At 44.9% G+C, this 57671-nt stretch carries 55 protein-coding genes (1 of these 55 running past the window's edge); 18 read left to right on the top strand and 37 right to left on the bottom strand.

The annotated features are described in order from the left end of the window. The 5 genes from KJB35_RS15600 to KJB35_RS15580 form a co-directional block, all read left to right on the top strand. Positions 1-100, top strand: the 3' portion of a protein-coding gene (locus KJB35_RS15600) for a hypothetical protein (protein ID WP_005380688.1). The gene continues 260 nt to the left of window position 1, outside the view; the window shows 100 of its 360 coding nt (coding positions 261-360); its start codon lies beyond the left edge, outside the window; it ends in the stop codon at positions 98-100. Positions 101-498: 398 nt separating this feature from the next. Beyond that, positions 499-2076 carry an alkaline phosphatase gene (locus tag KJB35_RS15595; RefSeq protein ID WP_005380687.1) on the top strand — a complete coding sequence of 526 codons (1578 nt, stop codon included), beginning with the start codon at positions 499-501 and terminating at the stop codon, positions 2074-2076. 136 nt (positions 2077-2212) lie between these two features. Then, positions 2213-2512, top strand: coding sequence for a ribbon-helix-helix domain-containing protein (locus tag KJB35_RS15590; RefSeq protein ID WP_005384938.1), 300 nt, complete (start codon positions 2213-2215; stop codon positions 2510-2512). 140 nt (positions 2513-2652) lie between these two features. After that, the gene (locus KJB35_RS15585; RefSeq protein WP_005380685.1) at positions 2653-3048 is read left to right on the top strand and encodes a VOC family protein; all 396 of its coding nucleotides are present in this window, start codon (positions 2653-2655) and stop codon (positions 3046-3048) included. A gap of 17 nt (positions 3049-3065) precedes the next feature. Then, positions 3066-3350 (top strand): putative quinol monooxygenase, encoded by a 285-nt coding sequence (locus KJB35_RS15580; protein WP_005384942.1) that lies wholly within the window; start codon positions 3066-3068, stop codon positions 3348-3350. A gap of 69 nt (positions 3351-3419) precedes the next feature. Here KJB35_RS15580 and KJB35_RS15575 read toward each other — a convergent pair whose 3' ends face one another. Together KJB35_RS15575 and KJB35_RS15570 are read right to left on the bottom strand one after the other, a co-directional pair. Beyond that, entirely contained in the window at positions 3420-5099 is a 1680-nt protein-coding gene (locus KJB35_RS15575; RefSeq protein ID WP_005380681.1) for a mechanosensitive ion channel family protein, read from the bottom strand. A 191-nt stretch (positions 5100-5290) separates the two neighbouring features. Then, a complete protein-coding gene (locus tag KJB35_RS15570) occupies positions 5291-5731 on the bottom strand; it encodes a YcgN family cysteine cluster protein (RefSeq protein WP_005384948.1) in 441 nt (146 codons plus the stop codon). A 188-nt stretch (positions 5732-5919) separates the two neighbouring features. On the opposite strand from KJB35_RS15570, the gene KJB35_RS15565 reads away from it, so the two are divergent. The 3 genes from KJB35_RS15565 to aqpZ all read left to right on the top strand — a co-directional run bounded on the left by KJB35_RS15565 (position 5920) and on the right by aqpZ (position 7482). Further along, the gene (locus KJB35_RS15565) at positions 5920-6168 is read left to right on the top strand and encodes a GlsB/YeaQ/YmgE family stress response membrane protein (RefSeq protein ID WP_005380625.1); all 249 of its coding nucleotides are present in this window, start codon (positions 5920-5922) and stop codon (positions 6166-6168) included. Positions 6169-6305: 137 nt separating this feature from the next. Further along, positions 6306-6554 carry a YkgJ family cysteine cluster protein gene (locus KJB35_RS15560; protein WP_017820793.1) on the top strand — a complete coding sequence of 83 codons (249 nt, stop codon included), beginning with the start codon at positions 6306-6308 and terminating at the stop codon, positions 6552-6554. Positions 6555-6783: 229 nt separating this feature from the next. Then, complete coding sequence (gene aqpZ, locus KJB35_RS15555; protein ID WP_053349564.1) at positions 6784-7482, top strand: aquaporin Z; 699 nt, start codon at positions 6784-6786, stop codon at positions 7480-7482. Positions 7483-7533: 51 nt separating this feature from the next. On the opposite strand, the gene recR is transcribed toward aqpZ, so the two are convergent. The 7 genes from recR to KJB35_RS15520 all read right to left on the bottom strand — a co-directional run bounded on the left by recR (position 7534) and on the right by KJB35_RS15520 (position 13279). Continuing rightward, positions 7534-8133 (bottom strand): recombination mediator RecR, encoded by a 600-nt coding sequence (recR, locus tag KJB35_RS15550; protein WP_005380619.1) that lies wholly within the window; start codon positions 8131-8133, stop codon positions 7534-7536. 30 nt (positions 8134-8163) lie between these two features. Beyond that, complete coding sequence (locus KJB35_RS15545) at positions 8164-8493, bottom strand: YbaB/EbfC family nucleoid-associated protein (RefSeq protein ID WP_005380618.1); 330 nt, start codon at positions 8491-8493, stop codon at positions 8164-8166. Between the two features lie 82 nt (positions 8494-8575). Beyond that, complete coding sequence (gene dnaX / locus KJB35_RS15540) at positions 8576-10681, bottom strand: DNA polymerase III subunit gamma/tau (RefSeq protein WP_213908092.1); 2106 nt, start codon at positions 10679-10681, stop codon at positions 8576-8578. Positions 10682-10689: 8 nt separating this feature from the next. Next, positions 10690-11235, bottom strand: coding sequence for an adenine phosphoribosyltransferase (apt, locus tag KJB35_RS15535; protein WP_005380615.1), 546 nt, complete (start codon positions 11233-11235; stop codon positions 10690-10692). Between the two features lie 162 nt (positions 11236-11397). Beyond that, the gene (locus tag KJB35_RS15530; protein ID WP_080276930.1) at positions 11398-11784 is read right to left on the bottom strand and encodes a YbaN family protein; all 387 of its coding nucleotides are present in this window, start codon (positions 11782-11784) and stop codon (positions 11398-11400) included. 33 nt (positions 11785-11817) lie between these two features. Next, positions 11818-11949, bottom strand: coding sequence for a hypothetical protein (locus KJB35_RS15525; protein ID WP_005380608.1), 132 nt, complete (start codon positions 11947-11949; stop codon positions 11818-11820). A 223-nt stretch (positions 11950-12172) separates the two neighbouring features. After that, complete coding sequence (locus KJB35_RS15520) at positions 12173-13279, bottom strand: response regulator (protein WP_005380606.1); 1107 nt, start codon at positions 13277-13279, stop codon at positions 12173-12175. Positions 13280-13568: 289 nt separating this feature from the next. Here KJB35_RS15520 and KJB35_RS15515 point away from each other — a divergent pair, with 289 nt between their 5' ends. Beyond that, the gene (locus KJB35_RS15515; protein WP_005384959.1) at positions 13569-14444 is read left to right on the top strand and encodes a LysR family transcriptional regulator; all 876 of its coding nucleotides are present in this window, start codon (positions 13569-13571) and stop codon (positions 14442-14444) included. Between the two features lie 65 nt (positions 14445-14509). Here KJB35_RS15515 and purF read toward each other — a convergent pair whose 3' ends face one another. From purF to fabB, 10 genes are all read right to left on the bottom strand, one after another. After that, a complete protein-coding gene (purF, locus tag KJB35_RS15510) occupies positions 14510-16024 on the bottom strand; it encodes an amidophosphoribosyltransferase (protein ID WP_005380592.1) in 1515 nt (504 codons plus the stop codon). Between the two features lie 36 nt (positions 16025-16060). Further along, positions 16061-16552 carry a CvpA family protein gene (locus KJB35_RS15505; RefSeq protein WP_005380590.1) on the bottom strand — a complete coding sequence of 164 codons (492 nt, stop codon included), beginning with the start codon at positions 16550-16552 and terminating at the stop codon, positions 16061-16063. A gap of 61 nt (positions 16553-16613) precedes the next feature. After that, positions 16614-17207 carry an SPOR domain-containing protein gene (locus KJB35_RS15500; protein WP_017820797.1) on the bottom strand — a complete coding sequence of 198 codons (594 nt, stop codon included), beginning with the start codon at positions 17205-17207 and terminating at the stop codon, positions 16614-16616. Between the two features lie 14 nt (positions 17208-17221). Further along, the gene (folC, locus tag KJB35_RS15495) at positions 17222-18484 is read right to left on the bottom strand and encodes a bifunctional tetrahydrofolate synthase/dihydrofolate synthase (protein WP_005380586.1); all 1263 of its coding nucleotides are present in this window, start codon (positions 18482-18484) and stop codon (positions 17222-17224) included. A 46-nt stretch (positions 18485-18530) separates the two neighbouring features. Further along, on the bottom strand, positions 18531-19457 hold the full coding sequence (gene accD, locus KJB35_RS15490; RefSeq protein WP_005380583.1) for an acetyl-CoA carboxylase, carboxyltransferase subunit beta: 927 nt from the start codon (positions 19455-19457) through the stop codon (positions 18531-18533). 197 nt (positions 19458-19654) lie between these two features. Beyond that, complete coding sequence (gene truA / locus KJB35_RS15485; RefSeq protein WP_005380566.1) at positions 19655-20449, bottom strand: tRNA pseudouridine(38-40) synthase TruA; 795 nt, start codon at positions 20447-20449, stop codon at positions 19655-19657. Between the two features lie 142 nt (positions 20450-20591). Continuing rightward, complete coding sequence (locus KJB35_RS15480; RefSeq protein ID WP_213908093.1) at positions 20592-24887, bottom strand: FimV/HubP family polar landmark protein; 4296 nt, start codon at positions 24885-24887, stop codon at positions 20592-20594. A 197-nt stretch (positions 24888-25084) separates the two neighbouring features. Beyond that, the gene (locus KJB35_RS15475) at positions 25085-26098 is read right to left on the bottom strand and encodes an aspartate-semialdehyde dehydrogenase (RefSeq protein ID WP_005380562.1); all 1014 of its coding nucleotides are present in this window, start codon (positions 26096-26098) and stop codon (positions 25085-25087) included. Next, complete coding sequence (locus tag KJB35_RS15470) at positions 26095-27228, bottom strand: 4-phosphoerythronate dehydrogenase (RefSeq protein ID WP_005380560.1); 1134 nt, start codon at positions 27226-27228, stop codon at positions 26095-26097. The genes KJB35_RS15475 and KJB35_RS15470 overlap by 4 nt, the downstream gene beginning before the upstream one ends. 340 nt (positions 27229-27568) lie before the next feature. After that, entirely contained in the window at positions 27569-28780 is a 1212-nt protein-coding gene (gene fabB / locus KJB35_RS15465) for a beta-ketoacyl-ACP synthase I (RefSeq protein WP_005380557.1), read from the bottom strand. 128 nt (positions 28781-28908) lie between these two features. Between fabB and mnmC the strand changes: the two genes are divergently transcribed. After that, on the top strand, positions 28909-30927 hold the full coding sequence (gene mnmC, locus KJB35_RS15460) for a bifunctional tRNA (5-methylaminomethyl-2-thiouridine)(34)-methyltransferase MnmD/FAD-dependent 5-carboxymethylaminomethyl-2-thiouridine(34) oxidoreductase MnmC (protein ID WP_213908094.1): 2019 nt from the start codon (positions 28909-28911) through the stop codon (positions 30925-30927). Between the two features lie 76 nt (positions 30928-31003). Here mnmC and KJB35_RS15455 read toward each other — a convergent pair whose 3' ends face one another. From KJB35_RS15455 to KJB35_RS15445, 3 genes are all read right to left on the bottom strand, one after another. Then, on the bottom strand, positions 31004-31528 hold the full coding sequence (locus tag KJB35_RS15455) for an NADPH-dependent FMN reductase (protein WP_005380552.1): 525 nt from the start codon (positions 31526-31528) through the stop codon (positions 31004-31006). Positions 31529-31674: 146 nt separating this feature from the next. Beyond that, entirely contained in the window at positions 31675-31938 is a 264-nt protein-coding gene (locus KJB35_RS15450; RefSeq protein ID WP_005380548.1) for a YfcL family protein, read from the bottom strand. Positions 31939-31963: 25 nt separating this feature from the next. After that, on the bottom strand, positions 31964-32494 hold the full coding sequence (locus KJB35_RS15445) for an elongation factor P hydroxylase (RefSeq protein WP_005380546.1): 531 nt from the start codon (positions 32492-32494) through the stop codon (positions 31964-31966). A 332-nt stretch (positions 32495-32826) separates the two neighbouring features. On the opposite strand from KJB35_RS15445, the gene KJB35_RS15440 reads away from it, so the two are divergent. Further along, complete coding sequence (locus KJB35_RS15440; RefSeq protein ID WP_005380544.1) at positions 32827-33450, top strand: trimeric intracellular cation channel family protein; 624 nt, start codon at positions 32827-32829, stop codon at positions 33448-33450. 223 nt (positions 33451-33673) lie between these two features. On the opposite strand, the gene aroC is transcribed toward KJB35_RS15440, so the two are convergent. Beyond that, positions 33674-34759, bottom strand: coding sequence for a chorismate synthase (aroC, locus tag KJB35_RS15435; RefSeq protein WP_031780893.1), 1086 nt, complete (start codon positions 34757-34759; stop codon positions 33674-33676). 180 nt (positions 34760-34939) lie between these two features. Continuing rightward, entirely contained in the window at positions 34940-35872 is a 933-nt protein-coding gene (gene prmB, locus KJB35_RS15430; RefSeq protein ID WP_005380541.1) for a 50S ribosomal protein L3 N(5)-glutamine methyltransferase, read from the bottom strand. Between the two features lie 62 nt (positions 35873-35934). Here prmB and smrB point away from each other — a divergent pair, with 62 nt between their 5' ends. Further along, positions 35935-36465: an endonuclease SmrB gene (gene smrB / locus KJB35_RS15425; protein WP_005380539.1), complete on the top strand. Its 531-nt coding sequence runs from the start codon at positions 35935-35937 to the stop codon at positions 36463-36465. Between the two features lie 96 nt (positions 36466-36561). Here smrB and sixA read toward each other — a convergent pair whose 3' ends face one another. After that, positions 36562-37026 carry a phosphohistidine phosphatase SixA gene (sixA, locus tag KJB35_RS15420; protein WP_005380537.1) on the bottom strand — a complete coding sequence of 155 codons (465 nt, stop codon included), beginning with the start codon at positions 37024-37026 and terminating at the stop codon, positions 36562-36564. A gap of 375 nt (positions 37027-37401) precedes the next feature. Here sixA and KJB35_RS15415 point away from each other — a divergent pair, with 375 nt between their 5' ends. Together KJB35_RS15415 and KJB35_RS15410 are read left to right on the top strand one after the other, a co-directional pair. Beyond that, entirely contained in the window at positions 37402-40179 is a 2778-nt protein-coding gene (locus KJB35_RS15415; RefSeq protein ID WP_213908095.1) for an insulinase family protein, read from the top strand. 167 nt (positions 40180-40346) lie between these two features. Then, positions 40347-40601 carry a hypothetical protein gene (locus KJB35_RS15410; protein WP_005384444.1) on the top strand — a complete coding sequence of 85 codons (255 nt, stop codon included), beginning with the start codon at positions 40347-40349 and terminating at the stop codon, positions 40599-40601. Between the two features lie 62 nt (positions 40602-40663). On the opposite strand, the gene fadJ is transcribed toward KJB35_RS15410, so the two are convergent. Both fadJ and fadI read right to left on the bottom strand, forming a co-directional pair. Beyond that, positions 40664-42775 carry a fatty acid oxidation complex subunit alpha FadJ gene (gene fadJ, locus KJB35_RS15405; RefSeq protein ID WP_005384446.1) on the bottom strand — a complete coding sequence of 704 codons (2112 nt, stop codon included), beginning with the start codon at positions 42773-42775 and terminating at the stop codon, positions 40664-40666. Beyond that, positions 42775-44082 (bottom strand): acetyl-CoA C-acyltransferase FadI, encoded by a 1308-nt coding sequence (fadI, locus tag KJB35_RS15400; RefSeq protein ID WP_005384447.1) that lies wholly within the window; start codon positions 44080-44082, stop codon positions 42775-42777. Before fadI ends, fadJ begins: the two co-directional genes overlap by 1 nt. Positions 44083-44802: 720 nt before the next feature. Between fadI and KJB35_RS15395 the strand changes: the two genes are divergently transcribed. From KJB35_RS15395 to KJB35_RS15380, 4 genes are all read left to right on the top strand, one after another. Continuing rightward, positions 44803-45378, top strand: a complete 576-nt coding sequence (locus tag KJB35_RS15395; RefSeq protein WP_033907378.1) for a sigma-70 family RNA polymerase sigma factor — start codon at positions 44803-44805, stop codon at positions 45376-45378. Beyond that, a complete protein-coding gene (locus KJB35_RS15390; RefSeq protein ID WP_033907380.1) occupies positions 45371-46102 on the top strand; it encodes a DUF3379 domain-containing protein in 732 nt (243 codons plus the stop codon). The genes KJB35_RS15395 and KJB35_RS15390 overlap by 8 nt, the downstream gene beginning before the upstream one ends. A 297-nt stretch (positions 46103-46399) precedes the next feature. Further along, complete coding sequence (locus tag KJB35_RS15385) at positions 46400-47659, top strand: outer membrane protein transport protein (RefSeq protein WP_285357319.1); 1260 nt, start codon at positions 46400-46402, stop codon at positions 47657-47659. A 309-nt stretch (positions 47660-47968) separates the two neighbouring features. Further along, positions 47969-49285 carry an outer membrane protein transport protein gene (locus tag KJB35_RS15380; protein ID WP_033907381.1) on the top strand — a complete coding sequence of 439 codons (1317 nt, stop codon included), beginning with the start codon at positions 47969-47971 and terminating at the stop codon, positions 49283-49285. A 74-nt stretch (positions 49286-49359) separates the two neighbouring features. Here the strand turns inward: KJB35_RS15380 and KJB35_RS15375 are convergent, their stop codons facing one another. From KJB35_RS15375 to ccmA, 10 genes are all read right to left on the bottom strand, one after another. Further along, positions 49360-50133, bottom strand: coding sequence for a VacJ family lipoprotein (locus tag KJB35_RS15375; protein WP_005380523.1), 774 nt, complete (start codon positions 50131-50133; stop codon positions 49360-49362). 216 nt (positions 50134-50349) lie between these two features. Beyond that, a complete protein-coding gene (gene ccmI, locus KJB35_RS15370) occupies positions 50350-51564 on the bottom strand; it encodes a c-type cytochrome biogenesis protein CcmI (protein ID WP_005384453.1) in 1215 nt (404 codons plus the stop codon). Then, positions 51564-52049, bottom strand: a complete 486-nt coding sequence (locus KJB35_RS15365) for a cytochrome c-type biogenesis protein (RefSeq protein ID WP_005380519.1) — start codon at positions 52047-52049, stop codon at positions 51564-51566. Before KJB35_RS15365 ends, ccmI begins: the two co-directional genes overlap by 1 nt. After that, the gene (locus tag KJB35_RS15360; RefSeq protein ID WP_005380518.1) at positions 52046-52600 is read right to left on the bottom strand and encodes a DsbE family thiol:disulfide interchange protein; all 555 of its coding nucleotides are present in this window, start codon (positions 52598-52600) and stop codon (positions 52046-52048) included. Before KJB35_RS15360 ends, KJB35_RS15365 begins: the two co-directional genes overlap by 4 nt. A gap of 1 nt (position 52601) precedes the next feature. Further along, positions 52602-54578: a heme lyase CcmF/NrfE family subunit gene (locus KJB35_RS15355; RefSeq protein ID WP_017635943.1), complete on the bottom strand. Its 1977-nt coding sequence runs from the start codon at positions 54576-54578 to the stop codon at positions 52602-52604. Then, positions 54575-55060, bottom strand: a complete 486-nt coding sequence (gene ccmE / locus KJB35_RS15350; protein WP_005380516.1) for a cytochrome c maturation protein CcmE — start codon at positions 55058-55060, stop codon at positions 54575-54577. The genes KJB35_RS15355 and ccmE overlap by 4 nt, the downstream gene beginning before the upstream one ends. Next, positions 55057-55263: a heme exporter protein CcmD gene (gene ccmD / locus KJB35_RS15345; protein WP_005380515.1), complete on the bottom strand. Its 207-nt coding sequence runs from the start codon at positions 55261-55263 to the stop codon at positions 55057-55059. The genes ccmE and ccmD overlap by 4 nt, the downstream gene beginning before the upstream one ends. An 11-nt stretch (positions 55264-55274) precedes the next feature. Continuing rightward, positions 55275-56018, bottom strand: a complete 744-nt coding sequence (locus KJB35_RS15340) for a heme ABC transporter permease (RefSeq protein ID WP_005380513.1) — start codon at positions 56016-56018, stop codon at positions 55275-55277. 109 nt (positions 56019-56127) lie between these two features. Beyond that, positions 56128-56796 (bottom strand): heme exporter protein CcmB, encoded by a 669-nt coding sequence (ccmB, locus tag KJB35_RS15335; RefSeq protein ID WP_005380512.1) that lies wholly within the window; start codon positions 56794-56796, stop codon positions 56128-56130. 1 nt (position 56797) lies between these two features. Further along, the gene (ccmA, locus tag KJB35_RS15330; RefSeq protein WP_005380511.1) at positions 56798-57415 is read right to left on the bottom strand and encodes a cytochrome c biogenesis heme-transporting ATPase CcmA; all 618 of its coding nucleotides are present in this window, start codon (positions 57413-57415) and stop codon (positions 56798-56800) included. Positions 57416-57671 lie beyond the last annotated feature (256 nt).

The raw sequence follows: 57671 nt of genomic DNA, 5'->3' as shown, positions 1-57671 counted from the left end.
CCCCGATAAAATCGAGAAAGAAGAGGATGGCTCATATTCTGCGGGTCAATACCTTTCTGCGGCACTTACCGTTGGTGGCATCATACTGGCATTAGTCTGATAACCAGTCTGATAATCGTCACGACAACAAATCCTATTTGAACCAAACACTTACTGCAGCCCATAATTTAATAAGCCAAAGAACGATATGATGCAAACGTAAGTGAATTCGACCGCTCTTGTGGCCCGATAATACATGCTCGTTTATTGCTCCCTAAACTAGGTTTCTTGTGAAGGCACTGAATGGATAACTTTAGTCCATGCTTTCAACTCCTAAGCGTAATCCAAGCCCACGTTTGTGGGCTTTCTTCTTTCCAAACTAACGAACGTTAGAGAGCGACTCATTTTTTCTGCAAAACCAAACAAAAACGACAATTTGGTTAAACTTTTATTACCGACACAAAACTTTCATAAATCATTGCTTTAATGCCTGCGCTTTCAATAAACAAGGAAAATATAATGAAGCGCTTAGTATCTCCAATCGTTACGGCAGTGGCTGCATCTACCCTCTCTTTCAACGCACTCTCAGCTGAAATCAAAAACGTCATTTTGATGATCGGCGACGGCATGGGTCCTCAACAAGTTGGTTTACTCGAGACCTACGCAAAACACGCACCTAACTCGGTTTACAAAGGCGAAAGCACAGCGTTATACAAACTCGCTCAAGAAGGTGTGATTGGATCATCACTAACCAATCCAGAAGACGCAATTGTCGTCGACTCTGCGTGCTCAGCTACGATGCTAGCGACAGGAATCCCTACCGCTTCTGAAGTCATTGGCATTGATAGCCAAGGCAACCATGTCGAAACTATTTTGGAAAAAGCCAAAAGTAAAGGTAAAGCGACAGGGCTCGTCTCTGATACGCGTATGACCCACGCAACGCCAGCAGCATTTGCCGCTCATCAACCACATCGCTCCCTAGAAAACAATATTGCGGCGGATATGCTCGAAACAGGCGTAGACGTGATGATGTCTGGTGGACTTCGTCATTGGATTCCAAAGTCGACAAACGACAAGGGAGAGACATACGAGCAACTTGAAAAGCTCACTCAAGGTAATGTCTACCTAAAATCGAAACGCAAAGACGAACGCAACTTGCTTGCCGAAGCGCAAGACCAAGGCTATAGCTTAGCTTTCAGCCGCGATATGCTCACACAAGCTAAAGGTGACAAATTACTTGGACTTTTTGCTTACTCGGGCATGAACGATGGTATTGCCTACAGTCAAAGCAAAAACGATCCAAAACGCACGCAGCCATCGCTGAAAGAAATGACCACCAAAGCAATCGACATTCTTTCAAAAGACAAAGACGGTTTTTTCTTGATGGTTGAAGGCGGCCAAATTGACTGGGCTGGCCACAGTAACGATGCAGGTACGATGCTGCATGAAATGCTTAAATTCGATGAAGCGGTAAACTCAGTTTATGAGTGGGCAAAAGGCCGTGATGACACCCTGATCATTGTTACTGCTGACCACGAAACCGGCTCTTTTGGCTTTAGCTACTCATCAGCAAACTTGCCTAAACCACAAAAACGCGACGGCGAAGCATTCAAAAATCAGGATTACGCGCCAAACTTCAACTTTGGTCAGTTCGAGATCCTCGATGGTTTATACAACCAAAAGAAAAGTTACTACGGCATGATCAGTGAATTCCAAGCGCTTGATAAGAAAGAGCAAACTCCAGAGAAGTTTGCGGAAGTCGTGAACGCAAATAGCGATTTTTCGATTACGCCTGAGCAAGCAGAACGCGTATTAGCAAGTAAACCAAATCCATACCGACTCGCTGGACACAAATACTTAAGCGAAGAGAACGTACCGACAATCAATGACTTTGATGCTTTCTTTCCTTACAACGACCGTGGCAACTTGCTAGCGCGTGAGCATGCAACAAAGCAAAACACAGTATGGGGGACGGGTACTCATACGCATACTCCTGTCAACGTATTTGCTTGGGGACCTGCAGAAACTATCCTTCCGGTATCAAAAATCATGCACCACTCGCAACTAGGCGAGTACTTGAAGCAACAAATTAAATAATCAACTTGCACTTACTTCACAACTCGTGATGTTTCAACGCTCTCGCAAGGGAGCGTTTTTTTATGCATGAAAACAGTTGACGTTTTAAATCGTACACCACAATAATTATGGGTCTTTAATTATATGAATAAAGAAAATGTGCGAAATCTTTGCTAAGCAACCCCAAGACAACTATCAGTTCATCACCCGCTCTATCCGTATTGATGGTCACGCGACCAGTGTAAAACTTGAAGCGAGCTTTTGGACAATTCTTGAGGAAATCGCTAGTGCTCAAAACATGACGGTTCCTAAATTCATAAGCACTGTTTATCAAGAAGCACTCGAATACAATGGTGAAGTGAACAACTTTGCCTCCTTACTTCGATGCGCTTGCCTCACTTACGCCCGCCAACCTCAAGAGACCACTCGTCAAGCACTTGCGCAACTTAACAGTTAATAGCAACCAACCGAGCAATAACCATCCTAGGCTATGCATCCGTATTATAAACCCTTGAGCATCTTCTAATTTGTCGTACTAGAGTACTACCCAGACTCCTTTTGAAATCGCTAACCTGTGCGGACTATCAAGGAGTACCTATGACAAAAATGATTCACACCATGATCCGAGTAAGTGATCTGGACCGCTCTCTACAATTTTACTGTGACGTACTTGAACTAGAAGTCGCTGATCAATACATCTTTGATGGCTTTTCTCTAACCTATCTAGCCAACCAAGAAACTGGCTTTGAATTGGAACTGACGCACAATCACGACCAAAGTGAGCCCTACACTCACGGCTCAGGTTACGGCCACCTTGCCGTCAGCGTGGAGGACATTGAACAAGCCCACAAACGCATTAAATCTCTCGGCATTGAAACTGGTGACATCAAAGCCTTTGACCATCAACAAAAGCATTTAGCAACGTTCTTTTTTGTAACCGACCCTGATGGTTACAAAATTGAGTTCCTGCAACGCCAAGGGCGTTACCTATAACAAAAAGAGTAAACATTATGATTCACTTGACGGCTACCTTTCATGCACAACCGGGAAAAGAACAAGAGTTGAAAGAGGTACTTACCCGAGCGCTTGAACCTACTCGCAATGAAGAAGGTTGCGTTCGTTATCAATTGTTCCAAGATAAAGACAATACATGCCACTTCGTTTTTCAGGAGCAATTTAAAAACCAACAAGCATTTGAGCTTCATGGTAAAACAGAACACTTTGCTCTTTTGATTAGCCAGATCGACAACTTGTTAGAATGCGAGCCTAAACTGGTGTTCTTTAACGAACTGTAACTATAGCGCTAACCGAAGATCAAAAAAGGCACTCTATCTAGAGTGCCTTTCACTAGTTGGGACCTGTGATTAAGCGTCTTGCTTCTCCACCATATGCAAATGCACATCTTGTTGTGGGAAAGGAATCGAAATACCTTCTCGGTCGAAGCGTAGTTTCACCTCTTTTGTCACATCCCAGTATACATCCCAGTAATCATCCGTTTTTACCCAAGGACGCACAATAAAATCTACAGAAGACGTATTTAATGTATGAACTTTGATCATTGGCTCTGGAGTGCGAAGTACCGAAGGGTGAGAGGTAATGATATCAGACAATACTGACTCCGCTTTTAAGAGGTCATCCGCATAGCCAATGCCAAACACCATATCCACGCGGCGAATGCGTTCATGCGTGACGTTCTTAATAACATCTCCCCAGATTTTGCTGTTAGGCACAATAATAATTTGGTTATCAAACGTACGGATTGTGGTGTTCACCAAACTCATATGGCTTACCTTGCCATCTACACCGCCAGCATACACAAAATCACCAACATCAAATGGGCGATAAATAAGCAGCATCATACCCGCCGCGAAGTTGGATAACGTGTCTTGCAACGCGAAACCAATAATCACACCAGCAATACCGAAACCGGTTAGGATTGGCGCTAGGTTCAAGCCAAGCTGAGATAAGCCTACCATGATACCGATCACCCACACGAATTTGCCGGACATCGAGATAAAGAAGTCCTGCATCAAGTGGGAAAGTTTTAAGTTTTTCGATGCAACTGCCTTACGGACCACTTTGCGCGTTAACTTAGCCAGTCCACGAGCGATCAATAAAATCAGCGCAAAAACAAACAACTGGAAGATATGCTGCGGTGCATTCTCGGCAAACCAATCCAGTGCCGAGTTGGACCAGTGACTCAGTATTGACCACACAACTTTGGTATTCAGTAAATCATGGGTGATATTACCCGTCACTTCAAAAATTTGGCGTTTGTATTCAGACGTTTCTAAACCGACTTTATCACCAATTGAAATCAGGTTGCGTAAGCTTTCTGTCGCAATATTTAGCCTTTGTTTAGTAATGAGCTGACTAAGTTGCAACGACGCTTTTTCCGACTCTGGGCTAGACGAAAGTTGGGAGCCAATGATCTCACTTTGCTGACTCAAGTACTCAATTGAAGCAGACAGTAAGCGCATACGTTTATCAATTTTATCTTTTAGTTCCGCTTCTGCGCGCTCGTTTTGGGCCCCTAGCTCCTTCAACCAAGCGAGATTTTGCCAGCTCGAATCGAAGCTAACATCAAGATAACGCTGTAGCTCTCGATAATCATTAACAAGAGCAAGCTTCTCTTCATCCTTAGCCTTATTTAAATCCTCGACGACTTTCTTTATTTTTTCCGATAGATAGTTCGTCGCATCCTCAGAGTATTGTTCTTGTTTTTTAACTAGCAAGATCAGCTTGTCGCGAGAGATAGTTTCACGTTCAATCGCTGACGCTAACTGGCTTCTTAATTCTTCATTCTTTTGGAATAGTTGCAGTTGAAGGGCATCACGCTCGTCGCCACTCGCTTGCGAGAGGCTTTGGGATAAATCCACAATCTCTCGGTTCAAGTTGTCAATCGAGATTTCGGCAGCAGAAGGCTCTTGGATATCGTCAGTAGCAGTCGCATGAACAGCCATTGGGGAGAACATAATGACGGCAAGTGCGAATAATGTCACCCAAGATGTCAGGCGCAGTTTCTGGGGGAAATGAAACGTCATGTTTACCTCATAGGGAACAATCCTGATCAAAACAATCAGGAATAGAAGTGTAAAGCGTTGAAATCATACTCCTAAGTTTACAACACTAAATAATAAACTGAGCAGCATTTCGTTAGCGAGACGTCAAAGTTGGGAGCCCCAATAGCAAACAAGCCTTTCATTTAATCAATGAAAGGCTTGTTTGTATTCGACTAAGGACGGTTGGGATGATTTAAAATATGGTCTTCCCAATCCACCACATCAATCTCGTAAACAACTTTGTTACGGACACTTTCCCCTGCCGCATGCATTGCGGACTTAGAGCCTGTAATCAACGGATGCCATTCTGGTAAAGGCTGCTTTTCAGCCAACAGACGGTAAGCGCACGTGTGTGGCAGCCAAGTAAAATCGTCGATGTCTTCTCGGGTCAGCTTGGTGCACTCTTCACCCGAAGTGAAACGGTTTGGGTAATCCTTACATGAACACGTTTTACTGTTCAGCCAGCTACAAGCCACATTGGTATAGTAGATTTCATCGGTATCTTCATCCATCAGCTTATGCAAACAACATTTGCCACAACCATCACAGAGAGATTCCCATTCCTCTTCTGTCATCTGCTCTAACGATTTACTTTGCCAAAATGGAGTGCTCATACTTCAGGTCTCACCAAGGGAATTTAGGGGGCGATTTATACTCTTCTCAACGCAAAAGTTCAAGTTTTGAGAAGATCTTGCATCCTTCCCACATAACGGTGGAGATATTCAACTACTTTCGTTTTACTGTTCTATCCTTAAACAAGTTTCCATTACTCAATTGATCAAGAAGGCATTAAGGAGTTTTCATGGGTATTATTTCTTGGATTATTTTGGGCTTAATCGCCGGCGCACTTGCTAAATGGCTCATGCCAGGAAAAGATGGGGGCGGTTGGATTGCAACAATGTTACTTGGTATTGCAGGGGCATTTGTAGGTGGCTTCCTTGGCGGCATTCTCGGTTTCGGCGGAGCAACTGGCGTCAACATTGGTAGTATCATTACCGCAACACTAGGCGCATTTATTCTGTTGTTTGTTTATAACCGTTTCTTAAAATAATCACGATGATTTAAAAGCAAAAAACCAAAAAGGGAGCGTAATGTTAAGCGCGCCCTTTTATTTTTTTCTTTCTTCACTCTTCCAATCCACGTCAAAATGACCATAATTGCCCCCTTAATTTTTAAGAGGTTTACATTATGGATTGTCGATTAGGATGTGGAGCGTGCTGTATTGCGCCAAGTATCTCTTCACCAATACCTGGAATGCCCAAGGGCAAACCTGCAGGTGTTCGTTGTGTACAACTCAACGACGACAATTTGTGCAAGCTATTTGGTAAGCCTGAACGCCCAAAAGTCTGTCACGATTTTAAACCGTGTCCGATTGTATGCGGCAACACCAATCAAGAAGCACTCGACAACATCACTGAATTAGAACAATTGACGTAATGCGACTCTAGACCACACGTTTAAAGTTAGTACCTCGGTTGTTTCTCTCCGAGGCAGTAATCAAAGCAAACTCAAGATTTAGCACTCCCCCCCTCAGCCTTTTATCTCACCCTTGAGAACTCTTGCCACATAGCGTTCCATTTGCGGTTTTTGCGCGATCTCCCTCACAATTTATTGACAATTCTCGACTATGTTCAGCGGGTCATTTAATTAAAGATCAGGAAAGAACATGAATAAGTATTTGGCTGAGGCTTTTGGCACGTTCTGGCTAGTGTTAGGCGGCTGTGGTAGCGCGGTGTTGGCTGCGGGTTTCCCTGAAGTGGGTATTGGTCTGTTGGGCGTTTCTTTGGCATTCGGTTTAACCGTTCTGACGATGGCATTTGCTATCGGTCATATTTCAGGTTGTCACTTGAACCCTGCAGTGACAGTTGGCCTTTGGGCTGGCGGTCGTTTTGAGACAAAAGACGTTGCTCCCTACATCATCTCACAGGTGATCGGCGGGCTTATCGCAGGTGGCGTGCTTTACGTTATTGCATCTGGACAAGCAGGATTCGATGTTGTGGGTTCTGGCTTTGCCGCCAATGGTTATGGTGAACACTCTCCAGGCCAATACTCGATGATCGCTGCACTTGTGACTGAAGTTGTCATGACGATGATGTTCCTGATTGTCATTATGGGTGCAACAGACAAACGTGCGCCACAAGGCTTTGCACCTATCGCAATTGGCCTGTGTTTGACTCTCATTCACCTGATCAGCATTCCTGTCACCAATACGTCAGTAAACCCTGCTCGTAGCACGGCAGTCGCAGTATATGTGGGTGACTGGGCGGTTTCTCAGCTATGGCTGTTCTGGGTTGCGCCTATTGTGGGTGGCGTGCTTGGTGCGGTTATCTACAAAAACCTTCTTAGTGAAGAATCGAACGATTAATCGTTCCCAACTCCCAAGATCAAAAAAGCCGCTGAGTTCAGCGGCTTTTTATTAAATTCTGTGTCGACCTAATAGCGAATGTGACAACGTCGTGCCATCAACAAGCTCTAGCTCCCCACCGACAGGCACACCATGCGCGATGCGGCTGGCATCAACTTGGTGCTCTTTACATAGCTCTGCGATGTAATGGGCAGTGGCTTCACCTTCAACTGTTGGGTTTGTCGCCAAAATCACTTCGGTAATATCACCGCGACGTAAGCGGTAATCAAGGACATCCAATCCAATATCACTTGGACCAATACCATCTAATGGCGACAAATGCCCCATAAGAACAAAATACCGACCAGAATATTGGCCTGTTGCTTCAACGGCTGCGATGTCTGCCGGGCTTTCTACCACACAAATTTGACCATTTTCTTGGCGTTTTGGGTTGGTACAAATGTGACAGACTTCTTCTTCGGTGAAGGTTCGACACTCAGTACAATGACCTATTTCTGTCATTGCCTGACTAAGCGCATCTGCAAGCTGCAAACCGCCTTTTCTATCGCGCTGTAACAAATGAAAGGCCATACGCTGCGCTGACTTGGGGCCAACCCCAGGTAGACAACGTAAGGCCTCCATCAATTGTTCCAGCATATGACTGGTACGCATTAAAAGTCCGCTTAATTAAATATCAGCAGATTAGAATGGCATTTTCATACCTGGTGGTAGTTGCATACCGCCAGTTACAGAAGCCATTTTCTCTTTTTGAGTTTCTTCAACACGACGGGCTGCATCATTGAACGCCGCAGCGATCAGATCTTCAAGCATTTCTTTGTCGTCTTCCATCAAACTTTCATCGATGTCAACACGACGTACGCTGTGACTACCAGTGATAGTAACTTTAACTAGGCCAGCACCAGACTCGCCAGTTACTTCCATATTCGCGATTTCTTCTTGAAGCTTTTGCATGCGATCTTGCATTTGCTGGGCTTGCTTCATTAGGTTGCCCATACCGCCTTTACCAAACATGTTTATCTCTCTGGTTTAATGAGGTGTTGCATCAATTAATGGGGTTATACCTTTGGGTTTTCAACCCCATTCCATTCGATTATTAGATAGGGCGCACACTATCTTTATCAAGCTCTGCAGCAAAACGACGTTCAATAAATTGAACATTTGGATCGTTTTCTAAACTGTTCAGCGCTTGCTGTAATTTCTCTTGGTAGAGCCTATCTCTCAGTTCAAGTGGTGTTTCTCCACTCTCCCCTATTTCGATGCTCATGTGGCACTCTTCACCTAACACGGTATTAAGTGCTTTGAGCAATTCGGCTTGAGCTCTATCAGTATTCAAATGAGCTTGGCTGCTTCTCAATAGTAACGAAACGGTTGTTCCTTGCTTACTATAATGAGAGTTTAGCGCAAGTTGCTCTACCAGCTTAGGGATCTCCATTAAGCTGATGAGCTTCGCCCATTCATTATGTTCTAATGACTCATCGATGAGCTTTTGTGCCATTTCAGGCGTTTTCTCATGCTCAAGTGCCTGCTTGAGCTGCGTAGGTGTCAGTTTTGTATTTACTTTTGTCTCAACAGGCTTGCTTGGACGCCAGCGATACGCTTCCTCAACTTGTGGCTCCGTCGACTTCGGAGCTGAGTTTGGCGACACCTGCGCGGAATTGCCATGCAATTGCGCTACTCGGTCGATAACCGATTCTGGTTGTGCAGATGCCGCTTTAGGCTTTTTTGAGCCACCATTTTGAGGAGTGTTCTGTTGTAGGCCTTGACGCTGAGAACGTAATTGGTGACGTAAACCGCTTAGACCACCGCGCGCCGGTGTTGAAACGCTCTCTTGCACTTGTTGAGGTGGCGTTTCATGCTGCGGTGCAGGGTTTTCGCTCATCGGCGGCGCCATATCATACTGTGGCGGAACCCTCTCATATCCACTCGCGTGATATTCAGGTTGTGAATTGGATGAAGGTTGAGGCGCCACTTGTGGTGACCTTTGTGCTGGACTCGGCTGCTGAGCTCGAGGAGCTGCTACTGTCTGAGCTGGTGCAGTCTTTGATTGACTGGCACTTTGAACTGGGGCTGAAGCTGATTCGCAGTTACTGGAAACAACATTTGCCCCACTGTTACTTGATGGGCGGAACGCCATCATACGCAGCACAATCATTTCCAGACCGACTCGCCCATTTGGCGAGAGGGTCAAATCTTCACGACCTTTCAATGCAATTTGATAGTAAAGCTGAACGTCTTGCGGGCTTAGAGCTTTACTCAACAGCTCAATTTTCTCTGCATCTGGTTGTGCTCGGTCTAACGACGCGGGCAACGCTTGATACATCGCAATTCGGTGTAACTGTGTTGCGACTTGCTGCAACAAACCATCCCACTCAACACCATTTGCCGCTAATTGTTGGATTTTATCCATAGCTTGTTGAGGTTTCTTGCTGCTGATTGACTCTAGTAAGTGAATCGCTTGGTCGGTATCAATCGTCCCCAACATGTGGCTGACAATATCGGCTTGCACCGCACCGTTACCTAAAGCTATTGCTTGATCAGTCAAGCTGAGAGCATCACGCATACTGCCATCTGCAGCATGTGAGATCATACCCAACGCTTTTGGCTCTGCTGAAACTTGCTCTTGACCTAGGATGTAATCAAGTTGCTGGTGAATATCATCAACGCTGATTGGTTTCAGATGAAACTGAAGACAACGCGACAATATAGTGACAGGCAGCTTTTGTGGATCAGTTGTTGCGAGTAAGAACTTCACATACTCTGGCGGCTCTTCCAGGGTTTTCAACAACGCATTGAAAGAGTGACGCGATAGCATGTGCACCTCATCGATGAGGTACACTTTAAAACGTCCACGAGCAGGTTTGTATTGAACGTTGTCTAACAGTTCACGAGTGTCTTCAACTTTAGTACGTGATGCTGCGTCGATTTCAAGAAGATCGACAAAGCGACCTTCATCAATTTCACGACAAGTATCACACTTACCACAAGGTGTCGCGGTAATGCCGGTTTCGCAGTTCAAGCCTTTGGCAAACAGCCTACCGATACTCGTTTTACCCACACCACGAGTCCCGCTGAACAGATAAGCATGGTGTAAACGGTTTTGCGCCAGTGCGTTTTCCAACGCCGTCAGGACATGTTTTTGTCCGACAACTTGGTCAAACTGATTAGGACGCCATTTTCGCGCTAAAGCTAAATAACTCATTGAATGTATTAATGTCCTTCAAAATCGCAGATGCTGTACACGTTTAGACCTAGTGCTTCTAAACGTTTATCGCCACCGATTTCTGGTAGGTTGATAACGAACGCAGCGTGCTCAACTTCACCACCCAGTTGGCGAATCAGCTTAGTCGTCGCTTCAATAGTACCGCCCGTTGCCAATAAATCGTCGACAACCAGTACTTTGTCGCCTTCAACGATGGCATCTGTATGGATTTCTAGTGTATCAACGCCGTATTCAAGCTCATAAGATTGAGCAACAGTAGGGCGTGGTAGCTTGCCTGGTTTACGCACTGGTACAAAACCAACACCTAGCTCAAGCGCTAAAGGCGCGCCAAATAGAAAGCCACGGGCTTCCGTACCCACAACCTTGGTAAAGCCCATATCTTTGTAACGTTCAACAAGTAAGTTGATCGTCGCTTGGTATGCTTTCGCGTCTTCAAGAAGGCTCGTCACATCACGAAATAGAATGCCTGGCTTTGGGTAGTCTTGGATGCTTTTGATGCTAGATTTGATCAGTGAAATTGTTTCTGTAGTCATAATACCGATTTACTTAGATTGGCTCATCGCCCTCTCTAATCGCAGTATCACGAGGGCAACGAACAATAGGTTTTCACCACTATGTGCTTATTTTCGTAAAAGTCACAGGCGCTGAAAATACAAACGCCCACTCGAAGAGCGGGCACACTATTCTCTACAATCTTAGTGATTTTCTTCTCGGTCAGCAACCAACTCAATCACAGGCAGACGCATAAACCAGCTGAGTAAAACGATTAGCATCACTAAAAGACCAATTTTTACCCAAACGAGGGGGACAACAACGATTGAAACCATGAAACTAAGCGCAATAAAAATCGCACCACGCTTTTTTACTTTTGAAGTAACAGCCCGATGCTTATGCCAATTGTCGAGAATTGGTCCAAACGTTTTGTGGTTATGTAACCATTGATGAAATGCGGGGCTACCACGCATAAAACATGCGCTAGCAAGCAAAATAAAAGGTGTGGTGGGTAACAGTGGAAGGGCTATGCCGGCTATGCCGAGCACAATACAGAGTCCACCAACAGTATTGAAAAAGTAACGCTTAATACGAATGGTGAACTCCGGTACAAAATAGCTAGATTAAAAGCCTGCGTAACCATTCATTACACGAAGCCAGGTTAGCGTTGCAGGAAGTGTTGGGATCAAAAGAACTGCAATAAAACCTAAAAAGTAAAAAATATTATAAGGCTCTTTAAAATCTTTGTCTGCCATGATGTGTCTTCTCACTAGTTGACTTTGCTTCTCCCAAGGCACAGCGTTAAATTATCGTTGCACAAATGGGTCATTATTGTTTTAAGCGCTGACTATACATTAAACAGCCAAATCTAAACACCAGTAAAAAGTAAGGTTATTGAACTAAACGTATGTTGTTTTGGTGGTTCTAAAAAGATAATAAGCAGCGTCAGGACGCTGCTTATTGGTTTGCAAGTCATAATTATACTAGTCGGGATTTCCGGGTAATACTTAAACTAAAACTTGAAGAACCTAAACACCCGATAGATAACTGTCCTGCAACACTAAGCGGTAAATCGCGGGTGATGAAGTTTTTCATACTTCCTCCCCCTAAACGGTTACCTGCTGCGATGTGTTGATTCGTATTTCCGTCAGACCAATGGCTATCTAAACCCGCAGGTAATATAGAGACCGAGGATGAAGCGAGGTCGGCGACACCAAACACAGCATTGACTGCACCCGCACACTCCGAACACTCAATTCCTTTTTCAATGATCCCTACCATGTCCTTGAGATCAGCACTGAAACTTTTCAAGTTACGGAGATAGTCGTCAAACAATGCCCTAACGAGCAATGTCGTCGCAACTCCATCATTAGCTTGGGAAGCAGAATCAACGAGATAAAACGCAAATTGACCATTCATTAACCAACGATAATCGAAAACCAAGGGCATCACATCCGTCGATTGCAATAAACGGTACGAGCAGCGCCAATCTCCCTGAGCAGCATCCTTCTCTGGCAATAGCGCTTGCAGTAAATCTCTTGCCGCACTCGGATTCTGTTGCAAATACTCCAGATGCCAATACAGCTCTTGTTCATCCGGGATTTCACCACCATCATCAACCCTGAACCACTGACTTGAAAAGTCACGTTGTTCTGAGAAGTGACTATCGGTATCTTCTAGCGTATTCTCTATCGCCTGAGATAGGTGCTCATAATTACCTATCGGTTTAGGAAGAAAATCTTTAATACCAAATCGCAACGCTTTCGCGACATCGGACATTTCATCCGTGCCTGATACCACGATAAGCGGCATATATGGGTATTCGAGACTAACTTCTTCGACGAACTCGATACCATCTAAGACCGGCATCGATAAATCACATAAGATAAGATCGGGTTGGCATTCCCTGAGTTGTTGAAGCGCTTCTAGGCCGTTTTCTGCTTCTACTACTTTAAAACCCTGACTTTCTAAATAGGCATTGGTTACTTTACGAAATATTGGATCATCGTCCACCAACATTATTAGTTTTTGATTAATCACTTCCTGTGCCGAGACCATTGCCGTTTGACTGTGAGTCTTAAACATACCTTTATCCCTCACAAAGCTCAGTCAAAAAAACAGATTTATTATTAAGTCATTATTTTTGTTGTGTTTACTTCCAGCAAAACGTGTCACAGCAAGACCTGAGGCCGCTTCGCCTTGTTATAAAACTTAGCTCGGAAACTGCATTAATACAAATATTACGGCGTATAACAGTATTTACTCAAACAGGGTTGCTGTGTTCAAATGATGCAACATGTTGACTTAAAGCAAGCTTTGATCACAAAGTTAATTATAAATTAACCGTAATCGGTAATTTAATGTGTCTGGAAATATGAAATTAGATGACTTAAACCTGTTTCGACTGGTTGTCGAAAATGGGAGCTACACCGCAACTTCGCGAAAAACCATGATCCCGGTTGCGACCATCACCCGACGCATTCAAGCGCTAGAAGACTCTGTCAATCTTCGACTATTGAACCGTCATGCTCGCAAACTCTCGCTCACTGAAGCAGGGGAACGTTTTTACCATGAGTGCTCTCCTTTACTACAAAGGCTAACAACCGCAGCAGAGGAAATCACTGACGACTGCCGAGGAGCATCCGGCAAGATTAAGATATCCGCGCCTTACAACTTAACTAAACGAATGATGATGCCGATGTTCAACAGCTTTATGAAGCAGTACCCGGACATCAACATTGAGCTAACGACAGAGAATAATGCGGACAAGCTTGACCCTACTGAATGGGATGTAATTTTTCGAGTGGGACCTCAACGCGACTCTAGCCTCATCGCGCGTAAGATTGGCGAAGTGAAGGATATTCTCGTTGCAAGCCCTGACTATCTAACCTCGAATCCTGCGCCACATCATGCAGAAGAGCTCTCTAACCATTCATTGCTAAAAGGGTACCCGCTTATTAAGTGGACCTTGATTAATAGCAAAGGCGAGTCTGTGGTGAATGTTGACCGTGGTCGTTTTCAAGCAAACGCGCTCAATGTGGTGCGCAGCGCTTGTTCCGAAGGTTTAGGCATCACACTAATGCCAGATGTCATGATCAAAGAGTACATCGAGAGCGGCGATTTGGTACGCGTACTGCCAGATTGGAGTGCAAACCCGCGCGACATTTATATGCTTTACAACCACAAAGATCACCTGCCAGAGAAAGTTCGCCTCTTTATTGACTTTGTGATCGCTTATAACATTCACTAATTAGATAGCGAAAACAAAAACCAGAGCCGAAGCTCTGGTTTTTTTACGACTTAAGAAAGCGCATCCTATGCGCCTTCGTTATGAAGCTCTAGGTTTGCTAAGTCCTGTTGGATTTCAAGTTGTGTTTTCGCATCATCGTTACGAAGACCATCTAAAAAATCTAGGTATTGTTGGTCGATATCACCCGTTACGTATTCACCGTTAAACACGGAAGTATCGAACTGAGTAATGTCTTGATTTCCAAGACCTACAGCTTCTACCAAATCTTCTAGACGTTGATAAATAAGCGCATCGGCACCAATCTGCTTACAAATTGTATCGTTGTCACGGCCATGGGCAATAAGCTCTGTAGCACTTGGCATATCAATGCCGTATACGTTCGGGAAACGAACTTCAGGAGCCGCTGAGACCATGTACACTTTCTTGGCACCAGAATCACGAGCCATCTCAATAATCTGCTCTGACGTTGTACCTCGAACAATAGAGTCATCCACCAGCAACACATTCTTACCTTTGAATTCCGAACGAATAGCATTCAACTTGCGACGTACTGATTTCTTACGTTGTTGCTGGCCAGGCATGATAAACGTACGTCCAACATAACGGTTTTTCACGAAACCCTGGCGATAAGGGATATCGATCGCTTGAGCGATTTGCAGTGCAATGTCGCAAGACGTTTCAGGGATAGGAATGACAACATCGATATCAAGGTTTGCGTAATCTTCACGAATACGTTCGCCCAGCTTTTTACCCATTTCAACTCGAGCACTGTATACCGAAATTTTATCGATGAACGAATCTGGACGAGCAAAGTACACGAACTCGAAAATACAAGGGTTCAGCTTAGGATTATCTGCACACTGCTTCGTGTAAAGCTCACCGTCAAACGTTGCGTAAATCGCTTCACCAGGTGCAACATCACGGACGAAATCAAAACCGACCGCATCCAATGCCACCGATTCAGACGCAACCATGTACTCTGCTCTGCCGTTAACTTCACGCTTACCTAAACAGAGCGGGCGAATACCGTGTGGGTCACGAAATGCAATCATACCATGACCAATGATCATGGCGGTCACAGCATAAGCACCGCGAATTGTGCGATGAACATTGGTGACTGCGCGGAATACGTCTTCGGTCGTGACATTTCCTTTTACTGAGTCAATTTCGTGCGCCAGTACATTTAGTAATACTTCAGAGTCTGAAGTGGTATTGATATGACGGCGATCTTTTTCAAACAGCTTCTGACGAACTTCGTTAGCGTTAGTCAAGTTACCGTTGTGGGCAAGTGTAATACCGAAAGGAGAGTTTACGTAGAAAGGTTGAGCTTCTGAAGCGCTTGAACTGCCTGCTGTAGGGTAACGAACATGACCAATTCCGACCTCGCCTTGCAGGCGTTGCATGTGTCTTGCTTCAAATACATCCTTGACTAAACCGTTCGCCTTACGTAGACGAAAACGATTGCTTTCTATGGTACAAATACCAGCGGCATCTTGGCCACGATGCTGTAACACCGTTAACGCGTCATAAATAGACTGGTTTACAGGCGTTGTGCCCACGATTCCAACAATACCACACATGTCCTAATCCTCGATTTGCGACAGTAGCTGGCACTACTAGATAGTGCCAGACAGAAAACTTGATGTTGCTTGTAAATGCTCGAAGAATGGGGCGATGATACGGCTGAACTCAGGGATCAACTGTGAATCTTTCCACCAATCCGAGCTTGGGAATGCAGTAAACGCATCCATAAAAAACAGCACCGCAGAAACAATTAAGACTCCGCGTAGACCACCAAATACAATCCCGAGAATTCGGTCCGTACCTGATAGCCCTGTTTTTTGTACCAGTTGACCAATGACGTAATTCACCACTGCACCAACTACCAAGGTTGCGACAAATAACGCCGCAATCGCCGCTCCGTTACGAAACATATCATCTTCGATGTTGGTGAAGTACACCGCCAATTTGGCATAGTAATTACTGGAGATAAAAAACGCTCCAAACCAAATCACCAAAGACAAAGCTTCTTTAGCAAAACCGCGAACTAAACTGATCAGAGCTGAAAATCCGATCACACCTAAAATGATAAAATCTATCCAATTCATCTTTTCTTCATCTTAAGTTGGCGCGCATTTTAACAGAAAAAATGCTGACGCAAACGTTTTCTTATGGATTTAATGGCTTAAATTTAAGCAATTGACCTTTTGAACCTGTAATTTTTTGTAATTCTTGAACTTGTCGTTCAAGTTTACTTTTTGACACATCAGGGCCAACAATCACTCTCGTAAACTCGTTTTCTTTCTTTGTGTGAGCTTGATAACCACGCTTTTGCAAATCCGCGACAAGCGCGACAGCATTTTCGTGATTCTTAAGTGCCATCAACTGAATGATCCAAGCTGAATCTTCATATTGATTTTTCTCTTGAACAGGACGAGTGACGACCTCAACTTGCTCTGGTTGTTTGATGACCTCAGGTTTAGATGTTGGCGCTGGCTCGGGCTCAGAAACGGCTACTTGAGCATCCTCACGTTCTTGCACTACAGCTTCAACCGGAGAATCCGGTAACGTAATGTCGTCTTCCACTGGCTCTAATATTTCGAAGTTTTCCACATCACTATCAAGTTCTGGTTTGATAGGAATACTGGCAAATTCTTCTTTGTAGTGCAGTTTCTTACCATCTAGCACATCGGGAAGAACAATGACTCCGACTGCGACTAGAATGATGGTGCCGACTAAACGACTTTGGAATTTACTTGCCATCAAAATACCTTTACTTATTTATTATTTGATTGCCAATGTTCCAATACCTCTCCGACGGTATGGAATGAGCCAACCACCAGAATAACGTCTCCTGCCTTTGCGTGGCTTCTCGCACTCTCGAAGGCGTCAACAGGGTTTTCAAAATGAACTTGCCCATCAGGTAAGTATTGGCACAATTCATCAGCGGTCGCCGCTCTCGGTCCAGTAAGCGACGCTGGATACCATTGTGTTGCAACTGGAGTTAGAGCTTCAATGGTTGCTTTAATGTCCTTGTCATGCAGCATTGCAACCACAATATGGATATTCTTACCCAGATATTGTTGCTTCACTCTTTCTACCAAATACTCAGCAGAGTGCGGGTTATGAGCGACATCAAGGACTATTTCAGGTTCGTGATGCAGTACTTGCATACGCCCCGCCAAACGCGCATTATTCAAGCCATTGACAATATTTATGTCAGTGATTTGCAATTCCGAAGCCCCTAGTGCCATCAGTGCAGTGGCTGCATTTTGTAATGGTAGCGATGGGATTGGTAAATCCTCTAACTCAAATGCCCCACTGCTCCATTTCCAACCATTATCAGTTAGTTGGTAATCGTACTGAATACCTACTTGGAAGAACTCAGAACCAATATCGTCAGCATGAGCCGCCACGGTCGCTGGTGGCGTCGGTTGACCACAAATTGCTGGCTTCCCTGAACGGTAAATGCCCGCTTTTTCAAAACCAATAACATTGATGTCATCACCAAGCCAATCCACATGATCGATCGCTAAGCTCGTAATAACAGAAACATCATGGTCAACAACGTTAGTGGCGTCTAGACGGCCGCCAAGTCCTACTTCAAGTAAGACAACGTCAACTTTCTCTACTTGGAAAATACGGAGCGCAGCAAGCGTACCGAATTCAAAGAGGCTAAGGCTAACATCACCACGCTGCTTTTCTACATAATCGAATGCTTCACAGTGCTTGGCATCTACAACGTCAACGCCATTAATGCGTACACGCTCGTTGTAACGAATCAGGTGCGGAGAACTATAAACACCGACTGAATAGCCAGCATCAAGTAAAATGGCTTCCATTAACGCACACGTTGAGCCTTTGCCATTGGTTCCGGCAACGGTGATTACGGTTGGAGCTGGTTTGGTAAGATTGGCTTTGTTTGCTACCGCTTGGACACGGTCTAAGCCTAGATCAATTGCTGAGGAATGAATATTTGCTAAATAATCAAGCCACATCTCTAATGAAGATGTGGCTTGAGGAATTGGGTTTTGGGTCATCTAACTTTAACCATTAAATTCTTTGGTTTTTATGTTAGTTGATACTTTACCCTTTTTCGTCCGCTTCTGGTACAGAATATGGCTCTTCATTTGGAGATTCGTTAACCGAAACCACCAAAGGAGACTTGTGGTTAGTCATCTTAGCGATAAGACCACCCACACGCTGACGCATTTCACGACGGTCAACGATCATATCAATAGCACCGTGATCAAGCAGGAACTCACTACGCTGGAAACCTTCAGGAAGATCTTCACGTACAGTTTGCTCGATTACACGACGACCAGCAAAGCCAATGAGGGCCTTAGGTTCACCGATGTTGATATCACCCAACATAGCCAAACTTGCTGATACACCACCCATTGTAGGGTCAGTTAGAACAGAAATAAACGGCAGACCTTTTTCTGATAAACGCTCAAGCGCAGCACTGGTTTTTGCCATTTGCATAAGAGACATTAAAGCCTCTTGCATACGAGCACCACCACTTGCTGAGAAACAAACAAGCGCACAGTTATTTTCAATGGCTGCATCCACTGCTTTCACAAAGCGAGCACCAACGACTGAACCCATTGAACCACCCATAAAGGAGAATTCAAACGCACACGCCACAAGCGGCAGACCAAGCAATTCACCCTGCATCACAACTAGCGCATCTTTCTCACCGCTATTTTTTTGTGCAGCAGAGATACGCTCTTTGTATCGCTTAGAATCTTTAAATTTCAGTTTATCCTGTGGCTCAAGTTCAGAACCTAATTCAACTCGATTACCTTCATCTAAAAATGTTTCCAAACGACGACGCGCTTTCATACGCATGTGATGGTTACACTTTGGACAAACTTCTAAGTTACGCTCTAGTTCAGCATGGTATAAAACCTGTTCACAAGAGGTACATTTAGTCCACACACCTTCTGGGATAGAAGCTTTGCGTGAACTTACTAGATTGCTTTTCTCTAAAATCTTTTCAAGCCAACTCATGGAAGACCTTTTCTCTCAACTCTTCCGCTTCATTGCGAAAGATATAAATTCGACATAATACCGACGGATTAAACCATATCTTGCAGCTACTGTAGATAAAAAACTGGTTGTACCTATTTTTGATATCGTAAATAGCGTATGTTTTCCGTTCACATTCAATGTAAACACTACCGATATTTTGAAATAAGTTTGTAAAATTAGTTCAAATTATCTGGTAAAAACAGTGGACCGATCGGCACTTCAGGTAACCCAAACTCTTCTGGGTAGTCTACATCTACCAGGTACAGACCTTCCGCTTTCGCTGTCGCACCCGCTAGTTTGCGATCTTTGGCTTCTAATAACCACTTGATCCATTCAGGACTCTCTTCGCCACGTCCAACTTTTATCAAGCTACCCGTGATATTACGAACCATATGATGCACGAACGCATTAGCTTTAATATCAATAACCACATAGTTCCCATGGCGCGTAACGTTCAGATGCATCAAGTTTCGAAATGGGCTGCGAGACTGACAATGCGCCGCGCGAAACGACGTAAAATCATTTTCGCCAAGTAGGAACTGCCCTGCTTCATGCATTTTTTTCTCGTCGAGCTCACCATGATAGTGACTAACCCCCGAGTTTAGGATGCCTGGACGTAAAGCATGATTGAAAATAATGTAACGATAACGGCGAGCTGTCGCTGAGAATCTTGCATGGAAATCATCTGAAACTTCCTTAGCCCAACGAACCGCTATATCGCTTGGCATGTTCGCGTTTGCGCCCATGGTCCAAGCTACCATTTTTCGAGTAACGTTGGTATCAAAGTGCACAACTTGTCCCGTGCCATGCACGCCTGCGTCTGTCCGACCAGCACACTGAACTTCAACTGGGTGATTAGCGACGACGGACAATGCTTTCTCTAGCTCTTCTTGGACACTTTTCACTTCTCTTTGGCGCTGCCAACCAAAGTAGTTTGTACCGTTGTACTCGATACCTAATGCGATTCTCATCTTAACCTTCGAACTCTAAAATGGGGCGGGAAGTATATACTCAAGTCACCTCAAGTTGCCAGTTTCACCAAGGGTGACATAAAGGTAGCATCCTACTAACGGGACACAAAAAGGGTAGCAAACGCTACCCTTTTGTTTCGGTTTATCGGCCATTAATGGCGTCAATCAGGCTTTTTGCTTCGCGGCGAATATCATCCTCACCGTAAACAATCGCCTCTTCTAGTAGTTTAATCGCCCCTTGAGAATCGTTCATCTCGAGATAGATTTTAGCCAAATCCAGTTTCCCAGCCGCTTCAGCATTGTTATCTACGTCAATATCGCCGATCTCGCCGATAACATCTGGAAACTCGTTCAATCCGACATCGAGCTTAAGGTCTTCTTCTTCGAACTCACCACCTTCTCTGTCGACCTGAGCCATCAATTCATCAATCGTCATAAATTGATTTTTCTTCGGGTCGAAGTCATCCAAGTCGCTTTGCTCTGCCCAGTTTTCTTGCGCGATCTCTGGCTGACTTAGTGCATCACTCGAATTCCAAACATCACGCTGGTCCTCAGGCACTTCTTCAGTAGAACTTACGTTATCAGCAGCGGGTTTAAAGCCATCCCAATCATCTCCAACATCAAGCATGGTTTCAAAATCCATACCTGCACTTGCGATGGTGTCACTGTCTAGTTTACCTTCAAATACTTCTGAGTTTGCGTCTTCCGCAAGAAGGTTAGCCATTGATGATTCATCATCCAAATTACTGAGCGGCTCACCCTCTGTCGCTGTTGGCTGCACTTCTGGGTCAGTATCAAAGCCGTTTTGCTGCGCAAATACTTCAAACAAAGCATCATGATCGTTATCGGCTTGAATAGCTGGTCTCGATGTCTCTGCTTCAACCTTAGGGCTCTCTGGCGCACCCTCGTTCATTGACGCGAGAACATCTTCCTCATTGAACTCTGGAAGATCTTGGTCGTCAAAACTTAACTCTTCATCCTCACCGGAGATTGGTTCTATATCTGCAGTCTCAGAGCTCGGTAATTCTGGCTCTTCTTCCATCGACGCCAAGGCATCTTCTTCGCTGAACTCTGGCAAATCGAGCTCATCAAAATTGAACTCTTCTTCGGACTCAGCTGGCAAGTCGGCTTCAACCTGTTCTGGCTCAACGGACTCGGACGTTTCTAACGCAGGTTCGCCAGCCATAGACGCCAGTGCATCTTCTTCACTGAACTCTGGCAAATCGAGCTCATCAAAATTGAACTCTTCTTCGGACTCAGTTGGCAAGTCGGCTTCAACTTGTTCTGGCTCAACGGACTCGGACGTTTCTAACGCAGGTTCGCCAGCCATAGACGCCAATGCGTCGTCTTCACTAAACTCAGGAAGATCCAGCTCGTCAAAATTGAACTCTTCTTCGGACTCAGCTGACAAGTCGGCTTCAACTTGTTCTGGCTTAACGGACTCGGACGTTTCTAACGTAGGTTCGCCAGCCATAGACGCCAGTGCATCTTCTTCACTGAACTCTGGCAAATCGAGCTCATCAAAATTGAACTCTTTTTCGGACTCGGTTGGTAAGTCAGCTTCGACTTGATCTGGTTTAACGGACTCGGACGTTTCTAACGCAGGTTCGCCAGCCATGGACGCCAGGGCATCTTCTTCACTGAATTCTGGAAGATCCAGCTCGTCAAAATTGAACTCTTCTTCGGACTCAGCTGGCAAGTCGGCTTCAATTTGTTCTGGTTCAACGGACTCGGACGTTTCTAACGCAGGTTCGCCAGCCATAGATGCTAGAGCATCTTCTTCGCTGAATTCTGGAAGATCTAGCTCATCAAAATTGAATTCTTCTTCTGAATCGTTGGTCGACTCAGTTTCCGGCTCCAATTCAGGCTCATCCAGTAGCCAATCTTCTTCTTGTGGAACACCGAATTCATTTTCTATTGTATTTGGTGTCGGCGTGAAGGCCGGAATGTCTTCCTCTTGCTCAACGTGAGGCTGTACCTCAGCACCGGACTCCACGGATGGTTCTTGTGTTGAATCAGTATCGGTAGCCTCTTGTTGTAGTGATGAAGCTTCCTCTATCTCCGTTTGTGTTTTTTCAACTTGCTGCGGTAAATCGTCTTCACTATCAAATAGAGCGTCAAGTTCAGCAGAAAAATCCGCTTTTTCTTGTTCTGTTGGCAGAAGTTCTTCACTGTCTGACTCAAATAGGTCGTCTAGCTCGCTCATTAAAGGATCATTCTCTGGTGAGAGGTCCTCTAAATCACCAAGAAATTCATCGCTGCTAAATGGCTCTGAAGCAGCCTCTGGCTCGGTTAATGGTTGCTCTTTTGCAGCTTGTTGCGTGTCTGGTTGGCTTTCACTTAATAAAGCGTCGATGTCCAATCCAGACTCAATGTCCTGATCTTCATGAGTTTGTTCTGACTCAACTACGGAAGATGGCTTTTCGTCGGCGTCTGGCTCACCAAAACCAAGTGATTTCAGTAACTCTTCCTCTTCCGATTTATTCTGCTCTGGGCTCTCGTCCTCTCGAATCAGATCATCAAACGGATCTAAATCAGCTTCAGTCTCTTCATCAAGTTCAGAGGTAACATCATCAATGAGTTCATCCAGTAAGTCTGTGCTATCTGCGTCTAACTCTTCGATCGAGTCATCACCTTCAAAACCAGAGATTGCTTCTAGCTCGTTTAGTGGATCAAACTCGTCTGTGTCATCTTCATCAAAATCAATGAGTTCATCGAGTAGCTCTGTACTGTTTTCATCTAGAACAGGACCTTCATTGGCGTCAGCTTCTCGAACTTCCGATTCACTAGCCGGTTGTTCATACTGGGCCAATAGCTTATCGATATCGTCGTCAGATGCCTCTCCTACACTAAAGTCATCATCCGAAACGGGCTGTTTTAACTCAGGCTCATCAGTATCTAAATCGAAGTCATCGTTGCCAAGTTCAGCAAACAAGTCATCAAGCATATCCTGGTCGACAGTGTCACTTGGTAACTCTTCTGACGGCTCATCGGCTGCAAGTAACTCGGCAAATGCGTCGTCTGAAAGCGAGTCTGATTTCTCATTCGTATCATCCGAAAGATCGAAGCCAGACTCATCGTCATCGAGCACTTCTAGTTCTGGAGCAACCTCATCTAAGGCTCGCTCCATTTCTTCTAAACCAAGCGCTTTTTCTTCGCCGTTGACTTGGATACCATTGTTCGATGATTCAAACTCATCCAGACCAACATCTAGGTCGCCGTCATCGCCAATATCTGCAAATGGGTCATCGTCCCCTTCCAGATTGAAATCAAGTTCTTCATCGTCGAGGTTAGCAAAGACGTCTTCTTCTAAATCTGACTTCTCTTCTTGTAAAGACTGTGTGTTGATATCTTCATCTGCAAACAATTCATCATCAAGCGTGAGCTCTTCATCAAGCTCATCCGCCGCCGCTAAACCGATTGGCGCCGCAAGAGGATCAACGTTTTGCTGTTCCTGTGCAGCCGCATCTTCCTCTTTCGCTTTAGAGCGTCGACCAAGAAGCATAACAACTAGCAACGCAATCAAAGCACCAGGAATTAATGCCGCAAGACCAACAAGCCAACCATTCGACAAAATTTTGTCCATGGTGCTTGGTTGCATGCGTTGTTGTTCAGCAAGGCGCTGGCGTTCTTCAGCAAGCAGCTTCTCGACTTCTGAGCGAATGCGTTCTTCGTCATTCAGCTCGCTTTTCAAAGTTTCGACTTCGCTTTGCACTTCTGACAGCATCAATCGAAGACGATGGTTCTTCTCTTCTAATGAGTCTAATTCACTTTGTGAGCCTTGAAGTTTGTCCTTTAGCGCACTGACCTGCTTTTCACCCTGCGGAGAGGTAGTTACTGGTGGCGCAGGGATGACGGGTATTGTTTTCGGAGTTGGTTTTGGCTCCGTTGCTGCCACTGTCTCTGGCTTAGCCGCAGGCTTGGGTTCTACTTTAATTTGTGGCTTTGGTTGCTCGGTGACTCGTTGTGCTGGCGTCGCTCTATTTGTCGGCTTCGGCTGTTTTAACTTAGCTTCATGCGCCTTCATAATCGCAACAGCTTGCGCTGTGGTCGCGCTTTGCACTTGCTCTAGAGAAGGTACTCGTAGCCGACTACCTGGGATCAATTCATGAATGTTTTGGTTCTCAAACGCTTGAGGGTTAATTCGGTAAATGGCAAGAAGCGTTTGTTGAACGGTAACACCGCGTGAAGGTCGTAATTCTGAAGCGATCGACCATAGTGTTTGATTTTCACCAGTCGGACCAAAGAAACGTGACGGTTGAGTATTCGCAGGAGGAGCAGGTAATGCTCGCTCAATATCTTCAGCATAGCTCGGAGATGATTGCACTTCACCAGACGGTCCAACAAGACGAATTCCTTCGGCTTGAACCACTGATGATGTCTGAGTCGCGATCATCAACACAAGGGCTGCTAACAAACGCTTATAATTTTGACGCATAGAAGGCTCAGTTTTGTGCTAAATACAATTTGAAATGGTGATCGGTTAAATATATCGGATATCGCATGCAAAACTATAGCGTTGAGAATAAAAAATGTGTGGCTCTCGCCATATTCGTACTAATCTCACACTATTTTGTTTCGTTCGTACAAAAAAGCCTCGCACTGTGCGAGGCTTTGAAATGAACTGTAAGCGACTTAGTAGTAATCGCGGATCAGAACTTCTGCGATTTGCACCGCGTTAGTTGCCGCGCCTTTACGCACGTTATCAGCAACAACCCACAGGTTTACGCCGCTATGATGGCTGATATCGTTACGGATACGACCAACCATTACATGGTCCTTACCGCCCGCATCGCGAACTTGTGTAGGGAAGTCTTCACCGTGGAACACTTCGATACCGTCAGTTTGTTCAAGCAAGTTAACGACTTCTTGTGCATCGATAGGTGAACGAGTCTCAATGTGGAGTGCTTCTGCGTGACCGTAGAATACAGGAACACGTACACACGTTGGATTGACTGTGATTGATGGATCGTTAAAGATCTTCTGTGTTTCCCACACCATTTTCATTTCTTCTTTGGTGTAGCCGTTTTCCATCATTTGATCGATTTGTGGAATACAGTTAAACGCGATCTGTTGAGAGAATTGCTTCTTGTCTGCAGGCAGACCGTTTAGCAGCTTCGCCGTTTGACCTGCTAGCTCATCAATACCCGCTTTTCCTGCACCAGATACCGATTGGTAAGTTGATACGTTAATACGCTCAATGCCCACCGCATCGTGAATTGGTTTTAGTGCCACCAGCATTTGGATGGTTGAACAGTTCGGGTTCGCGATGATGTTACGGTTACGAAACTCTGCAATCGCTTCTGGGTTTACTTCTGGCACAACAAGAGGAATGTCGTACTCGTAACGGAAGTGTGATGTATTGTCGATAACAATCACGCCTTCATCAGCGGCAATTGGAGCCCACTTGGCTGATAGCTCACCACCAGCAGAAAACAGTGCGATATGCGCTTGAGACCAATCGAACTCTTCTACGTTTTGAACGCGTACCGTTTTACCATTGAAGCGGTAAGTCTTGCCTTCGCTGCGCTCACTCGCGAGTAGGAAGATTTCGCCTACTGGGAATTTGCGCTCTTGAAGCACATCCAAAATTGTTTCACCGACCGCACCGGTCGCACCTAAAATGGCAACATTATATTGCTGGCTCATTGACTTACCTCAATCTGAAAACCTAGTTCTGCTAATGGAGCAAGGTTACATGTTTTGTTACCCACTAGCGTGACAGCGCTGTATTCACGGCGATCCCAGTAGTTTTTACGCATCAGGTCAAAAGCGCCTGGCTTACTGATTTCACGGCGGAAAAGAGCGTCATCTCTACGCACATCATAGATTAACTGCGTGATGTTATGCAGTGTTGCTTCGTCCCAAGCTCTGTCCAATACCATAGTAGGAACAGGCGCGGTTGGCAGTAAATCGCTGGCATGCGCACGTAATTCGTTATTTAAGAACTCACAGTAGCTGTTGAAAATCATCGTTGTACCGCGAGCTTTCCCTTCCAAGCCGTAGCCTGCAACGTGAGGGGTTGCGAATGCTAGCAGAGGCAGAAGCTCCATATCAACCTCTGGTTCAAATTCAAATACGTCGAGTGCCGCTGTAAAGCCATCATTTTTCAAAAGACGTTGCTTCAAAGCAGCGTTGTCAACGATGGGACCTCGAGCCGCGTTAATCAAAATTTGATCGCTGCGGAGACCATTTAATACCTTCTCATCAATCAAATGATGCGTTGGGTATGGGCCATCTTTGGTGATTGGCGTATGTAGTGTAATGATGTCTGAGCTTTCAATCAGTTCTGTCAACGGAGTAAAGCTACGAGGATCACCAGCCTCTTGTTTGAATGGGTCATTGATGAGAACTTTAATACCCATGCCTTTCAAACATTTCTCTAGGTAGCTACCTACTTGGCCTGCACCAATAATACCTACCGTCTTGTCAAATACCGAGAAACCTTGTTGCTGAGCGAGCACCATCATCACGCTGAACGCGTATTCCGCTACACCCACTTTGTTACACCCTGGCGCAGCAGTGAAGAAAATGCCTTTCTCTTTTAAGAGTGCTTGGTCAACATGATCCATGCCTGCCGTGGCCGTACCAACAAACTTCAGCTTGTTTGCTTTGCTGATCAGGTCAGCATTCACTTTGGTGACTGAGCGAATCATTAGGGCATCAACATCCACTAAATCATCGGCGGTCAGTGTACGACCTGGTTTTAGAATTACGTTACCGAGTTGGCTGAATAGCTCTTCAGCATACGGCATATTTTCATCAACAATAATTTTCATAGCGCCAGCGTTCTAACATCCATTTGTAAGAGTTCGTTTATTCGCAAGATGCGAAACTAAAGCGATTGTGCCCTTTTCCCGAAAAATCTCAAGATATAACACCAATAAACCTCAAGGAGGTAACTCCTATAGAATCGATTGACGGGAAGCCTAGAGAAAAGCAGAAACAGAGAAAAGAAAAAGCCCGGCTAAATAGCCGGGCAAAGTTCCAGAACAAAAGGATCCTATCCCGCTCTCCATGGGATAGAGTCTGCGTCTGTTCGATCAGTGTGACTGATCAAGCTCTGGAAACTGGACTGTTGGCGTTTACAGTACTCTCGCAAGGCGCCAACAAATTCAGTTAACCTTGGTACTTTTTAATAACCAAAGTTGCGTTTGTGCCGCCAAAGCCAAAGCTGTTTGACATTACGGTCGTTAGCTCTGCATCACGTGCTTCTGTCACGATGTCCAGACCTTGTGCTGCTTCGTCCAAGTTTGAAATATTGATGCTTGGAGCAATGAAGTTTTTGTCTAGCATAAGTGTTGAGTAAATTGCTTCGTGCACGCCCGCTGCGCCGAGTGCGTGGCCAGTCATTGCTTTTGTTGCAGAGATTGCAGGGCTGTTCTCACCAAACAATTGTTGGATAGCACCAAGCTCTTTCACGTCACCAACTGGTGTCGATGTGCCGTGCGTGTTGATGTAATCCACACCATCTACGTCTTGCATCGCCATCTTCATACAACGAATTGCGCCTTCACCTGATGGCGCTACCATGTCGTAGCCATCTGATGTCGCACCGTAACCTACGATTTCACCGTAGATTTTCGCACCACGTGCCAGTGCGTGCTCTAGTTCTTCAATAACCAGCATGCCGCCGCCGCCCGAGATAACAAAACCGTCACGGTCTGCATCGTATGTACGAGATGCTTTGTCTGGCGTGTCATTGTATTTGGTTGACAGTGCGCCCATCGCATCAAACATCATAGTTTGAGACCAATCTAGCTCTTCGCCGCCACCAGCAAAAACAATATCTTGTTTGCCTAGTTGAATAAGCTCCATAGCATGGCCGATACAGTGTGCAGATGTTGCACATGCAGAGCTCATTGAGTAGTTCACGCCACGAATCTTAAATGGCGTAGCAAGACAAGCAGAAACAGTAGAAGACATAGTACGAGGAACCATGTAAGGACCAACTCGCTTTACGCCTTTGGCGCGCATCGTGTCTGTCGCTACCGTTTGATTGTATGCAGAAGCACCGCCAGAACCTGCAACGATACCGGTACGATCGTTTGAAACCTGCTCTTCTGTAAGACCAGCGTCTGCGATTGCCTGCTCCATTGATAGGTATGCATAAGCAGCCGCATCACCCATAAAGCGCATCTGCTTACGGTCGATGTGTTCCGCCGGGTTGATTTTTAGGTCACCCCATACTTGCGAACGAAGACCGTGTTCTTTGAACTGCTCAGATGCAGTGATGCCAGATTTGCCCGCTTTAAGAGACGCTAGAACTTCTTCGACGTTGTTACCGATACTTGAAACAATACCCATACCGGTGATTACGACTCGTTTCATTATGACATTCCTATAATTCAAAAATCCGCTAGATGATAACTAAGATAGTCAACAAAAGTGGTCAGCTTTCCCATAAATTCGTACAATCGCCCCATTCTTACCGCGCCAAATCACAAATTTGCACCATTATGACTTCAATAAAAAACGCAGAACTTGGTTGGAACGAAGCTGGTACTCCGGTTTCAGACCAATTTGATGATGTTTACTTCTCTAACGTAAACGGTCTTGAAGAGACACGCTACGTTTTCTTAAAACAAAATCATCTCCCAGAAAGATGGCAGGAATTTGACCAAAGACGTTTTGTCATTGGTGAAACAGGATTTGGCACGGGATTAAACTTCTTAGCAGTATGCCAGTGGTTTAGTGAGTTTCGTCGTCAGCATCCGGACGCAACATTGAAAGAGCTGCATTTTATTAGCTTTGAAAAATACCCATTAAGCAAAGCCGATTTAAAGAAGGCGCATGAAGCTTGGCCTGAGCTAGCTGAATACGCGGAAAAGTTACAAAAGCACTACCCTGCCGCTGTGCCGGAGTGTCATCGCATTGTTTTAGAAGACGGCGCAATCACACTCGACCTTTGGTTTGGTGACATTAAAGACTGCATGCCGCAAGTCCCATACAACGAACAAGGTTTGATTGATGCTTGGTTCTTAGATGGATTCGCGCCAAGCAAAAACCCAGAAATGTGGAACCAAGGCCTGTTCAACAACATGGCAAAGCTAGCCAAGCAAGATTGTACAGTTGCCACGTTTACCGCAGCAGGCTTTGTACGTCGTGGTTTGAACGAAGCTGGCTTTACAATGAAAAAGGTGAAAGGTTTCGGCACTAAGCGAGAAATGATCGCCGGCTCTATGGAGCAACGTGAAAAGCAATCGAACCATCTCCCTTGGTTCAATCGCTCAGCATCTAGCAATCTTGATTCGATTGCCATCATTGGTGGTGGTATAGCTAGCGCGGCGTTAGCGAAAACGTTAGTTCGTCGTGGCCAAAACGTCACCCTTTACTGTAAAGACAAACAACCAGCCAAAGGAGCTTCAGGCAATCGACAAGGAGCCGTTTATCCACTGCTTAATGGCCCGCACACGGGCGTTTCGCGTGTGTTTGCTCCTGCATTTTTGTTCGCACGTCAGTTTGTTGAACAAGCAGCACAAGAGATCGATTTTGATCATGACTGGTGTGGCGTAACTCAGTTGATGTGGGATGACAAATCCACAGACAAACTGGAGAAAATGCTTGCGGGTAACTTCACTCCAGAGCTCATTCAAAAGCTGTCCGCCGAGGAAACTGCGAACACTATCGGGTTACCTATTGATATGGCGTCTGTGCACTACCCAATGGGAGGGTGGCTGTGCCCTGCCGAGTTAACTCGCGGGTTAATTAAACAATTGGAGAAGACGTCGTTACTCTCAACGAAGTTTGAACATCTTGTTGAGGCATTAGATTGGGATGAAAAGCGTCAGCTCTGGCTACTAACGGCGAGTGGTCAAACATTTGAGCACTCAACGGTTGTAATTGCGAACGGCCATGAGTTCCAGACATTGAGTCAAACCGCTTCCCTACCAATGGGACAAGTGAAAGGACAAGTCAGTCATGCGCCAGCAACCGAAACGCTGAGTCAGCTGAAAACGGTGTTGTGTTACGACGGTTACATGACACCTGTTAACCCAAGTAATCAACACTTGTGTATCGGTGCAAGCTACGACCGCAGTCACCTTGACTACGAATTTGATGAAAACGCCCAAAAAGATAATGCGGAAAAGCTAGTGAAATGTGTACCGAATCAAACATGGGCAAAAGAGGTAGATATCACTGGTAATCAATCTCGCCAAGGTATTCGTTGTGTTAGCCGAGATCACTTACCATTTGTCGGAAATGTGGGTGACTTTGAGACGATCAAAACGCAATACGCCAACTTACAAAATCAAAAAGAAGAAGAGGTAGAAACCATTCATCAGTACCCTAACCTATTCTGCTTCTTAGGTTTAGGATCTCGTGGACTGAGCTCTGCACCATTATTAGCTGAAGTGTTGGCCTCCCAGATCTGTGGGGACCCGCTGCCATTACCTGTTGATGTATTGACCGAACTTCACCCAAGTCGAATGTGGGTTCGTAAACTAAGAAAAGGCAAAGCCATTACCGAGCTGTAAGAGTATTCTCTCGTTTTAATTCCCGACACAGATACGTGTCGGGAATCGCTAACTCACTAAGTTGCTCGTACTGAGATTACTTCAGCAGTGCAACTGCCTGTTTCACTTGCTCTGCCACTTCTGGGTTTACAACCTTACCCGATTCCACGTCAAAATTTTCGTAGAAGCTCGGCACAGATAACGATGCCTTTACATCCGCGCCAAAAAATTGAGCAGAACCTGTCGCCGCCGCAAGAACACTTTGTGCACCACCGGGACCTGGGGAAGTTGCTAAATAAACGACAGGTTTGTTTTGAAATACATTACGCTCAATGCGCGTCGCCCAATCGAACAAGTTTTTATAGGCCGCTGGGTACGAACCGTTATGCTCTGCGAAGGAAACAACGAGAGCGTCAGCCTCCGCCAAGTCACGTAAAAACGCGACAGCCCCTTCAGCTTGACCTATTTCTTTCTCTTTGTCCTCGCTAAACATTGGCGCTTGATAATCGTTTAAGTCTAGAACATTCACTTGAGCGCCTTCGACTTGGTTTGCTGCGTATGTAGCAAGTAGTTTGTTGATTGAGGTAGAGCTGGTAGATGCACCAAATGCGACAATTTTCATGGTTGTAATCCTTTGTTCACGTTTTATGCTGATCAGAATAAAAGTTGAACAGTTTCGCTACAACCACAAAAATTTTATGGAGAGGTTCGAATTTTTCGAAGTAGTAAATGACTAGGATTAAATAAAGGGAAAACGCTGCTTAGGGACTAAGCCTGAGCCTGGAGCTCTTGCCACAAATCACTGACAATCACGCGATCGGCCGGGCTTAACTCGGTACGCGCATCTTCTAAGCTGCTCTCAATGCGTGACTTCAGCTCAGTAATATCGCTAATCCCTTCTTCTTCACAAGACGCCGCGGATAAAGAGATGTGACCACGTAAATAACCACCAGCAAACAATTCATCGTCAGATGCTGTTTCAATTCGAGCATCAATCAGTTCCAGTAGTTTTTCTTCAAATTCAATAATCATGGTGTATCTCTGAGGTTATTAGTGGTTATTTAACGCAAAAGTCCGACGCTTCCAATGGCTTAGTTTGATAAAATGCGCGCAGGGCATCAGAAAGCATTTTCACTCGCAAAGGCAAGCCAACGTCCAAAATACCTAGCACTTCTTTATGCACTTTTTTCATAAAGCCGAGCCTATCTGGTTCAAAATCGCCGTGTAGATTGTCACAACTCACCGTAAAAGGGAAGCCAGCGCTTTGTGCCAGAATCCATTCATAAGCTTGAGGTCGCACTTCAACTTTCTCAAACTCCGCTTGAACTTCTGCTGTTCGCCCATCAGGTTCATACCAATAACCAAAATCTTCCAGCAAACGACGCTCTGGACCAGCCACACACCAATGCGAGATCTCGTGTAAAGCAGAGGCGTAAAAACCCCGAGCAAAAATAATCCGATGATGAGGGTGTTCATCATCAGCAGGAAGATAAATAGGCTCATCACCACCTAACTCTAATTTCGTATTAAATTGTTCTAAAAAGGTGTCATTAAAAATGGTGATTAAGTCTTGGTATTCGTGGGTCATCGTCGAGTTTGTACTTCAGTTTGACATGCGCTGCATATTGTCGCTGTTTTTAGCTATGAGGTAAAGGCACCCCCACATTTTTGGTTATTAGTTGAATTTATCTGAAGGTCGCTTTCTCCATACAATTTCTCATTCGTCAGCGTACTTATTTACCACTACACTCTCGCCTTATTTTGATGCCGTTCAAACCGCTATTTTTAAGCCGTTTGATTACAAGCATGTTGCTGGTTTTAATCACTTTTTAAGAGAGATAGAACCGTTTGTAAGTGTTGTTACTTCGCCTACGCTGATTCTCGTAGAACGTAGTGACTTTTTACGTTGAGTGTTTCCCTATGTTGCTAAGTGTGTTGTATATCATTGGTATCACGGCTGAAGCCATGACAGGTGCGTTAAGTGCTGGTAGAAGAAAGATGGACTGGTTTGGTGTTATGTTGGTGGCCAGCGCAACGGCCATTGGTGGTGGCACCGTACGTGACATTCTATTAGGCCACTACCCTCTTGGTTGGGTAAAAAACCCAGAGTTCCTTGCAATTACGTGTGTTGCAGGTGTGCTAACAACAGGTTTAGCGAAATGGGTGATTAAGCTAAAAGGCCTGTTCATTCGCCTCGATGCATTAGGTTTAATCGTGTTTAGTATCATCGGAACAAAAATTGCGATGGGCATGGGCTTGCACCCTGGTATTTGTATGGTTTCAGCGTTAGTAACTGGTGTATTCGGTGGGCTACTTCGCGACTTGATCTGTCGCCAAACACCATTGGTACTGCATGAAGAGCTTTACGCTTCTGTCGCTCTTATCGCATCAGGAATGTACTTAGCGCTATTAGAATTCAATGTTCCCGATGTCACTGCCACTATTATTACACTGGTTACTGGTTACATGTTGCGTATGGCTGCGGTACGCTTTAAGTGGCGTCTGCCTTCTTTTCATTTGGAAACCGAAGGCTCGATTCATTAAGCAAAAACTACTTAAACAAAAAAGGTTGCCTGATAAAATTGTGCCACCCGCGATTCAGTGAGTGGCATAATTTTATATTCAGTCATCCTGAACAGCGACGAAGGAGCATGATTCAGGATCTATTATCCGAGCACTCTGTTGTCAGAGATGTTTCTTTCTCTTTTCATCGCGCTGAAATTAGATTCCTAGTCTCGCTATAGCTCGCTGGAATGACACAAAGCTCTTAAATCTTCGGTGTTTCAGTTGTTACGCCATGGTTTTGACCACGGTGGCGTAGTAAATGATCCATCACCACAATAGCCAGCATCGCTTCTGCGATAGGCACAGCACGAATACCCACACATGGGTCATGACGACCTTTGGTGATCAACTGAGTTGGTTCACCTTCTTTTGTGATGGTCTCACCCGGCACAGTGATACTTGATGTTGGCTTAAGCGCAATGTTTGCGACAATGTCTTGACCAGTCGAGATACCACCAAGAATGCCACCCGCATGATTACTACCAAAACCTTCAGGAGCAAGCGTATCACGGTGCTGACTGCCTTTTTGGTTTACCACCTCGAAACCGTCTCCGATTTCCACGCCTTTCACCGCGTTGATGCTCATTAGTGCGTGCGCGATGTCTGCATCCAAACGGTCAAATACGGGTTCCCCAAGACCAACAGGCACGTTAGTTGCCACAACCTGGATTTTTGCGCCAATAGAGTCGCCTTCTTTTTTCAGGTCACGGATAAGTTGGTCAAATGCTTCTACTTTGTCAGCATCAGGGCAGAAGAATGCATTGTTCTCGATTTCGTTCCAATCTACCTTGTCGATAGATACATCACCCATTTGTGACAAGTAAGCACGAATCTCAACACCAAACTCATCTTTTAAGTATTTCTTCGCGATTGCACCAGCAGCCACACGCATTGCGGTTTCACGAGCTGAAGAACGGCCGCCACCGCGATAGTCGCGGATGCCATATTTTTGGTGGTAAGTGTAATCAGCATGACCCGGTCTGAACTTATCTTTGATGTCAGAGTAGTCTTTTGAGCGCTGATCGGTGTTTTCAATTAGCAAACCGATCGATGTGCCCGTGGTTTTGCCTTCAAAAACGCCAGAAAGAATTTTAACTTCATCCGGTTCACGACGTTGTGTGGTGTAACGTGATGTGCCTGGACGACGGCGGTCGAGATCGATTTGTAGATCTGCTTCTGTAATTTCCAACCCCGGAGGACATCCGTCTACGATACATCCCAGTGCGATACCGTGACTTTCCCCGAATGTCGTCACTCGGAAATGTTGTCCGATACTGTTTCCTGCCATTACTTCCTCAAGTTTTTATCGCCACACTCTCTCAAAACAGAGCATAGCTGCTTTCCAATTCTTCGTGGATTCATAGTGGCTTTATTACGTTTTGATGTAAAGAGTTAATATCGGCGAGGTATGCATAAAAAAAACACCGAGCATAAAGCTCGGTGTTTTGATGTTTAGTGCAAGACTCTATTAGTCTTTGTACAGTTTAAACTCTTCTGCACACTCAACCAGCTGGTCACGCGTTAGCATAAATACGCCATGACCACCGTTCTCGAACTCAATCCAAGTAAATGGAATCTCTGGGTACTGTTCCATCATATGAATCATTGAGTTGCCGACTTCACAAATAAGAATGCCGTTATCTGTTAGATAATCTGGCGCGTTAGCAAGAATACGACGCACTAGTTTTAGACCATCCGTACCCGCAGCTAAACCAAGCTCAGGCTCATGCGTGAACTCATCTGGCAGGCTGTTCATGTCTTCTTCATCCACATATGGTGGGTTGGACACGATTAGATTGTATTTCTCTTTTGGAAGATCACGGAACAAATCAGAGCGAATTGGGAACACTTGCTGCTCCATACCGTGATCTTGTACGTTTTGCTCAGCCACTTGTAGAGCATCTGTAGAGATGTCGATCGCATCCACTTCTGCTTCAGGGAAAGCGTGCGCACAAGCAATCGCGATACAACCAGAACCCGTACATAGGTCCATGATGCGCGTAGGCTCTTCCACCAACCAAGGTTGGAATTCCGCTTGAATCAATTCGCCGATAGGAGAGCGTGGCACAAGTACACGCTCATCAACGAAGAACTCAAGACCGCAGAACCATGCTTTGTTGGTTAGGTATGCTGTTGGCGTACGCTCGTTGATGCGTTTTACTACGCGCTCAACAATACGCAGACGCTCGCTTGTCGTTAGGCGAGAGTTCAATACGTGCGGAGGCACATCAATCGGCAAGTATAAGGTTGGCAGGATAAGCTGAACTGCTTCATCCCACGCATTATCAGTACCATGACCGTAAAACAGGTTCGCTGCATTAAAGCGGCTTACCGTCCAACGAATCATATCTTGAAGGGTATGCAGCTCCGATACCGCTTCTTCTACAAAAATCTTATCCAAAATTGCCTCCGAAAAGCGCTACAATACTGCCAATAAAGTTTATTAATGAAATTGTTTACCTAATGAGCAAAAAAGACACCGAGAACGATGACGATTTCGCCTTGTTTCAGGAAGCAGTACAGGGCGTAAAAAAGTTGCGACAGGATACCATAATCCAGCAACCAAAAAAAAATACTAAGCAAAAAGAAATCAAGCGCTCCAACCGTGAAGCGAGTGACTCTGAATTTTACTTTTCAGACGAGTTTGTCCCTCTATTAAACGATGAAGGTCCAACTCGTTATGCACGTGACGACGTCTCCACTTATGAAGTCAAACGTCTACGTCGTGGCGTGTATGTACCGGACGTGTTCCTCGATATGCACGGCATGACACAGCAAGAAGCAAAACGCGAGCTTGGTGCGATGATAGCCTATTGCATCAAAAACGAGATTCATTGTGCGTGTGTGCAACATGGTATTGGGAAACACATCCTGAAACAGAAAGCCCCACTTTGGTTAGCACAGCATCCTGACGTTATGGCTTTTCACCAAGCGCCACTAGAATTTGGTGGTGATGGTGCGTTGTTAGTGTTGCTTTCTATTCCTGAAAAGTAACAAGCTTGCTGTAGACACGACGAAACGAAAAGGCAGGGATATCCTGCCTTTCTTATTCGGTCTCTAATTTGCAAACGCTTATTTTGGTTTAGACACTTATGGCGTAATATGCCATAGCACTTCACCATTTTGTGTTTGTAAATCATATTCAATGCACACTAGCCCTGATGTAGGAAACATCGGTGGTGTCATGTCTTTTACAAACTCTGAAGTCAGATAACCGACCAAAGGCAAATGCGATACGAACAAAAGCGAGTCCAATTGTTCGACTTCTATTAACGCACTTGCGAAATCGAAGACATGCTCGGACTGGCCATAAGGTGTAATATCTTCACAAGTTTCAATGCTTTTTGCAGAGAAATACGCACTGATCTCTTGCCAAGTTTGTTGAGCTCTAATGTACGGACTCACCAACACTTTATCGAATTGCGCAAAACCCTGTTCTTTACAGGCTCTCGCAACCGCTTCTGATTCGACTCTGCCTCTTGGGGTCAATTGTCGTGCTGCGTCTGAATCTGCAAAATGCTCGGCTTCACCGTGACGCATGATGAATATTTTCATGTTATTTCCTAGGGATAGCTAACGCTACCAAAAGGTTGACTGCTATCTTTATTAGATAGACGGGGCTAACTTTAACAATGACGAAACAAAAATACTGATATAATTATCTGTTCATTATACCAATTCGCTTGTTAAAGATAGCGACTTTCTTAACAATCTATTAAAAGAATGTACTCAGTTCATCACACTATTTAACTGTGCAATGAGTTCAGAGCATTCACTCAAACAGTTCTTCCCCATACGCAAACGCGATGGGCCTGTGCAGAAGTCTACGAATAACAAAAATACGGCAAGCAGTATTTGTCGAAACGCAAACTTTGCGCCCCCCCGCGAGGGGAGCCTAAATTACTGTAATGCGAAATCTGGAGACGCATCGTGCATCTAAGTCCTAACGATTCAAATCAATACCGCTACATTACCTTGAGCAATGATCTGCGTGTACTGCTGATTCATTCCGATACGGCTCAACAGTCGGCAGCTGCTCTGGCAGTGAACGTTGGACACTTCGACGACCCAAACGATCGCCAAGGTCTGGCACACTATTTAGAACACATGCTTTTTTTGGGTACGGAAAAATACCCTAAAGTGGGCGAATTTCAAAGCTATATTAGCCAACACGGTGGAACAAACAACGCTTGGACTGGTACAGAGCACACTTGTTTCTTTTTCAATATTGCTCCAAATGCCTTTGAAAGTGCCTTAGATCGATTTAGCCAATTTTTTACCGCACCTTTGTTTAACGAAGAAGCATTAGACAAAGAACGCCAGGCTGTCGACTCCGAATACAAGCTCAAACTCAATGATGATTCTCGTCGCCTGTATCAAGTTAACAAAGAAGTCATCAATCCAGAGCACCCGTTTTCAAAATTCTCTGTCGGAAACTTAGATACTCTTGGCGACCGAGATGGTAAATCCATCCGCGACGAAATTGTGGAGTTTCACCACTCTCAGTATTCCGCCGATTTGATGACACTGACTCTATTTGGGCCACAGCCGCTCGATGAACAGCAAGCTTGGGTAGAAGCCATGTTTGCCGACATCCCAAATCACCATCTTCGTGGAAAATCGATTGATGTACCGATCGGCACTGAGGAAAGCACGGGCATTTTGGTTCAAGTCGAGCCGCTCAAAGAGTTCCGTAAACTGATTCTCACATTCCCCATGCCAGGAATGGATGCGCATTATAGCGTGAAGCCACTCTCCTACTTTGCTCACCTGTTGGGTTATGAAGGAGAAGGCAGTTTGATGCTTCAACTCAAAGAAAAAGGCTGGATTACCTCTCTCTCAGCGGGCGGCGGCGCGAGTGGCAGTAACTACCGAGACTTTACCGTAAGCTGCACCCTGACGCCAAACGGCTTAGATCATGTTGATGATATCGTTCAAGCGGTTTTTCAATACCTCTCGATGATCAAACAAGACGGGTTAGATGAATGGCGCTATCTCGAAAAACAAGCGGTCTTAGAATCGGCTTTCCGCTTCCAAGAGCCATCGCGCCCAATGGATCTCGTCAGCCATCTGGTGATCAACATGCAGCACTATCAACCGGAAGACACGGTTTATGGTGACTACAAAATGGCGGGCTACGATGAGGAGTTACAGCGTTCATTGCTGCGATACTTAACCATCGATAATGTACGCGTCACTTTGATTGCTAAAGGCCTGGAATACAACCGTACTGCCGAATGGTACTTTACCCCGTACTCCGTCACACCTTTTAGTGAGGACCAACGTCGTTTCTATCAACAAATCGACCCAAGCTGGCAATTCGTCTTACCGAAAAAGAACCCTTATATTTGCTACGACCTCGACCCCATGCCACTCGAAAATGGTGATTCGCTGCCAGAGTTGATTGAGGATCTCGAAGGGTTTCGGCTGTGGCATTTGCAAGATGACGAATTTCGCGTGCCTAAAGGTGTCGTTTATGTCGCTATCGACAGCTCTCATGCCGTTGCATCACCAAAGAACATCGTCAAAACGCGCTTATGTGTAGAGATGTTCCTCGATTCGCTAGCAAAAGAAACCTATCAAGCAGAAATCGCAGGGATGGGTTACAACATGTACGCTCACCAAGGTGGCGTGACCTTAACCCTCTCAGGGTTCAGTCAAAAGCTGCCTCAGTTGCTAGAAATGATTCTGCACCGTTTTGCTTCTCGAGATTTCAGCCCTGCTCGCTTTGAAACCATCAAACAACAACTGTTACGAAACTGGAGAAATGCTTCACAAGATCGCCCTATTTCGCAGCTGTTTAACGCACTTACTGGGTTACTTCAACCCAATAACCCGCCTTTCGCAACCTTAGTCGAAGCGCTAGAAGAAATCGAAGTCGATGAACTCTCGGTATTCGTAGAATCCATTCTTGCAGAACTGCACGTTGAAATGTTTGTTTACGGAGACTGGCAACGCCAGCAAGCCCATGACATGGCTACGACCTTGAAGGATGCTCTAAGAGTTAACGAGCAACGTTATGAAGAGGCACTTCGTCCGCTCATTATGCTAGGTAAAAATGGCAGTTTTCAACGTGAGGTGCATTGTAACCAGCAAGATTCCGCGGTCGTTATTTACCACCAGTGCGAGGATATTGAGCCTCGTAGTATCGCGCTATACTCATTGGCCAATCACCTTATGTCGGCAACGTTTTTCCACGAAATCCGTACCAAGCAGCAATTAGGTTACATGGTAGGCACTGGCAATATGCCGCTAAATCGTCACCCTGGTATTGTACTGTATGTGCAGTCACCTAATGCAGCACCTGCCGAGCTGGTTACCTCAATCGATGAGTTTTTAAATGCCTTTTATATGGTGTTGTTAGAGTTAAACGATTACCAATGGCACAGCAGTAAGCGCGGCTTGTGGAACCAAATAGCAACGCCGGACACCACACTTCGAGGACGGGCTCAACGTCTTTGGGTTGCGATAGGAAATAAGGACACTGAGTTTAACCAACGTGACAAGGTACTGGCGGAGTTGAAGAAGCTGACGCGCGCAGACATGATTCGCTTCGTTGTGAACGAATTGAAACCTCGTACTGCAAATCGTTTGATCATGCACTCTCAAGGTCAAGCGCATTCGGAGGCTCCGCGCATCCATCTAGGACAAGAAATAGGATCGATTGAAGAGTTCCAACTTCGGCCAAAAGATTGCGGCTTGGGGTGATCTAGTTGCGCAGAAATAAAATTGTCGATTACTAGAATGAACCTACAAACCCATGAGGTTGTCGGTCTCATAGATTGAATCGGCACCATAATTGGCAGAAAATTGAAATTGCGCCATTGCGGCTTATGCTCTAATTACCGCACTAAAAATAACTTAATGAGGTAATCATGAAAAAAGCACTTTTACTTGTGGCTCTTATACTGCCATTGGCATCTGCTCACGCTGAAATCTCAGTCAAAGGCGATGGTTTCGAACTAAGTGACGACTGTGTGCGCCTTAGCGGAGACAATGTATCCATCAAATCAGATGATTGCTCTTCAAAACAGTGGAATGATAAAGACAAAAAAGGTAATAGCAGCGTTCATGGGGACGACAACCCTGGTAAAGGCCACAATAAAGATAAGAAAGACAAGAAGAAGTAACCATTTCTTCTTTATGAAAAAGGCTTGCCACTGGCAAGCCTTTTTCTCTACCGAAGCAACGTTTAATAGAACGTTGTCCCTTCACCAGCTCGAGTGAGCAAACCATCACATGGCGCGTAACGATCGCCATATTTCGATGCAAACTCATTCATTTTCTCTACGAGCTCCTTAATACCAAATTGGTCCATGTAACGGAACGGGCCACCCAAGAACGGTGGGAAACCAATACCAAATATCGCGCCAATATCACCGTCACGTGGCGAGCGAATGATGCCATCATCCAAACAACGTACCGCTTCATTCAGCATTGGCAGCACACAGCGCAACGCAATATCGTTATCGCTTAGCTTAGATTCAGGGTCGAGCTTAAGCAGTTTGTAAACCGATTTGTCGACATCTTTCTTCTTGCCCTTGTAAGTGTAAAACCCCTTACCACTCTTGCGTCCTTTACGTCCATCATTTAACAAGATATCAAACACATCCGGCCCTTTGAATCGGTCACCTAACTCATTAACCAGGATCGGCATAATTTTCGCGCCAATGTCGACACCAACTTCATCCAACAAGGTAATCGGGCCAACAGGGAAACCAAAATCAAGCAACGCCGTATCAATCTTTTCGATCGGTTCGTTAGCCAACAAAATATGCGCCGCTTCGTTCATGTATGGAGCAAGAATGCGGTTCACGTAAAAGCCCGCTTTGTCTTTCACTACGATCGGGGTTTTACCTTGCTTCTTAGCAAGTGCAACAACTGTTGAAACGGTTTCATCTGACGTCGTTTCATGCGGAATCACTTCCACCAACGGCATTTTTTCTACCGGGCTGAAGTAATGCAAACCCACTACGTTTTCTGGACGCTCCGCTTTTTCTGCAATTTTGTGGATAGGCAACGAAGAAGTATTGGTCGCAAAGATAGTTTCTGTCTTAGCGTTTGCTTCAATGTCCGCCACCATTTTTTGCTTAAGATCTAAGTCTTCAAAAACGGCTTCAATTACGACATCAATATGATTAAAACTGGTAAAATCGACACCACCAGACAGTTGCAGCATTTTCGCTTGCAGATCGGCCTTGGATAGAATGCGACGTTTGCGCTGTTTCTCAAATAACTTGTAGTTGTAGTTGAGCGCATTTAAAACGCCATCGTTGCTAACGTCTTTGATGCGAACAGGTACTTTTGCTTTTGCAACAGACACATGGCTGATTCCGGCACCCATCAGACCACCACCAAGCACACCAACTTTATGAACTGGTGCTGGTTTCGCATCCGTGCCATTTTCTTTCTTCATTTCTGTTGTGGCAAAGAAGATCGAACGGAGCGCTTTTGACTCTGAGCTCATCACAAGCTCACCGAAGCGCTTCGCTTCAAGTTCTTGACCTTTAGCGAAGCCTTTCTCTAAGCCATGTTGAATAACTTCTAGAATTGCAACCGTTGCTGGATAGTTACCGCGAGTTTTTTGATTCGTTTTCTTCGCAGCTTGCTCAAATACAAACTTGCGCCCTAGCCCGCTACCAGACATCACCTTTTCTTTCGTCGATAGCTTTTTCGTGCCCTTGTTTTTACCTTTGTCGATAAACTGTTTTGCTACGTCGAGCAAAATGGTGTCAGGCACACAGGCGTCCACAACGCCCAATTTTTTAGCTTTCTTCGCACGAAGTTGTTTACCCGTCAGGATCAAGTCCAACGACGGTAACAGGCCAATCAAACGTGGCAGACGCTGAGTACCACCAGAACCTGGCAATAAACCAAGTTGTACTTCTGGCAGACCTAAACGCGTTTTGTCAGAATCCGTACAAACACGATAATCACATGCAAGAGCCAGTTCTAAACCACCGCCCAAACATGGGCCATGAATAGCCGCAACGACAGGATAAGGTAAGTCCGATAGCTGCTGGAACAACTCCTGACCTTGCCTTGCTAAGGCTTCCGCTTCACTTGCTGTGGTGCATGCTTCTAGCATTCGAACATCAGCACCCGCAACAAAATTGTCCGGTTTTAGGGAGTGGATGATCATCCCTTTAATACCACTGGAGTCTTTTAGCTGAGCAAAAATTTCTTTCATTTCGTCAGCAAAAGCCGCCTGCAGCGTATTCATTTTTTCATTAGGAACATCGATGGCTAACCAAGCAATATTTTGCTCATCAACCTTTAGACTAAATGCTTTTTGCTCGCTCATTACTCAACCTCCAGAATCATTGCCGCACCAAGACCACCAGCAGCACATGCAGTATTCAATGCAATACCACCGCCACGGCGTTTTAGCTCTCGTAGGGTTTGCGTCATCATACGCGCACCAGTCGCAGCAAATGGGTGACCATAAGCAATTGATCCGCCAAGCACGTTGAACTTATCCATATCAATTTCACCAATCGCTTTTGAGCGACCAAGGTTTTCTTGAGCAAACTTATCGGAAGCAAACATCTTCACATTCGCCAATGCTTGAGCAGCAAAGGCCTCGTGCATGTCGATCAACGTCAGGTCTGACAGTTCCAAGCCTGTATTTTCAAGCACTTTCGCTGTGGCATAAGTCGGCCCCATCAGCATGTCCTTTTCCACGCCGATAGCAGAGAATGCATAACCTCGGATGTAACCAAGGATCTCCATTCCGAGCTCTTTCGCTTTACCTTCTCGCATCAACATCACTGCCGCACCACCATCAGTCAATGGCGTACTGTTCGCTGCCGTAACACTGCCATACTGACGATCAAACGCAGGTCGCAATTTCGCGTATCCCTCAACCGTTGAGTCATGACGGATATTGTTGTCTTCCGAAATCCATTTTTTGTATGGTTCAGGGAAAGCCGTCATCACTTCATCTTGGATTTTTCCTTCTTTCCAAGCCTGAGAAGCCAGCGTATGAGAACGATGTGCAAGCGCATCCTGTTCTGCGCGAGAAATACCATGTGTTTTAGCCATTTGCTCTGCAGTTTGTCCCATGGATAAACCCGTAGAGTACTCTGCTACTGCTGGTGGCACTGGCATCAGGTCTTTAAAGCTCAAGTTTTTGAGGATACTAAGCTTCTGACCCATTGTTTTTGTCTTACTAAGAGCAAGCAGATTAGCGGCCAGTTTCTTTGATACGCCAATAGGCAGGACGGAAGAAGAGTCTGCACCGCCAGCAATACCAATATCGATGGTTCCCGCCATGATGCTTTCTGCGACATTAACCGCCGCTTGAAAACTCGTCGCACACGCTCGAGTCACACTGTATGCATCAGTATGGATGTTCATACCAGTGCCTAACACGATTTCTCGTGCGATGTTTGGCGCTTCAGGCATTTGTACTACTTGTCCAAATACCACTTGTTCGATTAGCTTCGGATCAATATCTGTTCGAGCAAGCATTTCGCTTACTACCATTTTCCCTAAATCGACCGCTGGCACTTGGCTAAATTCCGTGCTTTGACGAGCAAAGGGAGTTCGAAGCCCCGCGACAATAGCGACACGCTCACCATTGCGTGTTTTTACTTCCTGCTTGCCCATTGTTTCTCCTTAAATACAAGAGGTCTGACCTGATGCATTGTAATGAATTTGTTAAATTTATCAAACGTGCGTTTAAATAAACGTGAAGCAAGTAGTTCAATTACTCTACTTCTTTGATTCTTATGCGATTACTAATGGTTAACTATAGAGAGTTAAAACGGTAAGAGGTATACGGAAAGTAAAATCGAAGCAAAAAAAAACCACACATAACTGTGTGGTCGGAATATCTATAAAACAATTAACTTACGCCAATTGAAAAGTAATCAGTTTCCTGATTAGGAGAAAGTAAAGTCAGCCTTCAAAAGGAAGTGTCATCTTGCTCAACATGTTAGTCGCAATGACTAACGAGATGACAAGGTGTACTATAACCCCTTCACTGCTTGATATTTTGAAATAGATCAATTTTATAGTGATTTTACGAGTTTTAAGCTCACCTAGAGCGATTATTGATTCAAAATAATTCAAGAATCCACCATCAGAAGTCCCTTTTAATGCTCCATCGAGTGAACTTATCCAAGCCATTGATTACTAATGATGATATTGTTAACAATATATATCAATTCGTGTTCGATGATATCTGACATTTGCGTATACACTTTTAGGTAACCACATGGCTTATTGTGTCAAAGGGGTTGCATGACAAATCCTGCAACCAAAACCGCTAAGCGATGAAGCAAGTAAAGTCATGCTCAGAACAAATAAGAAACTCACAGAGCGAGGATGGAGGCTCCTGTGGCCATATTAAAAATGTTTGGAAAGAAAAATTCCAACAGTCCGGTCAACTCTGATATGGACAAGCAAAGAAAATACGAAGCGCTCGTCCGAGGGTATCATCGTGACTTGTACCGCTACGCATATTGGTTGTGCAAAGATAAAGCGGTCGCGGAAGATCTAGTTCAGGAAACCTGTCTTAGAGCTTGGAAGTCACTCGATAGCCTCCAAGACGAAAAAGCTGCCAAGTCTTGGCTCATCACAATATTGAGACGAGAAAATGCGCGCCGCTTCGAACGTAAACAATTTGATTTAGTTGATATCGATGATTACGGCAATGATGCTAAAGTCAGCGATGAACCACATCATCAGCAAGAATGGCTGCAGGCACAGATCATGAAGCTCGATGTTGAATACCGTGAGCCTTTATTTCTCCAAGTTGTTGGTGGTTTCAGTGGAGAAGAAATTGGTGACATTCTTGATTTAAATAAAAACACAGTGATGACTCGACTATTTCGCGCTCGTAATCAACTTAAAGAGATGTTGGATTCTCAAGATACCAAGAGAGGACAAAAGAATGGATGATTTAGAATTTCGTCGTCGTATTTTGTCGGATCCAAAACAAAAGGATGAAGAGATTCTGCAAGCTTTAGCTGGTAGCGACGCCAACAATAAGTTTGTTGATGACGTTTTGGATCTCGATGTAAAAATTAAACAAGCCATGAATGTGGATGTACCCGAAGATCTCGCAGATAAGATTTTATTTAGCCAGACGTCGAGTGCACTTGATGAAGAGAAGGTCGTAAGACCAAACTTTGTCCGCAAAGCAATGGCACTTGCCGCTTCTATTGCGTTCACCGCAGGGTTATTAGTTGGCCAAGTAAACTGGGGAAATGTTTTGGTGTCTCCAGCACAAGCCAGTTTAGCGGATACCGCGATGAAACACGTTATTCATGAAGAACCGTTTGTTCGTCATCTTGATGAGGATGTACCGAGCTCGCAAATTAATGCGAAAATGTCGCCATTTCATTACCAGTTTAGTGAAAACTTTCCATATCACGTTTACTACCTAAACCACTGCGGTTTTGGCGAATCCAATGCGGTGCATATGGTGTTCCAAGGTCCAAAAGGTAAAGTAACGTTATTTATTACTGGTATTCCAAGCGAACAAAGTACCGACTTTAGTAAGGATGGCATGACCGGAATCGTTCAGCCCGTCGGGAGTTCAAGCCTGATTTTAGTCGGGGAAGAAGGTGAAAATATTGATGCGCTCGCTACGACTCTTGCATCAATGATTAAGCCGATGTAACAACTTCGACGATTTCCAGCCTTCAAAAGGTTAAATGCCGCTAAATGATCTTATTTAGCGGCATTTTTGTATAAATAGAACACAAAACATTCACCACCCCTATCGCATTTAGAGCTTAAACTCTAAATTATGCATTTTAAGTGCAATTTCCCGTCTTTTAGACATCATTTCTGCAATTTTTATTCAATTTTATCCAATGGTCGGATTTGTCCAAGCAACTATTGATACTACTATCTGCGCCACTGAGCAAAAGCTCAATTTATCGTCCAAAGAGACGAATCTAATAAGGAAAAACAAATGACTCAGAACACGCGTCTGTTTAAAAAGACTCTCCTTGCAGTAACGGTAGCTTTTGCCTCAGGTCAATCGATGGCAGCGGGTTTCCAAATCAACGCTCAATCAGCAACTGGCATCGGCCGTGCATTTGCTGGTGATGCGGTAATCGCAGATAATGCAGCAGTAATGGCTCGTAACCCAGCAGCAATGGCTCTGTTTGATAAAATGGAACTGTCGCTAGGTTTCGAAAGCATTACTTCAATGATTGAAGTGAAAGATGCGAAATATAACGTTAATACTCCTTTGGGCTCCAATACTGTAAGTGTTGCTGATACTGATGATGTGGGTGATACGTCAATAGCTCCAAACATTCACCTAATCGTTCCAGCAAATGACAAGTTTGCATGGGGCGTAAACGCATACTCTAATTTCGGCACTAAAACTGAATTTTCAGATAACTACACCGCAACAGAGTACGGTGGTCTTACGGATGTAAAAAGCTTCAACTTTGGATTGGCGGGTTCTTACCGTTTAAACGAACAATGGAGCTTTGGTGCTGGTTTAGATTTAATCTACGGCCAAGGCACAATGAAGCGTACAACTAGCTCTTCAGTCCCAAGGGTTGGCGGTCAAAAAATTCTGGACGTAGATAAAGCTGATGGTTGGGCTGTTGGTTTTAACGTAGGTACTGTGTACGAACTAGATGAAAACAACCGTTTTGGTCTAGCGTATCGTTACAGCCCTGAATTTACGGCGAAAGACGACAAAGGTCAGGAAATCACGCTACCTCTACCAGATATGGCCGAGTTTTCCGGTTTCCACAAAATCCAAGACACTAAATTTGCTGTACACTACAGCATCCAATACATCGGCTGGAAAGATTTCGACCAAATTGATTTTGAGAACCTAAATCAGGGTTTACTTAAAGGTGGTTACTCGAAAGACTATCAATGGCAAGATGGCTGGCACTACGCAATTGGTGGTACTTACTACCTAAACAACAACTGGACACTTCGTGCTGGTTACATGTACGACACAAGCGCTCAAGATAAAGTAACGTCTATCTCGGTACCAGACTCAGATCGCCAGTGGTTCTCCACAGGTTTCTCTTACCATATTGATAATAGCTCAAACATCGATTTTGGCTTCACGTACTTGTTAGGTGAAGATGTAAAAGTTAATGAGAATACTCAATTAGCTCCTGGTCTTTCTACCGGTGTAACAGCAACAACTCATGCTGATGCAATTCTATTCGGCTTACAATACAGCCGTAGCTTCTAAACGCTTCGCTGTTAGTTAGTAGAAAAATACTTTATATAAAAGGCTGGATTTCCAGCCTTTTTTCATATCTGCGATTTATTGCCCACTCAATTTGAGTGAACACGTGTATCTAAATCTCACAATTAGGACGCACAGCTGTTCGCTGAATTCCGTTTACAAGCCTTTCACAGTTAGATTATTAAACCACATAAATAATATTTGAAAGGATAATATTCCAAATGACCACTTACGCTGGATTTTCATTTCTAAAGTAAAAACTCTACCTTTAAACTTTCGTCCCACGTTATAAACAAATCAGCGAACATTCGAATGAAAACCAACAAGACTCTTCTATCAACAGCAGTGGCATTAAGCCTACTTGGCACAACGGGCATGGCTAACGCAGCAGGTTTCCAACTTGCTGAATATTCTGCAACAGGCCTAGGTCGAGCATATGCTGGTGAAGCTGCAATGGCTGACAACGCAAGTGCACAATGGCGTAACCCAGCAATGCTAACTTATTTGGAAGGCACTCAAGTGTCCGTTGGTGCAATCTATGTGAACCCAAATATTGATATTGAAGGTGATGTAAACTTCCACGGTAGCACTTCTTCTGCATCTTCAGATGACTTCGCACATGATGCAATCATTCCAAACTTCTACCTATCACACCAATATAATGAGAAATTCGCGATTGGTTTGGCATTTGGCACCAACTACGGCATGGAAACCGATTTAGGTAAAGGCTTTGGTGCCTCGCACTTCGGTAACGAAGCAAGCGTAACGACAATGGAAGCGAACTTGAACGCAGCTTACAAAGTCAATGAATCAATCAGCGTTGGTGGTGGTATCCGTTACATCATCGGCGAAGGCAGCTTTGGCGCAGCAGCTCCTAGGAATAACGTTGTAGGGTTAAATCCTGAAACTAATCAACCAATCAGTGTTCCTCAAGGTACCGCTCTAAAATACATGGAAGGTGACGATACCGCTTGGGGCTGGCAAGTTGGTACAGCATGGCAGATCAATGAAAATAACCGTATCGGCTTCGCGTACAAATCTGAAGTTGAACTAAAGCTTGAAGGCCATGCTGAAGGTCTTGGTTTTGGCTTCGGTACTTCTGAACGCGACAACGGCTACATGTATCTAAACCTGCCTGCAACGGCTGAGTTGGCAAGCTTCCACCAAGTAACAGACCAACTTGCGTTACACGCAAGCGTTAACTGGACGGATTGGAGCTCTTTCGAGAAATTGGAAGCACGTCTAAATACTGCTGGCACGCATATGGTTAAAGTAGAAAACTGGGAAGACAACTATCGCTTTGCTGTTGGTGCTACTTACCAGCTTGATCCTAAGCTAGCGCTACGCACTGGTATTGCATACGATACTTCAGCGGTAAGCGACAAAAACCGCACGATTACTATTCCAGAAACTGACCGTACTTGGCTAAGTATTGGCGCAACGTACGATTGGACGAAAGACTTCAGCCTAGACGCTGGCTTCACCTATATTTTTGCGAAAGACGCACCAATCGTTGAGTCTCGTGGTTACAAGTCAGACGACACTGCAGAACAAGTCGGCGGGCAATTTGTAGGCGAAACTACGGGTAATGTTTGGCTAATCGGTGTTCAAGCAAACTACCGTTTCTAACCAAGCTGCAAAATACAAAAAAGGCTTAGCATCAGCTAAGCCTTTTTTCATTTCTCGATTATGAAGAACAACGCTTAAAAGTCTTCTAGATATTCATCTAAATACTCTTCTTCTTCGATGTTAACTTCTTCTACCGTTTCAACTTCTGCTTTAAAGTTTTGACGCTGGATATAAACATCGCGAGTTAGAATATATGGATCCGGCGACGAGTCTAGCTGCGCTTCTTGCGGTACTAATAAAGCACGCTTCTCCATTCCTTCAAACGCCCACTTACCCAAACTCGCCCAGAAGTTGAGATAAGAGAGGGGTAAATACGTACTATCTACGGTATCTGTCACTTCACGTAAGGTATACGGACCATAACCTGGAACCATGAAGTAAGGACCATTTCCAACACCATAGTGGCCTACTGCATCACTGAACGCTTTCTCGTCGTACTTCGTAATACCCGCGGCACTTGCAATATCGAATAAACCGAAAATACCGAACGTCGAGTTAATCCAAAAACGGTTAAAGTGGTCCACGGCTTTCGTACCATTACCCATGATTAAGTTATTAACCATGCTTGCTGGCTCATCTAAGTTCGATAAGAAGTTAGCGATACCAGAACGAATAGGAACTGGCGTGTATTCTACATACGCAAGTGATACAGGACGAACCAAATACGGATCTAAATATTCGTAGTTGAGTTCCCACATGGTTCGGTTAAAGCCTTCCAACGGGTCATACACATCAGAAGTCGTTTGATTTGTTTCTTGTCCTGTTACTGCTTCATCAGGCGCACTTGAACAGCCAACCAGTCCAACGGCTAACAGCAACAAGAAGGTAGATTTACCCTTGTTATACATTTTATTTTCCATAACGACTATTAATGTACCTAAGTCACCCCGATTAACCATTGTACGTATGTTGAGCAGGATACATAGTAAAGATGACTCAGATATGGGAATAAATAAAGGCCAGCAATCGCTGGCCTTCGGTATTCTACTCGATCGTTTAGAGTCATACCACTAAAGGCAACTGACTCTACCTCGTTGTCATGTTTCAGAGACAGATGTTAACAATTAATACTGCTGATCAATGGTCACTTCTACTGGTGCGCCAAATTCAACGACGTCACTTTCTCCGTGCCAATCTTGATCACGCGTTGCTACGTTACCGTCAGAATCTACACGCACACGGACGATTAGCTTATCGAGTGAAGATAACTTTTGCCCTTGCATCATGGCATTGCCATCATCTAATACGACTGTGCGAGGGAAAGTACCTAGCGGATAACGAGCAGCAGCCACAGGCATCGGGGAGCCATCTGAACGATGTACTGACACAATCAGAACTGCGTTTGGATCCAACTGAGCATTTGGTGCCACATTAATTGTCACTGCTACACTCTTATCCGGTGAAACCGCTTCGCCCATTTGCTTACGAGCACTCTCAATACTGCGTGACAACATCTCGTAGCGACTATCTTCTGGACCAATCATTTGCTGCATGATTCCCCAGTACTTGATGGCTGCCGGGAAGTCTTGACGCTCAAACGCATCGAACGCTAACAAAGAAAACACACGCAGATCGACATAGTCTTGCTGCATCAGCTTGCCGAGTAATGAGCGAGCCGTCGCTTGATCCATTTCCTCTTGAGACAGCATCAGAGCTTGTGCATAACCCAACATCACATCAGGATCTTTTGGCTCTAGGCGGTACGATTTTTCCATCGCATCGATAGCTGTGGTGACATCACGATTTGCTAACGCAATACGACCTAGCAGTAACCAACCTGTCGAGTCTTCCGGCTGGTAATGTAAGCGAGTTCGAAGGGCAAGGGTCAAATCCGCCATTTCATCGTCACTCAGCGGCTCAGAAGAAGCCGACATCAGCTTTTTCGATAACTCAGGTAGATTTGCAGACACTTCTTGCCATTGAACAATATCGTCTGACGCGCCAAATTTATAATACAAACCATAGCTCAGCACCACCGTCAGAATTACCGATGGAACTAAAACCGCGATTGGAGAAACCTTAGTTTCTTTTTGCGCTTTATCACCAGGGATATCGTCAAGCAGTGATTGCTTTAGATCAGAAATCAGTTCGTCTTCACTTTCAACTAGACCTTCGTCAGTTTCTTCTGCAAGCTCAGATAGTCGGTCTTTATAAAATGCCTTGTTAAGCTCATCGCGTAACACATCATCATTGTTCGCTTTTTGTTTAAGCAGCGGCAAAGCCACCAGCGCACAAGCAATAAGCGTGAGAACAACGGTGGAAATCCAAAATAGTGTCATTACTTCTTATCTCCGTTGTTCTCTTCTTCAAGCAATGCTTTTAAACGAGCTTCTTTTTGCTCATCCCATTGCTCGTCACTGCTCGCTTTTGCCTTAACTTTAGATTTACGGCTACGCAGCACAATCAAACCAAAACCACCCAGTACTACAGCGAGTGGCCCTAGCCACAAAATCGCAGTCGCGACCGTAAATGGTGGGTTGTAAGTCACGAAGTTACCGTAACGGGCGATCATGTAATCAACAATCTCATCTTTGGACTTCCCTTCTTTGGTCATTTCGTACACCTTATGGCGTAAGTCCTGAGCAAGTTCAGCGTTAGAATCCGAGATCGTGTTGTTCTGACATTTAGGGCAACGGAGCGTATGGCTTAACTCTTTGAACTGCTGTTCTTGTTCCAAATTATCAAACTCGTACACTTCAATGGCCGCATGAGCAGCAAGAGATAATGTCATCGCAGCAAAAACGGCAAGAATTAGCTTTCTCATTGCTTCGCCTCCTCAACCAATTTGTTGTAAAGCGGCTCCAGTGTTTCTGACCAATTACGTGGGTTTACATCCCCTACATGGCGATAGCGAATCACACCATTTGCATCAATAATGAATGTTTCTGGAGCACCATAAACGCCAAGGTCAAGGCCAAGCATACCACTGCCATCAAATAGGCTGATCAAGTACGGGTTGCCGAGATCATTCAGCCAACCTATTGCTTTATTACGATCATCTTTGTAATTCATACCGATGATCTTAACGCCCTTACCCGCCAATTCGTTTAGGTATTTATGCTCTGCATAACACGTTGGGCACCACGTTGCCCAAACGTTCAAGAGCAACGGTTCACCTTTAAAAATTGATTGGTCGTACTGTTTTCCAGGCTCAGCCAGGTCTTCTAAATGAAACTCAGGAACTGGCTTGCCAACCAAAACCGACTCCAATTTAGTTGGATCATCGCCCTCTTGGTTACGCATTAATTGGGTTGCGAAAATGCCCGCTAGAATCATGAAAGCGACAAGCGGAATAAATAAGATTTTCTTATTCATGTTATGCCTCCTGCTCTTTTGACTTCGCATTTTTCTTCGGCGATTTACGGAAGCGGTAGCGTTTATCAGAAATCGCTAGTGCGCCGCCTAATGCCATAATCAAAGAGCCAGCCCAAATCCAACGAACGAACGGTTTATAGTAAATACGAACAGCCCAAGATCGGTTGTCGTCTAAACGTTCACCCATTGCAATGTATAAGTCGCGGCTAATACCACGGTCAATGGCTGCTTCAGTCATCATAGACTTAGCCGTACGGTAGAAGCGCTTCTCTGCGTGAAGCGTATTCACGTATTTGCCATCGTGTGTGATCTCAAAGTCTGCGATGTAGCCATCGTAGTTTGGACCATCTTTATCACGCAAGCCTGAGAAGTAGAAATCATAGCCTTGAATTTGGAAGTGTTCGCCAGGTGCTAAACGTACATCACGCTCGATGCTGTAGTTCTGTACCATCGCAATACCGATAACAGATACCGCCAGACCAACATGACCCAACATCATTGCCCAGTGGCTACGTTGCAGCTTGCGAACACCTTCACTAAAGCTATGACGGTGCGTTGCGCGCTCGTACAGTTCAAAGCCATGCATCGCAATAATCCAAATCGCCATCACCCAACCAATGTAAGCCATGGTTGAGAAGAAATCGGCAAACAGGTACACGCATAGCGCGGCCAAGGCGAAAGCAAGCACACCTGAAACGAGCATTGGTTTCACAAGTTTAGATAAATTGTCTCGCTTCCAACGAATAAGAGGGCCAATACCAAGCAGGAAAGCAAATGGCATCATTAACCACGCAAATAGCATGTCAAAGAATGGCGCACCGATAGAGACCGACCCCAAACCAAGCTGCTTGTGTACGAGCGGCAACAGTGTCCCCACTAACACCACAACAAGAGCGGCGATAAGTAATACGTTGTTGGCTAAGAGCGCATTTTCACGTGAGACTAAGTCGAAGTTACCTCGTACACGCACTGCTGCCCCTTTTACGGCAAACAGCAATAAAGAGCCACCGATAACGAAAACGAGGAAGCCTAGAATAAACATACCGCGCGACGGGTCAGACGCGAACGCGTGTACCGATACTAAAATACCGGAACGGACTAAGAAGGTGCCCAACAAACTCAACGAAAATGCAGAGATTGCCAATAGTACCGTCCACGCTTTAAATGTGCCGCGCTTTTCTGTCACGGCAAGAGAGTGCATTAATGCGGTACCCGCTAACCAAGGCATGAATGATGCGTTTTCTACTGGGTCCCAGAACCACCAGCCACCCCAGCCAAGTTCGTAGTAAGCCCACCAAGAACCTAGTGCGATACCAAGTGTTAAGAATACCCATGCTGCGGTTGTCCAAGGACGAGACCAACGAGCCCAAGCAGTATCAAGGCGTCCGGTCATTAGGGATGCGATCGCAAAAGAGAATGCAACCGAGAAACCAACATAGCCCATGTAAAGCATTGGCGGGTGAACAATCAAACCAGGGTCTTGAAGCAGAGGGTTCAAGTCACGTCCGTCAACCGGGAAGAACGGTAACGTACGTAGGAATGGGTTCGACGTTAGGATGATAAACAGTAGGAAACCCACTGAGATCATGCCCATAACAGCAAGTACACGTGCAACCGACTCTTGCGGCATACCACGACTAAACGTCGCTACAGCGACAGTCCAAGCAGCTTGGATTAAAACCCATAGCAACAGTGAACCTTCGTGTGCACCCCATACTGCGGTTAAACGGTAGTACCAAGGAAGCTGACTATTCGAGTTGCTCGCTACATACTGTAACGTGAAGTCGTTGGTATAAAATCCCCAACATAAAATGGCGAAAGAGAACAACAGCATCAGGAACATAGACCAAGATAGCGGTCGCGCTGTGTTCATTAGCATGGTGTTATTATTCGATGCTCCCCACAATGGCAATACGCTCAACAGCACTGCCATTGCAAGCGAAAGAATGAGAGCAAAGTGACCGATTTCAGCAATCATTGGCCGCTTCCTTGTTTCTGTTCGGTGCTGTATTGAAGCGGTTCATGCGTTTTCTTCATCGCTTCTGCAATTTCTGGTGGCATGTATTCTTCATCGTGCTTCGCTAGGACCTCAAATGCCTCAACTGTCGTGGCATCTTTCAGTACACCTTGAGCAACAATACCCTGCCCTTCACGGAACAAGTCAGGAAGAATACCGTCATAGGTAATCGTCACTTTCGGACCGACATCGTGCAGGTCAAAACTCACTTTCAAAGAATTAGGATCTCGACGAACTGAGCCCACAACCACCATTCCACCGATACGCAGACGCTGGCCTACTTCTGGCTTGGTGCCATCTGGCTTACCATTAACCAATTCCGTTGGAGTGTAGAAAAGGTCCATATTTTGATTAAGCGCATAAAGTATCAAACCAATGGTGGCACTAATACCGATAAAGATCGCTAGTACAATACCTAGCCTCTTTTTACGTCTCGGGTTCATAAGGTGTTCTCCATGTTCTTCGCTGCGTCGATACGAGCTTGACGGTCAATTTTTGCTTTCACTTCTTTCAATAATGCATCACCGCGGCGAAGGCTAGTGATCAGAAGAATCAGCATGGATAAGAAAGTAATACCAAACGCACTCCATACGTATGATGCGTAGCCACCCATGGCAAAAAAGTCGCTCAGAGATTCAAAATGCATAATCAGTTACCTCACTGAGTTTGTTCTGTTGCGAGTTTGCGCACCCAAGGGCGGTGACTTTCTTTACTGATGATTTCGTTACGAAAACGGACCATCGTCACGGCACCAAAGAAGAACGCAAAGCCAAAGATGTTCAGCAATAACGGCCAAAGCATGTCGGATGAAATAGAAGGTTGTTCAAATTTCGTGATCGTCGCACCTTGATGAAGCGTGTTCCACCATTCCACGGAAAAGTGAATGATAGGTAGGTTTACTACGCCTACGATCGCTAAGATACCAGCGGCTTTTGCAGCGGTTTTTTGATCGTCAAACGCATGGTAAAGCGCAATCACACCAAGGTAGAGAAATAGAAGAATCAATTCAGATGTAAGACGGGCATCCCATACCCACCAAGTGCCCCACATAGGCTTGCCCCAAACAGCACCTGTAAGTAGAGCAATAAAAGTAAATACTGCACCAATCGGAGCCATCGCAAGTGCCGCCATATCAGATAGGCGAACTTGCCATACTAGGCCAATAAATGCAGCGATCGCCATCGACATATAAACGCCCATAGACCAAATAGCTGATGGGACATGAATGTAGATGATTCGGAAACTGTCACCTTGTTGGTAATCTGAAGGCGCAAATGCAAGCCCCCAAACCGTACCAACCGATAAGCATACGAGGGCCAATACAGAAAACCAAGGCAGAAACTTACCACTCAAACGATAAGCTGCTTCTGGCTTGGCATAAGGATGTAGCCATTTCCACATGTTTTGTTCTCACTCTTACTTCAGGGACACTGTCTAAAGGGTTGAGACCGTAGCAGTGCTTTAATAATAATTCTTTGATCAAGCGCCGCTTCATTGGCACTTTATTGAGTTAGTTGACACTAACTCGTAATGCGGCACTGATGGCAAAAGGCGTTAATGTCATCGCCCCCATTAGCATCGCACCTAAAATCGCTAGTTGACCGTTATACGCCATACCGAGTGCGGCAGCATCAATTGCCGATGTTGCGAAAATCAAAATTGGGATGTAGAGCGGAAGAATAAGCAAACTCAAAAGAACGCCACCCTTTTGCAACCCAACAGTCAACGCCACACCAATGGCGCCAATAAAACTTAGTGTTGGTGTACCGATCATCAAGGTTAATACAACCGATAGCCAAGTATTGAAGTCGAGCGAAAGTAAAACCGCCAATAATGGGCTAATTAAAATCAGAGGTAACCCTGTTAACAACCAATGTGCTATGACCTTTGAAACCACTACAAGTTGCAATGGAATCGGCATTAGCATCATTTGTTCTAGTGCACCGTCTTGAAAATCATCACGAAATAGACGCTCTAATGATAATAAGGCGGACAGCAATGCGGCAACCCAAACGATGCCCGCTGCAATACGTGCTAACAAATTAGGTTCTGGTCCAATACTCAGAGGAAAGAGAGTAATGACAATAATAAAGAACCACAACGGGTTCAGAATGTCTGCCTGACGGCGAAATGCGATTAGGAGCTCACGACGAATGATGGTGGTCATCGAGGAAATCATATCAGTCACCCAGCTTTATTTTTCTAAGTTTCGGGCTGTCCGCAAACATATCTTGATGCGTCGTCAACACAACAATACCGCCATTATCAGCATGACTTGCGAACAAAGATTCAAGCACCTTGACGCCTTGCTTATCAATGGCAGTCAACGGCTCATCTAAAATCCATAAAATTTGCTTACTGAGCCATAACCTTGCCAATGCGACTCGTCGTTGCTGACCTGCGGAAAGTTGTGCTACAGGCACATCTTCTCGACCAGCTAATCCTACTTGAGTCAAAGCGATAAAGATTTCTTCGTCTGAAGAGCGATTATTTTGAATAGATTGATAAAAACGTAAGTTTTCTAATGCGGTAAGCTCTCGTTTCACTCCTGTTTGATGTCCTAAGAAAAGCAGATCTTGATGGAAAACATCACGAGATTTTTCAACCTCTTCGCCTTTCCATTTAATGACACCTTCTTCTCTATCACCTAACCCTGTCACAATCCGTAGCAATGTAGTTTTACCAGTACCATTACGCCCTTCGATCTGGACCAATTCACCAGGCTTAATTTCAAACTGCAGGTTTTCAAACAGAACCCTTTCATCACGGATTGCTGTCAGGTTAGACACTTCTAACATAGAGCTTCAACTAAAAAATGAACGAGCCGCTATATTAGCACAGCTTAGTTATGACAAAACAGGATAAGAGGGCTAGGTTACATGTAAGTTCATGTATTTTTGTTAATTAATCATCACACTTTAATAAAATTAACTATAAGTAGTTATAAGCGCTCATTTTGAATTTGAGAGGCCAGAACTAAGAGCAAGATCGACTGAAGGTTATCTAGGGTTGTATTTAAGAAGAGCATTAGCGGCTAAAAGTAAATTACCACCT

The sequence above is a fragment of the Vibrio sp. D431a genome, assembly GCF_030248655.1.
GTDB classification, from domain to species: domain Bacteria; phylum Pseudomonadota; class Gammaproteobacteria; order Enterobacterales; family Vibrionaceae; genus Vibrio; species Vibrio alginolyticus.
The sequence above is the reverse complement of the archived record's forward strand: the minus strand, read 5'-3'. Positions and strand labels throughout refer to the sequence as shown.

Bases quoted from the DNA above. Each gene is read 5' to 3' on its own strand.
- KJB35_RS15595 (WP_005380687.1), top strand. From the start codon at position 499: ATGAAGCGCTTAGTATCTCCAATCGTTACGGCAGTGGCTGCATCTACC.
- KJB35_RS15590 (WP_005384938.1), top strand. From the start codon at position 2,213: ATGTGCGAAATCTTTGCTAAGCAACCCCAAGACAACTATCAGTTCATC.
- KJB35_RS15585 (WP_005380685.1), top strand. From the start codon at position 2,653: ATGACAAAAATGATTCACACCATGATCCGAGTAAGTGATCTGGACCGC.
- KJB35_RS15580 (WP_005384942.1), top strand. From the start codon at position 3,066: ATGATTCACTTGACGGCTACCTTTCATGCACAACCGGGAAAAGAACAA.
- KJB35_RS15575 (WP_005380681.1), bottom strand. From the start codon at position 5,099: ATGACGTTTCATTTCCCCCAGAAACTGCGCCTGACATCTTGGGTGACA.
- KJB35_RS15570 (WP_005384948.1), bottom strand. From the start codon at position 5,731: ATGAGCACTCCATTTTGGCAAAGTAAATCGTTAGAGCAGATGACAGAA.
- KJB35_RS15565 (WP_005380625.1), top strand. From the start codon at position 5,920: ATGGGTATTATTTCTTGGATTATTTTGGGCTTAATCGCCGGCGCACTT.
- KJB35_RS15560 (WP_017820793.1), top strand. From the start codon at position 6,306: ATGGATTGTCGATTAGGATGTGGAGCGTGCTGTATTGCGCCAAGTATC.
- aqpZ (WP_053349564.1), top strand. From the start codon at position 6,784: ATGAATAAGTATTTGGCTGAGGCTTTTGGCACGTTCTGGCTAGTGTTA.
- recR (WP_005380619.1), bottom strand. From the start codon at position 8,133: ATGCGTACCAGTCATATGCTGGAACAATTGATGGAGGCCTTACGTTGT.
- KJB35_RS15545 (WP_005380618.1), bottom strand. From the start codon at position 8,493: ATGTTTGGTAAAGGCGGTATGGGCAACCTAATGAAGCAAGCCCAGCAA.
- dnaX (WP_213908092.1), bottom strand. From the start codon at position 10,681: ATGAGTTATTTAGCTTTAGCGCGAAAATGGCGTCCTAATCAGTTTGAC.
- apt (WP_005380615.1), bottom strand. From the start codon at position 11,235: ATGACTACAGAAACAATTTCACTGATCAAATCTAGCATCAAAAGCATC.
- KJB35_RS15525 (WP_005380608.1), bottom strand. From the start codon at position 11,949: ATGGCAGACAAAGATTTTAAAGAGCCTTATAATATTTTTTACTTTTTA.
- KJB35_RS15520 (WP_005380606.1), bottom strand. From the start codon at position 13,279: ATGTTTAAGACTCACAGTCAAACGGCAATGGTCTCGGCACAGGAAGTG.
- KJB35_RS15515 (WP_005384959.1), top strand. From the start codon at position 13,569: ATGAAATTAGATGACTTAAACCTGTTTCGACTGGTTGTCGAAAATGGG.
- purF (WP_005380592.1), bottom strand. From the start codon at position 16,024: ATGTGTGGTATTGTTGGAATCGTGGGCACAACGCCTGTAAACCAGTCT.
- KJB35_RS15505 (WP_005380590.1), bottom strand. From the start codon at position 16,552: ATGAATTGGATAGATTTTATCATTTTAGGTGTGATCGGATTTTCAGCT.
- KJB35_RS15500 (WP_017820797.1), bottom strand. From the start codon at position 17,207: ATGGCAAGTAAATTCCAAAGTCGTTTAGTCGGCACCATCATTCTAGTC.
- folC (WP_005380586.1), bottom strand. From the start codon at position 18,484: ATGACCCAAAACCCAATTCCTCAAGCCACATCTTCATTAGAGATGTGG.
- accD (WP_005380583.1), bottom strand. From the start codon at position 19,457: ATGAGTTGGCTTGAAAAGATTTTAGAGAAAAGCAATCTAGTAAGTTCA.
- truA (WP_005380566.1), bottom strand. From the start codon at position 20,449: ATGAGAATCGCATTAGGTATCGAGTACAACGGTACAAACTACTTTGGT.
- KJB35_RS15480 (WP_213908093.1), bottom strand. From the start codon at position 24,887: ATGCGTCAAAATTATAAGCGTTTGTTAGCAGCCCTTGTGTTGATGATC.
- KJB35_RS15475 (WP_005380562.1), bottom strand. From the start codon at position 26,098: ATGAGCCAGCAATATAATGTTGCCATTTTAGGTGCGACCGGTGCGGTC.
- KJB35_RS15470 (WP_005380560.1), bottom strand. From the start codon at position 27,228: ATGAAAATTATTGTTGATGAAAATATGCCGTATGCTGAAGAGCTATTC.
- fabB (WP_005380557.1), bottom strand. From the start codon at position 28,780: ATGAAACGAGTCGTAATCACCGGTATGGGTATTGTTTCAAGTATCGGT.
- mnmC (WP_213908094.1), top strand. From the start codon at position 28,909: ATGACTTCAATAAAAAACGCAGAACTTGGTTGGAACGAAGCTGGTACT.
- KJB35_RS15455 (WP_005380552.1), bottom strand. From the start codon at position 31,528: ATGAAAATTGTCGCATTTGGTGCATCTACCAGCTCTACCTCAATCAAC.
- KJB35_RS15450 (WP_005380548.1), bottom strand. From the start codon at position 31,938: ATGATTATTGAATTTGAAGAAAAACTACTGGAACTGATTGATGCTCGA.
- KJB35_RS15445 (WP_005380546.1), bottom strand. From the start codon at position 32,494: ATGACCCACGAATACCAAGACTTAATCACCATTTTTAATGACACCTTT.
- KJB35_RS15440 (WP_005380544.1), top strand. From the start codon at position 32,827: ATGTTGCTAAGTGTGTTGTATATCATTGGTATCACGGCTGAAGCCATG.
- aroC (WP_031780893.1), bottom strand. From the start codon at position 34,759: ATGGCAGGAAACAGTATCGGACAACATTTCCGAGTGACGACATTCGGG.
- smrB (WP_005380539.1), top strand. From the start codon at position 35,935: ATGAGCAAAAAAGACACCGAGAACGATGACGATTTCGCCTTGTTTCAG.
- sixA (WP_005380537.1), bottom strand. From the start codon at position 37,026: ATGAAAATATTCATCATGCGTCACGGTGAAGCCGAGCATTTTGCAGAT.
- KJB35_RS15410 (WP_005384444.1), top strand. From the start codon at position 40,347: ATGAAAAAAGCACTTTTACTTGTGGCTCTTATACTGCCATTGGCATCT.
- fadJ (WP_005384446.1), bottom strand. From the start codon at position 42,775: ATGAGCGAGCAAAAAGCATTTAGTCTAAAGGTTGATGAGCAAAATATT.
- fadI (WP_005384447.1), bottom strand. From the start codon at position 44,082: ATGGGCAAGCAGGAAGTAAAAACACGCAATGGTGAGCGTGTCGCTATT.
- KJB35_RS15395 (WP_033907378.1), top strand. From the start codon at position 44,803: ATGGAGGCTCCTGTGGCCATATTAAAAATGTTTGGAAAGAAAAATTCC.
- KJB35_RS15390 (WP_033907380.1), top strand. From the start codon at position 45,371: ATGGATGATTTAGAATTTCGTCGTCGTATTTTGTCGGATCCAAAACAA.
- KJB35_RS15385 (WP_285357319.1), top strand. From the start codon at position 46,400: ATGACTCAGAACACGCGTCTGTTTAAAAAGACTCTCCTTGCAGTAACG.
- KJB35_RS15380 (WP_033907381.1), top strand. From the start codon at position 47,969: ATGAAAACCAACAAGACTCTTCTATCAACAGCAGTGGCATTAAGCCTA.
- KJB35_RS15375 (WP_005380523.1), bottom strand. From the start codon at position 50,133: ATGTATAACAAGGGTAAATCTACCTTCTTGTTGCTGTTAGCCGTTGGA.
- ccmI (WP_005384453.1), bottom strand. From the start codon at position 51,564: ATGACACTATTTTGGATTTCCACCGTTGTTCTCACGCTTATTGCTTGT.
- KJB35_RS15365 (WP_005380519.1), bottom strand. From the start codon at position 52,049: ATGAGAAAGCTAATTCTTGCCGTTTTTGCTGCGATGACATTATCTCTT.
- KJB35_RS15360 (WP_005380518.1), bottom strand. From the start codon at position 52,600: ATGAATAAGAAAATCTTATTTATTCCGCTTGTCGCTTTCATGATTCTA.
- KJB35_RS15355 (WP_017635943.1), bottom strand. From the start codon at position 54,578: ATGATTGCTGAAATCGGTCACTTTGCTCTCATTCTTTCGCTTGCAATG.
- ccmE (WP_005380516.1), bottom strand. From the start codon at position 55,060: ATGAACCCGAGACGTAAAAAGAGGCTAGGTATTGTACTAGCGATCTTT.
- ccmD (WP_005380515.1), bottom strand. From the start codon at position 55,263: ATGCATTTTGAATCTCTGAGCGACTTTTTTGCCATGGGTGGCTACGCA.
- KJB35_RS15340 (WP_005380513.1), bottom strand. From the start codon at position 56,018: ATGTGGAAATGGCTACATCCTTATGCCAAGCCAGAAGCAGCTTATCGT.
- ccmB (WP_005380512.1), bottom strand. From the start codon at position 56,796: ATGATTTCCTCGATGACCACCATCATTCGTCGTGAGCTCCTAATCGCA.
- ccmA (WP_005380511.1), bottom strand. From the start codon at position 57,415: ATGTTAGAAGTGTCTAACCTGACAGCAATCCGTGATGAAAGGGTTCTG.